General features: G+C 52.5%; 58 protein-coding genes and 2 tRNA genes (2 of these 60 running past the window's edge). 22 read left to right on the top strand and 38 right to left on the bottom strand.

Translation table 11 applies throughout. From position 1 onward, the window contains the following. Both RCI_RS00845 and RCI_RS00840 read left to right on the top strand, forming a co-directional pair. Positions 1–571, top strand: the 3' portion of a protein-coding gene (locus RCI_RS00845) for a DMT family transporter (RefSeq protein ID WP_148266462.1). It extends 428 nt beyond the left edge of the window; the window shows 571 of its 999 coding nt (coding positions 429–999); its start codon lies beyond the left edge, outside the window; the stop codon is at positions 569–571. Between the two features lie 35 nt (positions 572–606). Next, on the top strand, positions 607–1,503 hold the full coding sequence (locus tag RCI_RS00840) for a DMT family transporter (RefSeq protein ID WP_012034486.1): 897 nt from the start codon (positions 607–609) through the stop codon (positions 1,501–1,503). Positions 1,504–1,534: 31 nt separating this feature from the next. Here RCI_RS00840 and RCI_RS00835 read toward each other — a convergent pair whose 3' ends face one another. Together RCI_RS00835 and iorA are read right to left on the bottom strand one after the other, a co-directional pair. After that, positions 1,535–2,119: an indolepyruvate oxidoreductase subunit beta gene (locus RCI_RS00835; protein WP_148266461.1), complete on the bottom strand. Its 585-nt coding sequence runs from the start codon at positions 2,117–2,119 to the stop codon at positions 1,535–1,537. Between the two features lies 1 nt (position 2,120). Then, a complete protein-coding gene (iorA, locus tag RCI_RS00830; RefSeq protein WP_012034484.1) occupies positions 2,121–3,905 on the bottom strand; it encodes an indolepyruvate ferredoxin oxidoreductase subunit alpha in 1,785 nt (594 codons plus the stop codon). A 157-nt stretch (positions 3,906–4,062) separates the two neighbouring features. On the opposite strand from iorA, the gene RCI_RS00825 reads away from it, so the two are divergent. The 3 genes from RCI_RS00825 (at position 4,063) to RCI_RS00815 (ending at position 5,686) form a co-directional block, all read left to right on the top strand. Beyond that, a complete protein-coding gene (locus RCI_RS00825; RefSeq protein WP_012034483.1) occupies positions 4,063–4,812 on the top strand; it encodes a DUF116 domain-containing protein in 750 nt (249 codons plus the stop codon). Between the two features lie 215 nt (positions 4,813–5,027). Beyond that, complete coding sequence (locus RCI_RS00820; protein WP_012034482.1) at positions 5,028–5,402, top strand: hypothetical protein; 375 nt, start codon at positions 5,028–5,030, stop codon at positions 5,400–5,402. A gap of 53 nt (positions 5,403–5,455) precedes the next feature. Continuing rightward, positions 5,456–5,686 carry a hypothetical protein gene (locus RCI_RS00815; protein WP_048197766.1) on the top strand — a complete coding sequence of 77 codons (231 nt, stop codon included), beginning with the start codon at positions 5,456–5,458 and terminating at the stop codon, positions 5,684–5,686. Here RCI_RS00815 and RCI_RS00810 read toward each other — a convergent pair. From RCI_RS00810 to RCI_RS15590, 4 genes are all read right to left on the bottom strand, one after another. After that, positions 5,683–6,249, bottom strand: coding sequence for a DUF447 domain-containing protein (locus RCI_RS00810; protein WP_012034481.1), 567 nt, complete (start codon positions 6,247–6,249; stop codon positions 5,683–5,685). The two genes, RCI_RS00815 and RCI_RS00810, sit on opposite strands and share 4 nt — an antisense overlap. Before the next feature lie 4 nt (positions 6,250–6,253). After that, complete coding sequence (locus tag RCI_RS00805; protein ID WP_012034480.1) at positions 6,254–7,102, bottom strand: triphosphoribosyl-dephospho-CoA synthase; 849 nt, start codon at positions 7,100–7,102, stop codon at positions 6,254–6,256. A 1-nt stretch (position 7,103) separates the two neighbouring features. Continuing rightward, positions 7,104–8,234, bottom strand: a complete 1,131-nt coding sequence (locus RCI_RS00800) for a methanogenesis marker 9 domain-containing protein (protein ID WP_012034479.1) — start codon at positions 8,232–8,234, stop codon at positions 7,104–7,106. A 115-nt stretch (positions 8,235–8,349) separates the two neighbouring features. Next, positions 8,350–9,873 (bottom strand): response regulator, encoded by a 1,524-nt coding sequence (locus RCI_RS15590; RefSeq protein ID WP_052309870.1) that lies wholly within the window; start codon positions 9,871–9,873, stop codon positions 8,350–8,352. Positions 9,874–10,067: 194 nt separating this feature from the next. Here RCI_RS15590 and RCI_RS00790 point away from each other — a divergent pair, with 194 nt between their 5' ends. Next, the gene (locus RCI_RS00790) at positions 10,068–11,006 is read left to right on the top strand and encodes a ribose 1,5-bisphosphate isomerase (protein ID WP_012034477.1); all 939 of its coding nucleotides are present in this window, start codon (positions 10,068–10,070) and stop codon (positions 11,004–11,006) included. Positions 11,007–11,020: 14 nt separating this feature from the next. Beyond that, positions 11,021–11,317, top strand: a complete 297-nt coding sequence (locus tag RCI_RS00785; protein ID WP_012034476.1) for a hypothetical protein — start codon at positions 11,021–11,023, stop codon at positions 11,315–11,317. 11 nt (positions 11,318–11,328) lie between these two features. Here the strand turns inward: RCI_RS00785 and RCI_RS00780 are convergent, their stop codons facing one another. From RCI_RS00780 to RCI_RS00720, 14 genes are all read right to left on the bottom strand, one after another. Further along, entirely contained in the window at positions 11,329–11,880 is a 552-nt protein-coding gene (locus tag RCI_RS00780; RefSeq protein ID WP_012034475.1) for a hypothetical protein, read from the bottom strand. A 29-nt stretch (positions 11,881–11,909) separates the two neighbouring features. Continuing rightward, complete coding sequence (locus RCI_RS00775) at positions 11,910–12,638, bottom strand: hypothetical protein (RefSeq protein ID WP_012034474.1); 729 nt, start codon at positions 12,636–12,638, stop codon at positions 11,910–11,912. Between the two features lie 144 nt (positions 12,639–12,782). Then, complete coding sequence (gene hxlB, locus RCI_RS00770) at positions 12,783–13,418, bottom strand: 6-phospho-3-hexuloisomerase (protein ID WP_012034473.1); 636 nt, start codon at positions 13,416–13,418, stop codon at positions 12,783–12,785. Between the two features lie 863 nt (positions 13,419–14,281). Then, positions 14,282–14,656, bottom strand: coding sequence for a hypothetical protein (locus RCI_RS00765; RefSeq protein WP_231844889.1), 375 nt, complete (start codon positions 14,654–14,656; stop codon positions 14,282–14,284). Positions 14,657–14,793: 137 nt separating this feature from the next. Next, entirely contained in the window at positions 14,794–15,486 is a 693-nt protein-coding gene (locus tag RCI_RS00760; protein ID WP_012034471.1) for a phosphoribosyltransferase, read from the bottom strand. A gap of 142 nt (positions 15,487–15,628) precedes the next feature. Continuing rightward, positions 15,629–17,662 (bottom strand): methionine--tRNA ligase, encoded by a 2,034-nt coding sequence (gene metG / locus RCI_RS00755; RefSeq protein ID WP_048197762.1) that lies wholly within the window; start codon positions 17,660–17,662, stop codon positions 15,629–15,631. A 90-nt stretch (positions 17,663–17,752) separates the two neighbouring features. Then, positions 17,753–18,991: an MDR family MFS transporter gene (locus RCI_RS00750; protein WP_012034469.1), complete on the bottom strand. Its 1,239-nt coding sequence runs from the start codon at positions 18,989–18,991 to the stop codon at positions 17,753–17,755. Between the two features lie 93 nt (positions 18,992–19,084). Beyond that, entirely contained in the window at positions 19,085–19,717 is a 633-nt protein-coding gene (locus RCI_RS00745; protein WP_012034468.1) for a haloacid dehalogenase, read from the bottom strand. 110 nt (positions 19,718–19,827) lie between these two features. Continuing rightward, positions 19,828–20,601, bottom strand: a complete 774-nt coding sequence (locus tag RCI_RS00740) for a hypothetical protein (protein WP_012034467.1) — start codon at positions 20,599–20,601, stop codon at positions 19,828–19,830. 153 nt (positions 20,602–20,754) lie between these two features. Then, positions 20,755–21,672, bottom strand: coding sequence for a 4-demethylwyosine synthase TYW1 (twy1, locus tag RCI_RS00735; protein WP_231844888.1), 918 nt, complete (start codon positions 21,670–21,672; stop codon positions 20,755–20,757). A gap of 15 nt (positions 21,673–21,687) precedes the next feature. Next, on the bottom strand, positions 21,688–21,999 hold the full coding sequence (locus tag RCI_RS17295; RefSeq protein ID WP_012034465.1) for a hypothetical protein: 312 nt from the start codon (positions 21,997–21,999) through the stop codon (positions 21,688–21,690). Positions 22,000–22,008: 9 nt separating this feature from the next. Beyond that, on the bottom strand, positions 22,009–23,904 hold the full coding sequence (locus tag RCI_RS00730) for a DUF2298 domain-containing protein (RefSeq protein WP_012034464.1): 1,896 nt from the start codon (positions 23,902–23,904) through the stop codon (positions 22,009–22,011). Then, positions 23,901–25,070, bottom strand: coding sequence for a hypothetical protein (locus RCI_RS00725; RefSeq protein WP_012034463.1), 1,170 nt, complete (start codon positions 25,068–25,070; stop codon positions 23,901–23,903). Before RCI_RS00725 ends, RCI_RS00730 begins: the two co-directional genes overlap by 4 nt. Beyond that, positions 25,067–25,687, bottom strand: a complete 621-nt coding sequence (locus RCI_RS00720; protein WP_012034462.1) for a hypothetical protein — start codon at positions 25,685–25,687, stop codon at positions 25,067–25,069. The genes RCI_RS00725 and RCI_RS00720 overlap by 4 nt, the downstream gene beginning before the upstream one ends. Positions 25,688–25,776: 89 nt before the next feature. Between RCI_RS00720 and RCI_RS00715 the strand changes: the two genes are divergently transcribed. The 5 genes from RCI_RS00715 (at position 25,777) to RCI_RS00700 (ending at position 31,916) form a co-directional block, all read left to right on the top strand. Then, entirely contained in the window at positions 25,777–27,642 is a 1,866-nt protein-coding gene (locus RCI_RS00715; protein ID WP_048197755.1) for a hypothetical protein, read from the top strand. Between the two features lie 173 nt (positions 27,643–27,815). Next, positions 27,816–29,033: an FprA family A-type flavoprotein gene (locus RCI_RS00710; protein WP_012034460.1), complete on the top strand. Its 1,218-nt coding sequence runs from the start codon at positions 27,816–27,818 to the stop codon at positions 29,031–29,033. Positions 29,034–29,312: 279 nt separating this feature from the next. Beyond that, complete coding sequence (locus RCI_RS17425; protein WP_269446486.1) at positions 29,313–29,447, top strand: hypothetical protein; 135 nt, start codon at positions 29,313–29,315, stop codon at positions 29,445–29,447. Positions 29,448–29,559: 112 nt separating this feature from the next. Continuing rightward, positions 29,560–29,634 (top strand) — tRNA-Glu (locus RCI_RS00705). A 926-nt stretch (positions 29,635–30,560) separates the two neighbouring features. Then, complete coding sequence (locus tag RCI_RS00700; RefSeq protein ID WP_012034458.1) at positions 30,561–31,916, top strand: DEAD/DEAH box helicase; 1,356 nt, start codon at positions 30,561–30,563, stop codon at positions 31,914–31,916. Between the two features lie 10 nt (positions 31,917–31,926). On the opposite strand, the gene RCI_RS00695 is transcribed toward RCI_RS00700, so the two are convergent. Further along, entirely contained in the window at positions 31,927–32,520 is a 594-nt protein-coding gene (locus RCI_RS00695) for a ribbon-helix-helix protein, CopG family (protein WP_012034457.1), read from the bottom strand. Between the two features lie 344 nt (positions 32,521–32,864). Between RCI_RS00695 and RCI_RS00690 the strand changes: the two genes are divergently transcribed. The 4 genes from RCI_RS00690 to RCI_RS00675 all read left to right on the top strand — a co-directional run bounded on the left by RCI_RS00690 (position 32,865) and on the right by RCI_RS00675 (position 36,464). Continuing rightward, a complete protein-coding gene (locus RCI_RS00690; RefSeq protein ID WP_012034456.1) occupies positions 32,865–34,082 on the top strand; it encodes an ammonium transporter in 1,218 nt (405 codons plus the stop codon). Positions 34,083–34,107: 25 nt separating this feature from the next. Next, the gene (locus RCI_RS00685; RefSeq protein WP_012034455.1) at positions 34,108–34,437 is read left to right on the top strand and encodes a P-II family nitrogen regulator; all 330 of its coding nucleotides are present in this window, start codon (positions 34,108–34,110) and stop codon (positions 34,435–34,437) included. Positions 34,438–34,810: 373 nt separating this feature from the next. Next, a complete protein-coding gene (locus tag RCI_RS00680) occupies positions 34,811–34,975 on the top strand; it encodes an Em GEA1 (EM1) (protein WP_048198841.1) in 165 nt (54 codons plus the stop codon). A gap of 196 nt (positions 34,976–35,171) precedes the next feature. Continuing rightward, positions 35,172–36,464 carry an MDR family MFS transporter gene (locus RCI_RS00675; protein ID WP_231844887.1) on the top strand — a complete coding sequence of 431 codons (1,293 nt, stop codon included), beginning with the start codon at positions 35,172–35,174 and terminating at the stop codon, positions 36,462–36,464. Between the two features lie 50 nt (positions 36,465–36,514). Here the strand turns inward: RCI_RS00675 and RCI_RS00670 are convergent, their stop codons facing one another. Continuing rightward, complete coding sequence (locus RCI_RS00670) at positions 36,515–36,952, bottom strand: rhodanese-like domain-containing protein (RefSeq protein WP_231844886.1); 438 nt, start codon at positions 36,950–36,952, stop codon at positions 36,515–36,517. 163 nt (positions 36,953–37,115) lie between these two features. Continuing rightward, positions 37,116–37,454, bottom strand: coding sequence for a rhodanese-like domain-containing protein (locus RCI_RS00665; RefSeq protein WP_012034452.1), 339 nt, complete (start codon positions 37,452–37,454; stop codon positions 37,116–37,118). Positions 37,455–37,616: 162 nt separating this feature from the next. Here RCI_RS00665 and RCI_RS00660 point away from each other — a divergent pair, with 162 nt between their 5' ends. Then, positions 37,617–37,850 (top strand): DUF2769 domain-containing protein, encoded by a 234-nt coding sequence (locus RCI_RS00660; protein ID WP_231844885.1) that lies wholly within the window; start codon positions 37,617–37,619, stop codon positions 37,848–37,850. 2 nt (positions 37,851–37,852) lie between these two features. Here the strand turns inward: RCI_RS00660 and RCI_RS00655 are convergent, their stop codons facing one another. The 6 genes from RCI_RS00655 to RCI_RS00630 form a co-directional block, all read right to left on the bottom strand. Continuing rightward, a complete protein-coding gene (locus RCI_RS00655) occupies positions 37,853–38,656 on the bottom strand; it encodes an SPL family radical SAM protein (RefSeq protein WP_012034450.1) in 804 nt (267 codons plus the stop codon). Positions 38,657–38,666: 10 nt separating this feature from the next. Next, positions 38,667–39,866 (bottom strand): Nre family DNA repair protein, encoded by a 1,200-nt coding sequence (locus RCI_RS00650; RefSeq protein WP_012034449.1) that lies wholly within the window; start codon positions 39,864–39,866, stop codon positions 38,667–38,669. A gap of 174 nt (positions 39,867–40,040) precedes the next feature. Then, positions 40,041–41,024 carry a polyprenyl diphosphate synthase gene (gene uppS / locus RCI_RS00645; RefSeq protein ID WP_052309869.1) on the bottom strand — a complete coding sequence of 328 codons (984 nt, stop codon included), beginning with the start codon at positions 41,022–41,024 and terminating at the stop codon, positions 40,041–40,043. 2 nt (positions 41,025–41,026) lie between these two features. After that, complete coding sequence (locus RCI_RS00640; protein ID WP_231844884.1) at positions 41,027–41,350, bottom strand: DUF2551 domain-containing protein; 324 nt, start codon at positions 41,348–41,350, stop codon at positions 41,027–41,029. A 48-nt stretch (positions 41,351–41,398) separates the two neighbouring features. Next, on the bottom strand, positions 41,399–42,460 hold the full coding sequence (locus RCI_RS00635; RefSeq protein WP_012034446.1) for a radical SAM protein: 1,062 nt from the start codon (positions 42,458–42,460) through the stop codon (positions 41,399–41,401). Between the two features lie 69 nt (positions 42,461–42,529). Further along, positions 42,530–43,789 carry a UbiD family decarboxylase gene (locus RCI_RS00630; protein WP_012034445.1) on the bottom strand — a complete coding sequence of 420 codons (1,260 nt, stop codon included), beginning with the start codon at positions 43,787–43,789 and terminating at the stop codon, positions 42,530–42,532. A gap of 173 nt (positions 43,790–43,962) precedes the next feature. Here RCI_RS00630 and RCI_RS00625 point away from each other — a divergent pair, with 173 nt between their 5' ends. Then, entirely contained in the window at positions 43,963–44,610 is a 648-nt protein-coding gene (locus tag RCI_RS00625; protein ID WP_012034444.1) for a hypothetical protein, read from the top strand. Positions 44,611–44,663: 53 nt separating this feature from the next. Here RCI_RS00625 and RCI_RS00620 read toward each other — a convergent pair. After that, a tRNA-Cys gene (locus RCI_RS00620) sits at positions 44,664–44,735 on the bottom strand. 112 nt (positions 44,736–44,847) lie between these two features. Here RCI_RS00620 and RCI_RS00615 point away from each other — a divergent pair. After that, complete coding sequence (locus tag RCI_RS00615; RefSeq protein WP_012034443.1) at positions 44,848–45,591, top strand: HesA/MoeB/ThiF family protein; 744 nt, start codon at positions 44,848–44,850, stop codon at positions 45,589–45,591. A 37-nt stretch (positions 45,592–45,628) separates the two neighbouring features. Here RCI_RS00615 and RCI_RS00610 read toward each other — a convergent pair whose 3' ends face one another. The 3 genes from RCI_RS00610 to RCI_RS00600 are packed head-to-tail and all read right to left on the bottom strand — an operon-like array spanning position 45,629 to position 47,780. Further along, positions 45,629–46,183 carry a UbiX family flavin prenyltransferase gene (locus RCI_RS00610; RefSeq protein ID WP_231844998.1) on the bottom strand — a complete coding sequence of 185 codons (555 nt, stop codon included), beginning with the start codon at positions 46,181–46,183 and terminating at the stop codon, positions 45,629–45,631. A gap of 47 nt (positions 46,184–46,230) precedes the next feature. After that, complete coding sequence (gene lpdD, locus RCI_RS00605; RefSeq protein WP_012034441.1) at positions 46,231–46,593, bottom strand: prenylated flavin chaperone LpdD; 363 nt, start codon at positions 46,591–46,593, stop codon at positions 46,231–46,233. Next, positions 46,590–47,780, bottom strand: coding sequence for an HD domain-containing protein (locus tag RCI_RS00600; RefSeq protein ID WP_012034440.1), 1,191 nt, complete (start codon positions 47,778–47,780; stop codon positions 46,590–46,592). Before RCI_RS00600 ends, lpdD begins: the two co-directional genes overlap by 4 nt. A 130-nt stretch (positions 47,781–47,910) precedes the next feature. Between RCI_RS00600 and cofD the strand changes: the two genes are divergently transcribed. Both cofD and RCI_RS00590 read left to right on the top strand, forming a co-directional pair. Further along, the gene (cofD, locus tag RCI_RS00595; protein WP_012034439.1) at positions 47,911–48,804 is read left to right on the top strand and encodes a 2-phospho-L-lactate transferase; all 894 of its coding nucleotides are present in this window, start codon (positions 47,911–47,913) and stop codon (positions 48,802–48,804) included. Positions 48,805–48,913: 109 nt separating this feature from the next. Then, positions 48,914–49,435 (top strand): zinc finger domain-containing protein, encoded by a 522-nt coding sequence (locus RCI_RS00590; RefSeq protein ID WP_012034438.1) that lies wholly within the window; start codon positions 48,914–48,916, stop codon positions 49,433–49,435. Between the two features lie 68 nt (positions 49,436–49,503). Here the strand turns inward: RCI_RS00590 and RCI_RS00585 are convergent, their stop codons facing one another. Next, the gene (locus RCI_RS00585) at positions 49,504–50,802 is read right to left on the bottom strand and encodes a cation:proton antiporter (protein ID WP_148266458.1); all 1,299 of its coding nucleotides are present in this window, start codon (positions 50,800–50,802) and stop codon (positions 49,504–49,506) included. 273 nt (positions 50,803–51,075) lie between these two features. On the opposite strand from RCI_RS00585, the gene RCI_RS00580 reads away from it, so the two are divergent. Beyond that, entirely contained in the window at positions 51,076–52,350 is a 1,275-nt protein-coding gene (locus RCI_RS00580; protein ID WP_012034436.1) for a cation:proton antiporter, read from the top strand. A 24-nt stretch (positions 52,351–52,374) separates the two neighbouring features. Here the strand turns inward: RCI_RS00580 and RCI_RS00575 are convergent, their stop codons facing one another. The 4 genes from RCI_RS00575 to RCI_RS00560 form a co-directional block, all read right to left on the bottom strand. Then, positions 52,375–53,883 (bottom strand): TrkH family potassium uptake protein, encoded by a 1,509-nt coding sequence (locus RCI_RS00575; RefSeq protein ID WP_231844883.1) that lies wholly within the window; start codon positions 53,881–53,883, stop codon positions 52,375–52,377. After that, positions 53,834–54,511, bottom strand: coding sequence for an NAD-binding protein (locus RCI_RS00570; protein WP_231844882.1), 678 nt, complete (start codon positions 54,509–54,511; stop codon positions 53,834–53,836). Before RCI_RS00570 ends, RCI_RS00575 begins: the two co-directional genes overlap by 50 nt. Before the next feature lie 105 nt (positions 54,512–54,616). Continuing rightward, positions 54,617–56,086 carry a potassium/proton antiporter gene (locus RCI_RS00565; protein WP_012034433.1) on the bottom strand — a complete coding sequence of 490 codons (1,470 nt, stop codon included), beginning with the start codon at positions 56,084–56,086 and terminating at the stop codon, positions 54,617–54,619. Between the two features lie 133 nt (positions 56,087–56,219). Then, positions 56,220–57,671 carry the 3' portion of a cation:proton antiporter domain-containing protein gene (locus RCI_RS00560; RefSeq protein WP_231844997.1) on the bottom strand. Its footprint extends 537 nt past the window's final position, so only the last 1,452 of its 1,989 coding nucleotides appear in the window; its start codon lies beyond the right edge, outside the window; the stop codon is at positions 56,220–56,222.

Below are 57,671 nucleotides of genomic sequence, written 5' to 3'. Positions count from 1 at the left end.
TAACCTGCTGGGCATCGTCATCGCCTTCGCCGGGCTGGCGCTGGTAGTGACCAACGGCAAGATCGAGTTCTCGCCTCAATTGATCGGAGATGGCATCATTCTCATATCCGCCGCCCTGTGGGCGGTATACATCCTCATCGGCAACAAGCTCGCCGGCAAATACTCTGTGCTCACCCAGCTCAACTACATATTCGTCATCGGCTTCATAGGGCTGCTGCCCTTCTACTTCCTGACGCCTCACCATGACCTTTCGCAACTATCGACAGTATCGTGGGCATCGCTCCTCTACCTGGCGATCTTCTGCTCCATCATCGCGTACTTCTTCTTCAACGACGCGATCATCAAGATCGGGCCCTCAAAGTCTGCCATCTACCAGTATCTCGAGCCGGTGTTCGCAGTCATTTTCGCCATCCTGCTGCTGAACGAGCCCCTGACCGGCTTTATACTGGTCGGTGGCATAATGACCGTCCTCGGGATCGGAATGGCTGACAACAATATCCGGATATTCACCCGGCGCAGGAAAAAGCCCGTCGAAGTTCCTGCCGAGCCTCCTGATGCCGGCCACCATTAAACTTAAGCTATAGCGTGGCGTTTAGCGATGATCGTATGGCCGGCGAAAATCCGCAGCAAAATCACGCCTTAATTCTGATAGGGCTGTTCATCATCAACGTATTCTGGGGCGGATCCTTCATCGCCAACGCCATAGCTTTGAAAAGTATGGGCCCGATCGAAATCGCAGCCCTGCGGTTCTTTATCGCTGCGCCGCTACTCGTGATCGTTACACTGGCATGGAAAGGCTGGAGTATATTCAGGATTGACCTGAAGGACCTGGGAGTCCTCATCATAATGGCCCTGACCGGAGTCACCCTCCAGTACGTCATCCAGGTCACAGCACAGAATTACACCACAGCTATAAACGCGTCACTGCTGATCAACACCTCCGTTTTCTTCATCATGTTCCTCAGCGCCATGTTCCTCGCGGAAAAGCTGAGCGTCCATAAAGTACTGGGTGCAGTGATCGGTTTCGGAGGGGTAGCACTACTGGTCTCAGGAGGCAACCTCTCGCTGGATGTAGGACTACACGTGATCGGCGACGCCATGATCTTATTCTGCGCGCTGCTCTGGTCAGTATATTCCATCTACGGCAAGAAGATCGCTGCCAAATACGATCCGCTGACCGTGCTGAATTATCTCTTCATCCTCGGCACGATCGGCATCATCCCCTTCTACCTGCTGACGCCTCACCAGAACCCGGCCAGCCTGCCGCTCGACGCATTAGGGGCGATCGTCTTCCTGTCCATATTCTGCTCTATCATTGCGTACCTCATCTATAACGTCGCCCTGGAAAAGATGGACGCCTCAAGAGTGGCACTTTTCATCTATGTAGTGCCTCTGTCCACGATTATTCTGGCATGGCTCATCCTCGGAGAAAGCATGACGCTGCTATCGATCATCGGCGGGATAGCCGTCTGCGCTGGTATGTACATAGCTGAGAGAAAGTGAGTAGAAAAGAGTAAAAAATAGTTAAAAATAGTCAGGCGTCTCGCCCGAGGTCAAACGCCTTCAGGTTGACGTTGACTGTTTTGGGCGGGACGGACCTGGCGATGACTTCTTTCAGATTGTCCGGATTTAACGGCATGTACTTCGACACCGCTCCGATCATGGCAACGTTGAGGGCCTGGGCTGCGCCGGCCTTTTTTGCCAGTTCAGTAAAGTTGGCGGCCTTGACATTGGGGGTGACGTTTTCCATGATCTCGATGATCTGGTCGAGCTCAGGGTAGGGTATTTTCTGGGAGTACACGGTCACCGGGACGATCTGCTGGGTGTTGATGACAGCCACGCTGTCCTTTTTGAGGTACCTGGCGAAGCGCAGGGCTTCTAATGGTTCCATGCTCATCAGGCAGTCGGCTCCTCCAGCGGGGATGAGGCTGCCATATTTGCAGCCGATGCGGACGTGGTTCTCTACCGCTCCGCCCCGCTGGGCCATGCCGTGGGTCTCCGATGCGGTTACGGGCAGGCCTTCAGCTACTGCAGCTTTGCCTATGATATCAGAGGCTAGGATGGCGCCCTGGCCGCCTACGCCTACGATTACTAAGTCGAACGTTTTGGTCGTGGCCATTTTAATCACTCCTTACCTTTATAGCGCCAAACTGGCAAAGGTCAGAGCAGACGCCGCAGCCGGCGCACATCTCGTTGGAGACCGCTTTGCCGTCCTTGAACTCCATGGCGGGGCAGCCGAACTTGACGCAGCGGCGGCAGCCTTCGCAGAGTTCAGGGATGACCTCATAGCGTTTCCGTCTGATACCTTCCTTTTTCGCCGTGATAATGCAGGGCTGGCGGGCGATGATGACTTTGACTCCGTCGGTTGCATAGGCTTTCTTGAACGCAGCCTTTGTCGTTTCCATATCGAAGGGATCGACAGTCTGCAGGTATTTGACGCCACAGGCCTTGACGATCGACTCCAGCGAGACTTCGTCGGATGGTGCCCCGGTAATCGTCTGGCCAATGCCCGGGTGGGGCTGGTGGCCGGTCATCGCGGTGGTCCGGTTGTCAAGGATGACGGCGGTGATGTTTGCCTTGTTGTACACCGCATTAATCAAGCCCGGGATACCCGTGTGGAGGAATGTGGAGTCGCCGATGGTGCAGGCGACGTGATTGTTGATGCCTGAGATGCTGAGCCCGGAAGCGATCGTGATGCTTGCGCCCATGCAGAGACACGTATCTACAGCGCCCAGCTGGGTTCCAAGGGTGTAGCAGCCGATGTCGCTGGCAAAGATGGAGTCTTCCTTGAATACGCTCTTGAGTGCGTAGAAAGTCGCTCGATGCGGGCAGCCGGGGCATAGAGCAGGAGGCCGCTGGGGCAGCTCTACGCAGATCTGGGGAACCTGCGGGTCGCAAACCGGAAGCCCGAGAGCCTTGTTAATGATGTTCCTGACGCAGAGCAGGTCGAACTCGCCTTCGTGCGGGACTTCACCCGTCATCTTGCCCATGACACTCTTAGCGTAGATGCGGGTCTGCTCTTCGACCACCGGCATCAGCTCTTCGAGGACGAGGACTTTTTCGACTCCGGCAGCCAGCCTGATGATCAGCTCGGAATCGATGGGGTAGGCGCCGATCTTCAGGTATGATACCGGTAAGTCGATGCCTGCCAGTACTTCTTCAACATAGGCGGTGGCCACGCCTGAAGCGATGATGCCAAGCTTTGCGCCCGGCTTCAGTGTCAGCCGGTTCCAGGGGGACGATGCCAGCTCCTTTGCCATCACTTCCTGCTTTGCGTTGAGCTTTTTGAGCAGGGAGCGGGTGTGCTTTGGCAGGACGACAAAACGCTCCATGTTCTTGACGAACTTCTTCTCCCGGCGCTCTGATGGCAGCTCCCCGAGTGTCACGTCGGACTTGCCGTGAGATACACGGGTCGTGGGGCGAAGGATGACGGGTATCTGGTGTTTCTCAGAGAACTCGTAAGCATACCCGATCATCGACATGGCTTCCTGAGGGGATGCCGGATCGAAGCAGGGTACCTTGGCGAACCGGGCATACATCCGGGTGTCCTGCTCGTTCTGGGATGAGTGGCAGGACGGGTCGTCAGCCGACAGCAGGATGAGGCCGCCTACAACGCCCGTGTGAGATAAGGTCATAAATGGGTCGGCAGCCACGTTCAGCCCTACGTGCTTCATCGTACATACGGACCTTGCCCCCGCCCACGATGCGCCGATGGCTACTTCCAGGGCTACTTTTTCGTTGACCGACCATTCGATGTGGAATTTTCTTTCATTAGCTGACGGGGCAAGCGCTGCAAGGACCTCTGAAGAGGGTGTTCCAGGGTAGCCGGTGGCTACGTCGATCCCCGCTTCGAGAAGGCCCCGGGCAATCGCCTCGTTACCCAGTAAAAATTCTTTGCTTGACATCGTACCTCAATTTTCTACAAGACTCTAAACTATAAAAAGCTAGCAGAAATCTGCTTCTTCAATAGCTCCGCGACGGCAGAATATGCAGATGTTGAATCTTCCCGGGGCTGGTCAGTCAGGAAGCTTTATATAACCTGTGACTACTTAATCGTAAAATATGGGTGTTATGGAAACATTATTGGGGTTATTATACTACCTTGCCCTGATCTTAGGCTCGGCGGTGATACTGGTAATACTGGTATCTATGGTCATTACAGGTATTGTCGCACTTCTTCTCGCATATTCGTTTAAAACCGGAAACGTGCTCTTCCCCAACCTTATGATCTCCGGGCTGATGTTCTTCGACAGCCCCGTCAAGACGATCTTTCGCGCTTTCGGAGTTGGAGAAAGCAGGATCGACAGGATCGGCATCCGCATGAAAAACAGGGCGATTTGCCCTTCGTTCAGGAAAACACCCTTCAGTAAAAGAGCAATCTTTGTCCCCCAGTGCCTGCGGTCTGTCCGCTGTCCTGCGGCACTTTCCCCCGAAGGCATCATGTGCAAGGATTGCGGTGCCTGCGGCATTGCCAGCGCCAGAAAAGAGGCTACGAAGCTGGGCTATAAATTTTTCATCGTCCCCGGCTCGAGCTTTATCATCCGCATGATCAGGCAGTACCAGCCCGAAGCCATCATTGGCGTAGGCTGCCTTTGCGAAGTCCGGGAAGGGCTGGACATGATGCACCGGAGCAAGATACCGGCGATGGGCGTCATTATGGACAGGGCTGGCTGCGTCTCGACGACGCTGGACTGGCAAAAGCTGTACGAGATCATGAACCTCAGCGACTCACCGGTTGATCAGAGGGAACAGCAGCCTGAAACAACAGGCTTTAAGGATGCCCTGGCAGAGGTATCTATTCCATCCCGGTGAAAATAAAACTGGCAAACTGTACTACAATTTTTAATAGCATGCTTTAGATATGAAAGCAAAAGCAAAAAAATATATGCGAGTAGTGATTTAAAGAACGTAACATTTGTAGTCCTTTGTAAAACGTATTATACGGTCCCTCAGGTTACACTACCTGACTGACCTCATAATAGTTACAAAAATGACTATCCTTCAAGTTCGGCTCAAGGTTGAAAAAAATGAGAGAAGCAGAAATTATTGTACTTGATGAGAAAGATGATGAGTACGTCCGGGTGCTGGAAAATTTCGGCCTCGGCCGATCTATGGCAAAAATCATCATCTGTCTTGCACTTCACCAGGAGTGTACTAGCAGGCAGATTGAGATTATCACTGGAATCAAGTCTTCGACAGTGAGCATCATTCTTAAAAAACTGAGGGAAGATAAGATAGTGACTGGCTCTAAAAAGGCCGAGAAGGATGCCGAAAGAGAGATCATGCACTACCGGCTGTCCGGCTCGATGGATCACGTACTTGCGATCCTGGAAGAGAGAAAACGCAAGGAGACTTCCCAGTATATCGAAAAGATCAAGAAGATCAAGAGCAAGCTGAAATAAGCAGAAAAACTACATATTTTCTTAACTAATACTCAAGATATGAGGGAATTGACATGGTGATGGGAGCGATACTGAGCGCAATATTCGGTGCTATTGTTGGATACATAGCCGGATGGGTCATAGAGTTGTTCCCCCACTTCAACAGTGCTCTGATAGGCGGCATCGAGATGCTGACCGGCTTAGACATAAAAGGAGAGACCAGGCTGCTATTCACAGGCCTGGGCTTCATTCTGGGAGTGCTGGCTGGTGTGGTGCAAATCCTCGCCAGATATAAAAAACGTTAGGCAGATAGCCCAAGTAGCTTTTTCAGCCGGTCCATGGCCTCGATATCTCTCGGGGTGCCGCATTTCCTGACAAGGATATCGTCGTCCAGTATCCGGCTTTTTCCGGGCTGGCCTAGAATACTTAATCTGGTGCCGGTAATCGTCGCATCGATCACTGATGCAAATCCCCGGCTGAACCTGGGTACCCTGGTTTTCAATATTTTCGAGCACACAGTAGACAGCTTAACAGTCCCCTGCACATCAGCTTTGAAATAGGCCCAGGCATAGGCATCTTTAATGACCGGCGGCATATCCTGCTGCGGAAGATAATAGCTGTTCTCCAGATCCTCGAACGCGGTAGTGACGAAGAGCACTGGATCGGTTACAATGTTGGCTACGAGGTGCCCGGTTTCTTTTACGTTTGCATAAGTGCGGGAGCCAGGGTACATTCTGATGAAAAGGCTCTCCCCCCGCTTTATTACACCCATAGGCGCGGCATTCGGTACTCCGGCAGCCGACAGAGTAGTCACAATGGTCTCCGTAATGCCTTCCTCGAAGATCTCGTCAGTCATCCCGTCAGTCATTCTTTTACACCTTCATGCCCCTGAGCAGCGCGATAAAGATGCCTGCGATAATGATGTCGGCAGTGGAGCCAGGGTTGATCTTCTCGCGGTACAGCCGGTTCGAAAGCTCCGTCAGCGTCATCCTGCGCTCTTGCACGTCTATTGCCAGGCCCTGCACATAGACCGCTTTCTCTAAGTCGTACTTCTTCGCGATGAATGTGTCAGGTTCGTCAGCCAGCAAATCGAGATAAGTGAGGACGATTGCATCGTTGAGCGTGCCAGTCAGGCGGCGCTCGTAGATAAGCTCTGCAGCCTTGAAGGACCGGGAAAACCCATTAGTCCACTCTCTTGCCACCATGTCTTTCTTTGAAGACATGTCCATGATACCGAACAAGGTTAGCTCCCGCTGCCTGATCTCGTCCAGTGATTTCTCGTCTGCGACATCAAGCTCCTCAGAGCCTTTCATCTTAACCTGCACTTTGCCGAACGCCCGGTAGAACTGGACGGCATCTTCGACCGTGGTCTCTCTGACAATGTTAATCGCTGTATTCTGCAGGTCGTGGAAGTTGGACGTCGCAGCCTTGATCAGGGGAAACAGTAGTATGTATGCCCCGAAATGTGTGTTGCCGCCCTGCTGCCAGGAGGTGCTTTCTTCGCAGGCGTCGAGGATGAGCTGTCCGATACCGTCGCTCCGGACGGCTCGTTCCATCACGGGATATACGCCGATTGCCGCAGCTATGAAGTCTTCGTACTTCGTATCAGCATAATCGTGGTCACGGTCGATGTTGCCGGGCTTGGGGGTTCCCGAGACCTCGAGAGCCATGGCAAGGACCGCACAACGGGCTATGTAGGAAGGTGTCAGCAGGCGCTCCATGTTACGTGACGACCCGGTCTTTGTCGATGTTTTTCATGATCTCGTCGGCCAGCTTTTTCTTTAGCTCGACGTACTCTTTCATACCCAGCGCTTTCTCCTCCATGGAGCCGTCCCTGAGGTAGCAGTGCTTGTTGAACTTACAGCACCACACCATGCTTCCGAAGCACGTCATGCTGCCGTCCCCCAGTTTAGTGGCCTTGCCGAAACCCATCTTGATCCTCGCGAATGTATCCGGGGACATGTTAGCCCTCCGTAGAGCCATGTGGATCGCGCAGTCCTTGACAGGAGGACAACACCAGGCCAGACCCCTGAGATCCCCTCCGCGACAGATGTGGGAGGGCGCGTTATACCAGCCCGACATGCGCTGCTGGTCTTCAGTATATGTAACCAGGCTCTTGATGATCTTAGGGTTTTCCAGCACCGGCCTGGCCAGCGAGATCATGTCACAGCCGGCAGAGTAGGCAGCCTGTGCTGACTCGTAGCCATTTATCGAGTTATTGCCGATGATGAAGAGCCCGGTGCCGTCCCGTAGCTTCTTAAGGACGTTTACGTTCGGCCCCCGGGTGCCCATCGTGTCGATGTGGACGATGTCCAGTCCGGCTTTCTCGAGCAGGCGGAGAAGAGGCACTTCGTCGACAATACCTGCCCTCATCTTCAGCGACAGCACTACGCCAGTCTTTTTTAGTTCCACAATCGTCTTTGAAAGTCCGATGCGGTCTTTGAGCATGACTTCGCCTACGCCTATCGCAGCCATCTCTTCCTGCCTGCAATGAGCGTTCAGCTCCAGTATCGCCCCATATTTTTTTGCCAGTTTCGCTGCGGCGATTAGAGGCTCTAGGCTGGCAGCCCTTACGTTGATCCCTATGGCAACGCCTTTTCCGGAGACCTTTTTAAGGTCGCCCTCGATCAGTTCGAGCGGCCTGTCCGTGATAAACTCTTTTCTGCCCCTTTCTGCAATCTCGCGAGATGCGGCCATAGTGGCAGCATCAAGGCTGTAGCCCCCCATAACATATAAGCCTGCATCCTTGCAGCTCTCGAAAAAGTCGCCGCCGGTGATGCCTGCCATAGATGCAACGGCTACAGGGTTTTTAAACCTGACGTAGCCGACGTTAAGATCAAAGAGATCGGTCATGTGAAAACACCAGATAATGCAAAAAAATGGCCATATTTTAAAATGTACTTTTTGGTCGGTGCTGGTACCCCTGCGTTTGTGCAGTTTAGATAAACTGTACAGATCAGCAATCTAATTAATGTACTTTTACAGGTTGACTCTCTGTAAAGACCCCCAGCAGGTGCTTTCGCCCGTTGATCGTGATGACGTCATACGAAGTCGTGCCAGACCTTGTGGAGCCATCTTTAGCGCGGAAATGGATCGCTGAAGTGATAATCCTGCCAGTCTTAATAACCTGCTCGATTAACCGGCTCCGGTCCTCAGGCGTAATAATGCCGAGCTCTAAAGAAGTCTTTCCGATCGTCTCTTCCCTCGAGAAACCGAATAAGTCTGTGAAGCGTCGGTTGACATCGATAATCATACCATCTTCGAGAGTGGAGATGCTCATCGGCAGTGGATTGTATTGGAACGCCAGGGAAAACTTTTCCTCGCTTTCCCTCAACGCCTGTTCAACAAGCACCCGGGAAGTCACGTCCTGGGTTGTGCCGAGCATCCTTATAATTGCACCACTGGCATCCCTGATGAACTCAGCCTCGTCCCGGAGATAGCGTAATTCACCGTCCGGACGGCGTATTCTGAAGTCGAAAGTGGTCGATAGAAGCTCTGGTGGAGCCAGGTTTATTTTTTCCATCAGGAGAGCCTGATCTTCGGGTAATATCATCGACTTGATCAAATCAAAACTAAATACAGAATTATCTGACTCTATGCCAAAGATGTTTTTCGACTCATCAGAGAGCCATATAGTGCCTTTTACGATGTCCCAGTCCCAGTTACCCATATGAGCAAGGCTGAGAGCTCTGGCAAGCCGCATTTCGCTGACCTTGTATGCTTCAATTGCTTCGAGCTTCTCGCTGACGTCCCGGAAGACAAATACTACACCATCGATCTTCCCGTGTTCTCCGAAAATAGGGGATAAGGTACAGTCTACGGGACACCGGTTACCGTTCCTCCCGACCAGAGTCATCATCCCTTTAGACGTGCAGGTAGTTCCAGTTTCCAGGACTTCAGCTGCCGGGCATTCCACCTCTCTGCCTGTTTCTGAGTCAAGAACATGGATGACCTCATGGATGTTCTTTCCCGCGGCTTCTGCTGCTGTCCAGCCAGTCATAGTTTCTACCGCAGGGTTGATGTAGGTGATGAGGAGGTCTGAGTTTGTAGAGACGACTGCATCGCTGATGCTGTTTAAGGTGGTTTCAAGCAGATGCCTGGCCTCATTAAGCTCTGCGTCCATCTTATGTTTATACAGGGCCATTTCGATGGTGGTGCGCATTTCACGCTCGTCGAAAGGCTTGAGGATATAGCCGAACGGGCCTGTAATCTTGGACTTCTGCAACGTAGTATAGTCCGAGTTTGCCGTCATGTAGATAATCGGTATGTTATGGATCGCCTTGATCTGTTTTGCCGCCTCGATGCCATCGATCTTACCCTTGAGACCGATATCCATGAGTACGATATCAGGGCTGTCCGTACTGACCTTTTTGACAGCCTCTTCTCCGTATGCTATAGTTCCGACAATGTCGTAGCCAAGATTTATCAGCCGGTTCTTAATATCGAGCTGAACGATTGCTTCATCTTCCACGACAAGGACTTTCTCTTTCAACAGTATCCCCATTGCAACTATTTTTAAAACAATCAATTACAGGAGTAATAATCAATCTTTTCTTATAAATTTGAAAGTAAAATATAGCTATAGAAATAACGTGATGACAGCCCAGTTTATGCAAAAGGCTATAACAATCCATATCCATAATAATATTGCATACTGACATCGTCATTCAGCGAGGGCGTTCAAAGATGACAATACTACACGAAACCGCAGAGAAGATTAAAAATATGGAGATTAGAGGGGCAGGAAGGATCGCCAGAGCTGCAGCCCTTGCCTTGAAAGACGAAGCTAAGTCTATAGATACCGACAGCCTTGACGAGTTCAACGCTAAGATGAAGGCGGCTTATAAACTGTTGTATCAGACTCGCCCGACTGCAGTATCGCTTCCCAACGCACTGCGCATCGTCATGCGCTACAAAGCATCCACGGTCGCAGAAGCCCGCAGCCAGATCATAGCCAACGCGGACGCCTTCGTCACTGGATCAGAAAATGCGGTAAAGAGGATTGGGGAGATCGGAGCAAGGCGGATCAAGGACGATTTCACGATCATGACCCACTGCAACTCGTCTGCCGCAGCCCAGATCATCCAGACCGCTTTCAAGTCGAAGAAAAATATCAGCGTGATAGCCACAGAAACCAGGCCCAGGATGCAGGGCTACGTGACCGTAGACGTCATGCAAAAAGCAGGGATACCGACTACCCTCATCCTCGACTCTGCTGTCAGGTACTTCATGAAAAAAGTCGACGCCGTCGTAGTCGGCGCAGATGCGATCACAGTCAACGGTAACCTTATCAACAAGGTAGGAACCTCTCAGCTGGCGCTGGCAGCCCACGAAGCCCGGGTGCCTTTCATCGTGGCTGCGGAAACCTACAAATTCAGCCCGAGAACTCTGCTTGGCGAGCTGGTGGAAATCGAGGAAAGAGACCCGTCAGAGGTCCTGAGCCCCGAAATGCAGAAAAAGTGGCCCAACCTCAAAATCGCCAATCCGGCGTTCGACATCACTCCGCACAGCTACATCGACCTGATCTGCACCGAGATCGGAGCGATTCCCCCGGAGATGGCCTACTGGGTGATCACCGAAAAGCTCGGCTGGGAGATAGAGGAAGCAGACGAAAACATCATGTAACCGGAGAGAGCGAGATGAGAATTGATTATGAGCACCTGCTTGACAACGAAATCAAAGGAATAGAAAACCTTGATGAAACGGTAGAAGTATGCTACCCCACTGGCTGCGTGGACCTGACTAAAAAGGAGATCCTCGCCAAGATGTGCGAGATCGAGTTCAAGATGACGGGCACGTGGACCCACGAGTTCCTCGACGACCTCGAACAAAAATACCGGTACATGAATGCATACGAGCTTGCCCAGGAAATGTGCAAGAGGCTCCAGGAAATCTATGACTGGGACGAGACAGTCTATGCCAGAGTGCTTGGCTGATATTACTCTTTTCACACAATGGCCGGCTCAAGCCGGATTTTCCCATTATTTTTAATGATCTCGGTGTTCGTCAGCTTAACCCTGTAATCATCGGTCTCTACGTTCTCCGTATATACTTTTACCCACCGCTGGCCTGGAGAAAGCCGTATAGAAGAGCCATTATACCTGATAAGCACAGTCCCGTCTTCCAGTACGCCGTCGATGTTGATCCCGTCGACGTTTGCAGGATAGGATGGAACGCCGAGCAACCTTGTGGATATCCCGTACCCGGCGTCCTGCATCAGGCTCTGGGTAGTGCCTACGAGGACTTTAAGCGAGCCGTTTATTCCTGGATTCTGCCTGCAGGTGAGGACAGACCGTTCCGCGTCGAAAGTGTACTCTTCTCCTGAGAGAGTTTTACCAGGAAAGTGCCCGGACACTAGCTGTCCCCTGACATTATTTTTATGCTCCAGGAATACGATGGCTTCTTTCCCCTGATTGCTCAGCATATCAACGCCTATGCATGTGACTGGTAAGGCAATAGTAATGACCAGTAGTATGATTGCCAGCTTCCATAGCTTCATCTTAACCCTTCCGACAGTCGATTTACCGGCTATTTTTTAATCAGCCGGACTGCTGCGATAAGAGTAATAAGAGAAATGACCGCTGTCATACCTGGGACAGCTACAGGTGAGCCACTTTTCGGCGTCTTAAGCTCATCCTTGATACCTACAGCCCGGAATTTGATTTCCCAGGCATACTCTGCAGGTGCGCTACTGATATTCCTGAACTGAACGATCGTTCTGCCGTCGACGTTTTGCACTGATACCGGCTTGTCGAGCGCATGATTATAGTCCAGATAAGTAAAATTTTTCGGCGGCAAAATGACTGTGGATATACGTTCCACCCTGTTGATGTCTACTCCAGGCCGGTAGCCGATGCTGTAAACCCCTCTGCCTTCTTCTACGATGCGGTTGTGATTATCGTATTCCACGACAAAGGTATACCCTGTGAAGTAGGGCCGATCAAAGTGCACATCGTAGATCAGCACATTTTCCTGCTCTTTTAGGTTATACTTCAATGGCTTGCCAGTGGCATAATCGTATATAGAGACATTTTCAGGCCGGTACTGCTTCTGGAGCTCCAGTCTGGCATTCGTTACCCCATCCCTGCTTGCCGGCATGGTCTGCACTATCTTATAGTGCAAAGCGCCAGTTTCTTCAATCGTCAGTGTCATGTTGAAGACCGGTATGCTTTCCTGGCTATACCCTGCAGAGGAAAACAAGACAGCTGCTGCGCTAAAGATAATCACGGCGACTAATCCTGTTCTGGCAAGGTGCATATACCCCTAATTGGATATTCTGGTTTAAAAAGCCTGCTGCTCGATATCTTGGCCATAAAACGAGAAACAGGGGCAATTTTATTATGTGCTTGAATATTTATGTCTTGAAAAATAAGATATTGTACTCCAGGCGCATAAAAAGGTTTATTCGAGTACAGTATGGCGCTGCTTCAGGAACGACTCGTCTACGCCCTTGATCACCATCATCTTGGCAATGAAGGCATCCAGGAAGACTGCTGCCGTAAGCTCGAACAGAGTGCCCAGCGGGGTCAGTGATTTGTGGTTGCCCCTGAGCTGCCGTTCCATATATTCCTTGCTCTGGACCGGCTTCTGCTTGTTGTCAAGAATCACCACGAGGTCCGACATCCGGCCCAGGGCAGAATCCTTGTTAGTGGTCACCGTGACCAGCTTCACATTGAGCTTTTTGCAGATTTCCCCGAATTCAGAGATCGTGCGGGTGTTGCCGCTGCCCGAGATAGCGACGACTACATCGCCTGCCGTTACCGCGGGGGTGATAATTTCGCCTACGACGTAGACCTGGAATCCGATGTGCATCAGGCGCATGGCAAACGATTTCGCCACAAGGCCTGAGCGGCCTGCTCCCATGACAAAGATGCGGTTGGCCGAGGTCAGCATGCTGGCAAACTCGTCGAGGTTTGAAGCATCAATAGAGTCGGCAATGTTGATCAGACTGTCTGCAATAGAGATCATCGTGTCTGTGACTACCTGGTTGGTATTGACATTAATCGGCGCGTCAGTGCGAGGGGATTTTACTTCCATATTGTGCGGCTCCTCAAAGGGCTTAAATGGTTGTGTCCCATATTCGGTGAACTACTTAATAAAGGTTATCCGGCGCAGGCGGTTGGAGTGCATCGAAGCACTCCGTTTTTATACAAATAGTATTTTAATTGATACCTGACAGTCCTAAAAAATTTAAGAATTGCTCTCTGATGAAAAATGGGTTTTCAAGTAAGGGATACGTAAAAGTGAACTGGCTCGGCCCCGGGAGGCCTCGGTTTTAAATCGCAAAGGCGCAGGGGCGCAAGGTCGCAAAAATTGAAAGTTAGCACAGTATAGGTCGAAAATACCGCCAGGCACGCCAAGAAGCCAAGCTCGCCAAGAGATAAATTTTTCATGGAACGCCAGGATAGACATTTTTTATCGAACGCCAGACAATAATTTCAGTGATCGGCGTGATTCCGATCGAAAAAGTCTCTGGCGTGCCTGGCCCCTTGACGTTTCATGAAAAATCTGGGTCAGGGAGGTGTTGAGAGGTCCGGGAGGAGGTCGGAGAGGCTCAGGGAGTTTAGAGAGAATATTCGTACGTAAATCCTCTCAGACCTTTCCACACTCTCCAACCTCCTCTCCAACCTCTCTTACCTCTCAGACCTCCCAGCTTGAAAATCCTCCCCGACCTCCCGGGAACTCCCCGACCTCCAGGTATTTTTCATCTGCTTAAGTAGAAAAAACAGTTATAATAAGCTGGTTGCCGGGAAGCCTTGCAACCCTCGCCGAATCAACAAGTTTCATAGAACGAGAAGGTTTTCTGATTAGACTTTGCGTCGCTGCGACGTTGCGCCTTTGCGAACTAAAAACAAGGCGGCCGGGCGCCGACGATAACCTCATTTTCACAGGACTATAATCTAACCTTCCTTATTAGCTTCGATGACCTGCAGTCTCCAGCTCGAGCTGTCGCCAAGGACTTCGTATAGCTGGTTGATCTTGGACGGGTTGCCATCCCATAGAATCGGCATGTCGAAATCAGCTTCTCGAAGTTGCTCAATCAGGCCCAGTGCGAGGCGCCTCAGAGCTTTCCGCCTGGAGAACGGGACGTTGAATATCGTCTTGTAGGCGTCATCGGCTTTAGAATAAGAAATGACGATGTAGTCGTCCTGCCGATAGCTGTTGATATCGTCGTAGGGGCACATGGTTTCGAACTCGTAGACGACGGTAGAATCGACTTCGGAGAGCGAGATAAGAATCAGGGCGAGGACATCTTTGTCGATCCCCTGTTTCATGCTGATGGTAATCTTACCTGTGGTGCAGGTGATACGTGCGCTCTTATCATGCCGCTCGATGATGTAAAGAGTCGTGTCGGTCTTTTCTATGATATCAGTCGAAATGGCACATACCCCCGGCTTATTCAGTCACCCCGTTACTTTACAAACTGCCAGCGCTCGTTGCCCGCGGAGCGGATCTTGCCTCTGTACTCCATTTCGCACATGATCTCCTGCATGCGCCCGGGCTGGCTGATCTCGAAATATGTCGGCTCAATCTGATGGTACTTTTTCAGGCAGGCCTTGATATCGTTGACAGTGAATACTTTCAGCTTTTCCTTGTCCGCGACCTGACAGGTCAGATCACACATGTCTTCCATGAAGTTCCATGGAAACACCACCCAGGCCCACTCGTCCAGGACTTCTCCCACGTAGTCCGCCTTGAACTGGGAACAGGTCAGGTGCTGCAGCGTGGCAGTCTTGACCGAGGCCGGCTCATATCTTGATATGTACTCCTTCGCCGTAAGCAGGCTTTTGCCGGTGTCGGTAATATCGTCTACGATGAGGACGTTTTTGCCTTTTACGGAGGCGCCGTCGAACAGGTACCTGACTTTAGGCCCTTCTGAGACGTTCGCCGTACCCGTGTAGTGCTCGATCTTCAGGCTCGTGAGGTCGTTCAGGTTTAGAAAGTCGCAGAGAACCCTGCCGGCAAACCAGCCGCCCCGGGCCAGCGCCACAATTACGTCGGGAGTGTACCCTGATTTTCGCACGTCTTTAGAAATGTTCCTGCAAAGTCCGTAGATATAATCCCAGTTAGTGATGACGCACTTAAAGTACTCGGGTAACACCATACAAACACCTGATACCCCTGATGAAACTGGAATATGTACGTAATATGCCTTATACTTTTAGAATCTCCCTGGTAGCAACGACGAAGGATTACAGTAAAACAGGTCGGCGGGATACCGGCGATGCCGGTCCCCGGAGGCCCGACTATCGGACTTTTGTGCCCGGCTCGGACGGCTTCTCCACGGTCAGCAGTGTTGCCCCGTTAGAGTCCGCAGCCAGGATCATGCCGTTGGATTCTACCCCCATAATCTTAGTCGGCTTCAGGTTGGCGATGACGATAACGGTCTTGCCCACCATCTCTTCAGGTGTATAGACTTCTGCGATACCTGAGACGATCTGCCTGGGCTTGTCCTCGCCGAGGTCGATCAGGTTCTTGAGCAGTTTTTTACTGCCCTTAATCTTCTCACTGGCTATTACTTTTCCGACCCGGAGCTCCATCTTCGCGAAGTCGTCGATCGTGATTGGGGGTAACTGGGGTTCCAGCTCTTCTTCGGCCTTCTTGCCGTTGAGCTTTGCCTCGGCAGCCTTTACACGTTCGTCCATGATCTTCGTCATCTCCGCAATTTTCTTGTCTTCGAGCTTTGTGAACAGGATGGAGGGCTTCGGCCTCGGGCGGTTCTCATAGGGCACCAGCGCATCGTCAATGCGGGCGCTCGCGAGAGTCGCCGGATCGTAGCCCAGCATGCCCCAGATTTCCTTTGCCTTTTCGGGCACCGTGGGCTCGGACAGGATTGCGAGGGCTTTCACGATCTGTATGCAATTGAAAAGCACATTCTCGCAAGCGGCAGGGTTCTCCTTGATCAGCTTCCAGGGCTCGTGGCTCTGGAAATAGGTGTTGCCGACGTCCGAGAGGGTGATGATCGAATCGCAGATCTTCTTGAACTCATAGTTGCCGATCTCGGTCTTGACCATGTCTATAGCAGTCTTAATCGCAGAGGAGATCTTTGGGTCGATCGTGCCTTTCACATCGATGCCCTTCGAGTCGATGAAAGTCAGGACACGGTTCACGAAGTTACCGTAGCTGCCGACCAGTTCCTTGTTGATCTTTGTCTGGAACTCGGTCCAGGAGAAGTTGATGTCCTTGGTGTGGGACGTGTAGCTGAGGATGTAGTACCTTAAAAGGTCCGGGTGGAACCCGTGAGCGAGGTAGTCGTCCTCCACCCACACAATGTAGCCTCTGCTCTTGCTGAACTTCTTGTCGTTCACCTTAATCATGCCCGAGGCGACGACTCCCCATGGCAGGGTGTAGCCCGCGCCCTTGAGCATTGCAGGCCAGAAAATGCAATGGTGGTAGATGATGTCCCCGCCGATGAAGTGGATGATCCGGCTGTCGCCCTTCCATAAGTCTTCCCAGTTTTTGCCGGCTGCCTTAGCGTACTCTTCAGTGAACGCTATGTAGCCGATAGGCGCGTCTACCCAGACGTAGACGACGAGATCTTCGTGGCCGGGGTACTTGACTCCCCATTCGAGGTTTCTGGTGATACACCAGTCTTTCAGCTCTTTCGCCCATTCCATTGCATAGTTGACTGCATTAGGGGTAGCGTGGAGAGTGTTCAGGTACTCCTGCAGGAAATCTCCGAACTCCGAGAGCTTGAAGAAGAAGTGCTCCTGCGTCCTGACCTCGGCCTTCGAGCCGCAAACCTTGCACTTAGGGTCAAGGATCTCTCCCGGCTCGAGGTGCCGCTGGCAGCCGATGTCGCACTCGTCGCCCCGGGCGATCGAGCTGCAGTACGGACACACGCCTTCTACATACCGGTCCGGCAGGCCGCGCTGGCACTGCGGGCAATAAGCTACCTTGATCTCTTTCGGGTACACGTAGCCGTTCTTCTGCAACTCTGAGACAATCGACTTCGTGCGGGCGTGATTCGTGGGGTCATCCGTGTTTCCATACCTGTCGAAAATGACACCACATTTCTTAAAGATGGAGTCAAACTGAACATGATACTTGTCAACAAGCTGACGCGGAGAGATCTTCTGCTCCTCCGCATTGACGATGATAGGAGTGCCGTGGGCATCCGAACCGCATACAAAGACGGTTTCCTGGCCCATCATTCTCAGGGTCCTCACGAACATATCCGCGGGTATATACGTCCTCAGGTGGCCGATGTGGGCGGAGCCGTTAGCGTAGGGCAGGCCACAGGTCACCAGTACCGGTTTGTCGCATGGGAACTCTGACATAAGTTTCTCCTCTATCATATAGCATCTGATTTAGTATTTTATAAAGCGGACACTCATATATAGCCTACACCGCTTAAATTTTACTATCCCCTACCTTTGTATCGGATAAACCTCTGGTACGCCCTCTGCTTTATCGATCTCGCTGCTGACCATGGACCGCAGCACTATGAACCCGAGCACGCATACCACCCCGAGTAAGCCTAAAATAAGCCACATGAGAGATATCGTCCCCGAGAACTGGTCCATCAGGAAACCTCCGATAAACGGCCCCGCTGCGAAGCCTGCGCTGCCGAGCACGCCTGAAATGCTCATGTACCTGCCTCTGTTCTCCGGGCTGGCCATCCGGGACACGATATTCATGGAAGGCGGAGAGAAGACCAGCTCGCCTGTAGATATTATCAGCATGCAGAGGAATAGCGGCCAGAAGCCCGTACAGAAGCCGACCATGCCGAAGCCTGCCGCGTACAGGAGAGAGCCGACGATCAGGGCGGTAGTCAGCCTGAAACGCTCGAGGAATACTGCAATCGGGTATTGCAGAAAGACGATCATGAAGCCGTTCAGCGAGAACAGCAGCCCTATCATCGACTCGTTGATCTGCCCGTAGCTGCCTGAATATGTGCTGAAGGTGCTAAGCATCTGGGAATAGACCACGGATATCACTGCCGATACGATGCAGAACCAGAGGAACGGATGATCAGACCAGACCTTCGCACCGTTTATAGCAAAATTAGCACCACACTGGTCAGGCCGGGTATCCCTGAGCAGGAAGATGGTGATCAGCAGGAAGATGGCACTGGTAAACATCGTGACGGCAAACATGTAAGCATACGAATATGTAGCCAGGATGCCGCCGATGATCGGGCCGATGGCAAAGCCGAGATTGCCGCCGATGCGCAGCAGGCTGAAAGCCCCGTTCCGGTCGCCTTCAGGCACCACGTCGGATACCATCACCGACGGCACGTTCTTGTACAGGCCTCCCGCTATCTCTCGAAGGCAGAGCAAAACCACAAATACAGGATATCCTGCCTGAAAGAGAATCGCAGTGGTCAGCAGGCCGAAAGCAACGACGTTCAGAGCAATGCCAAAGCTCATGACTGCCTTACGCCCGATCCTGTCACACAGTTCCCCACCGGCAACCTGGCCCAGAAGGCCGATGGCAGCGGCGATCAGCAAAGCCATGCCCACATCGGTCATCGGAATGCCGCGGTACATGTAGAGGTAAAGTGAAATAAACGGATATGCAATGGAAAAGCCGAAGCTGTTGATGAGGGAGCCTCCGGTCAGAATCCATATCTGCCTATCGTACCGTCTGAAAATTCCGTCTATCAAAGCTTCACCGATGGCTCATGATGAATACTGCCAGAGTATATCAGCATTTCGGATTGATGAGCGCCCAAAAAATTAGAGAATAACTAAAGGGTATCATTTGATCTTCTGCTTAAAGCTGCCCATCGCATCCTTGAGGTCTTTGATCTGCAGGGCGTTGGTGATCTCGCCGCGGGTGCGCTCGATCAGGGAGCGGGCCACGTCTGTCTTTTTGCGCAGGCCATGGGTGATGGCGTCGGGGTAGTCGAAAGACATCAGTTCCGTATATAGCTCATCCATCAGATCGAGATATTTTTCTCCCTCTTCAGGCCTGCCAGTGCGGATCTGATCCAGGATGTGCCGGCGGAGCTCGCCGATAGTATCCCCCACCCCATTCAAGTAAGCGGCATAGTCTACCTGAAGCTCATCCGGCGAAGGGATATTTTCGCCGTGCAGCACAGCATTTAGAATAGATACTTCTGCATATTCCGTCTGCGCGTTGCCGACGTAGCCGGAATAGTAGATGTCGGGAAAATCCCTCAGGATATCGTTCACCTGCAACACCAGCGACCTTGTCTCGTCTATCAGTTTTGCAGACTGGTCCCACTCCCCACGGTGTATGGCTTTGATGGCGTCGCCGGAGTTTCTGGTGATCTTCCTCGAGAGTGCCAGAGATTGTTCCCTAGCCTTATCCATGGCGTCAAACCTTGCCCGTATTCTGTCGCAGATTTCCTCAATCCCGTGGTTCATAAGGTATCATTGTCCTGATAGGTATTGAAACTGCAGGTAAAAAATGTAAGGCCAGTCGCTGCTGGCCATGTCATGCTTATCGGTTCCAGACTCTGCCATTAGCGCATTATTTAAGCGCCCATTTTTAGTGTCTGGTTACCAGGCTTCTTCATCATCCCGGGTTGCTGGGCACCCTGCATCTGCTGGGCACCCTGCATCTGCTGGGCACCCTGCATCGGCTGGGCTCCCTGTTTTGCCGTGAAGTCGAACTGCTTCAGGAACTGTTTGCCCTGTTCAGTCTGGAAGAACTGCGTGGTCTGCATCTGGTGCTGCTGGATCGTGTTCATCTCCTTAGACTGTAGTTGCTTAATCAGCGCCAGGTCCTGGGCGTTGACCATTCCGGCAGCCTGGGAGGGATCGGCTATACCATTGATCTGCATGCCAGCGTTCTTTACATTCATCGAGACCATCTGTTGAGGCGTGGTACCTGCGGGCAGTACAGTAACCATCACGTTGGCAGAACTGTAGCCGTGAAGGGTGCAGTGTGCGATAGCCCTCAGGTTCATGTCCTTAGTGGCGGGAAGCACTACTGCTTCAGTGAATATCTCGTTCGGATTCGCGCTGGCTTCTGTGTACTTCCATTCCTTGATCAGGTTTGTCCCGTCGAAGAGGTAGACGTGATCGACATAGTGGGTCGCCGGCACCATGCTGTCCCGGTGAGTTACCACTATTTTTACCAGCCCTTCGCCTCCCTGCACTGGCACGTTCGGAGCCGGCGGCGGAGGCGGAGCGTTTAGGGCTACGCCGGGCACGTTTGCGAGTGCGATTCCTGTCACCGTCGCTACAAACAGGACAGAGATCAGGACAGACAAGATTAGTCCTGTTATCAATCTTCGGGTTCTCATTCTAAACCATCCCCTTTAACTTCTGAAATCCGGCACATTTATAAAAAAATTTTAGAGGCCTGTGACGATGGAGAGGGGAAATGCGGAAAGAATAAAACTGGCCGAGACAAGCAATAAACAGGTAACAGTGAGGGGACTCGATCAGCAGGCGCACTACTCAAGCCGTCTGGCCGTCCCGTCTCTGCTCAGTAATACGACTCTGCTGAGTTCCACGTCCATTGCCAGCTTGTAGCCGCATGCGGCCGCTACGTCTTTAGCGAACTCTAACACTTCAGCATGGCGGGGCATCGCTTCACGGGGAAGCCGGTACCGGCTGTATCCTAAATGCATGTATGCTTTGACTTCCACGTAGTCTGGCTTTGCAGTACTGATCTGCCGGGCATAGCCTGCCGGGTCTTTCATGTTCAGGCCTTTGACGAGGGTGATGCGCAGGGCTCTGCGCTGCTGAGGCCGGGATCCGAGGACTTCGAGAGATTCCTGTACTTTATTCCACAGGTCTCCGGCAGGGTTGCAGGTTGCCAGATAGGTCTCGTGATCCGGAGCGTCGAGCGACATGTAAAGCTGGCTGGGGCTGATCTGCGCCAGCACATCCGGACGAGTCCCGTTGGTGACGATAAAAGTAGACATTTCCTTACTCTTGAACAGCTCTATAAGCTCGTCCAGGTAAGGGTATAAGGTAGGCTCGCCTACGAGCGAGATGGCCGCGTGTTTTGGCTTGAACGCCTCTTTCCATATGGCCTTGTCCGCAGAGTCGGTACCGCCATATCCTGATACGAAGCGGAGTTGCTCGGCTATTGCCTGCTCTGCGATCAGTTCTGGCTTATCCCAGGATTCTATGGTGAATGGTTCTTCTACCGGCCTCCAGCAGTGAAGGCAACGCTGATTGCAGGCGACACAGGGCGTCATCTGGACGCAGCGGTGGGAACTAATGCCGTAGAACTGGGCTTTATAGCAGGAACCCTTAGCCTTGATCGACCGGTTCAGCCACAGGCAGGGCTTGATAGCGCTGTGCCTGCCGAGTATATGGTACCCCTGCTTCCGTAAAAGATCGATGAGATTAGCCGCTGTCACTGTGCTCTCCATGATTTATGCCGCAGGCTTCCTGATCATCCGGCGGAAAAAGCCCACGACTTCTCTTGTAGTGAGGATGATCACCAGTGTTTCAGCGATCATTAACGTATAAAAATTTAGCCCTATGCTGAACCACAGTGCAAGCCCAAGAGAGACTATGACGAGGATTGCGACGCTGATGCCGAATGCTACGACGATGGTTTCGGGCAGGTTGTAGCCCTTCGTCTTCACCCAGCCGGTAGTCCGGAGGATGTTGGCGCCCGGCAGTATGAGCAGGTACAGGAATGCAAGGATAAAGGCAATCCAGTCTAGTATCGAGATTTCCATCTTATCACCCTATGGTCGGTTTACCTGATATATTTTTACGCCTTCCTCGTCATACACCACTGTAAAGCCCGGATTGCTTTTCAGTGTCTCTGCAAACGAGTAGCCGCTTTCTTTCGACCCGACGAACACGTAGTCTACGCCCTCGGAGAGCATAGTATTGTACAGCGCGTCCTTATCGGTCATATGGAGGATGGCTTCCATCTCCCTCTGCTTGTTCACGTTATGATACTGTAGCGTGTATATCTCTCCGGCGTACGCATCGTTTCTGCCGGTCATGACCGGAACCCTGACGAAGTGTGTCGGCTCCTCGTATATGACCGCATCTCTTGGAGTGTTGGCCTTAATCCACTGTGCCGCTTTAACGTCTCCCGGAGGGGCGTGTACATAGGACGAGTCGTTGTAGAACATGATTATGCATACCGTCGAAGGGACCAGAGCGAGAATGATGAGGGCTGCGGTAATGATCTTAAGCTTCGAGGCAGAGAACAGCCACTTCGACAGAGCCAGGCCGGCGAAGAGCGATACCGGCAGCGCCAGGTAGACGAGGAACCGGTAGGTATTGTGAGTCATCGTCATCTCGAAGATGTTGAGGAAGACGAAGTTCAGCACCGCGAAGATCATCAGGAGCACGGCATACTGGTTATTTTTAGCCCTGTACATACCCCAGATGGCGAACGGTAACAGCGGCCCGAGAGTCACGAGCAGGGTCACATATACGTCGGGGTGGTGGCCGAGGCTGATCTGCGAGCCCGCGTTCGAGGACATCAGCATGATCTCATAAATTGTGGCTATGGCAGCCATGATTAAGGGGATCGCAGCTACAGGGATAATGCTGAGGTCTCTGTTCCCGAGGATCTGTTTACGCTCTTTGAATAGTAAGTACAGGAAGTACAGGCCGAGCGCCATGAATACCGGGAATGCGGTGATCACGTGGAACATGACCAGCGACGCAAGGGCAACTCCCGCTACGATCGAGATGGCGAGCGATTTTTTACTCACTGCCTGAAGGTAAATGTAAAGTCCAAAAATCATGGCCAGCAGGCCGAACGTCTGGGTCTGGGGCAGCAGCATGTAAAGCGATGGCGAATCGTACTTCAGCCCCATGATACCGGTCCACTCGAAGATGAGGATCCGGAACATATCTATAGATCGGTCACTCAGTGCAAGATAGGCAAGATACAGCCATGAAAGTCCTGAACTTACTACATATATGATCCCCGCCAGCAATGAGGCTTTCAAGTCTTCGTCAAATATGGTGCGGGCCAGCAGGTAAGCGTCGATAAAGATGAGGGCAGATACAAAGGTAATCAGTACTTTGAAGACCTCGAACAGGCTTAGTCCGGTCAACAGGGTCAGCTCTCCGAATACGACCTGCATAAACCAGTTGTAGACGATCTCATAACCTGGCAGATAAGGGTCCTGCGGAGGCAGCTGAGGGGCCTCGATAAAGCGCTGGGCGATCGACAGGTGCCAGTTCAGGTCTGAGGCATGTGTGGTAGCGATCTCCAGCCCCTTGTCAGTAATCACGAAGGTCTTCAGCATGATGAACAGCACGATAAGGAAGATGAGGGCTGCGATGACCTGCACCTGCCAGTCGGAAGTGTCCACGGTGATCGTTTTCCGTTTCCAGAAGCCGTAGAATCCTGCAGCGATGACAATCAATCCGAGCAGTATGCCTGCAAGCCGGACTGATACTGGCGATATGAACAGTATTACAAGGGGAAAAACCAGTATGGACAGGGTGCCCGAAACACCTATCAATTCGGACAGAGTCATCCGATCTTTCAGCAGGAGCAGGATCGCCAGCCCAGGAATGACTAGCAGCAGTACGAAAGTAAGCCAGCCCAGCGGAAGCATCATCCCGAGGCCTGCGAGGGTAAGCCCGAGCCAGTACTCTCTTCTCATTCCTGCTTCTCCAGCATGACGTCGAAGTTGATCAGCGACAGCAGCCAGTACATGCCGAAGGCGGCGATGATGATGGCTACCTCGGTGAAGTAGGTGTAGAACCGGCTTTGCATTGTGGAGAGGTTGAACGCGCTGATGTGCGTGAGCGCAGATAGCCAGATGCCCCACATTTCGTTTTTGAACAGGATTACGGTGGCAGCGATCCAGGAGAGTATGAGGAGCTTCGCGTCGACGGAGATGTTCAGGTTATAGTTATTCCGGGCTTTCCGGCCTGCCTGAGCAGACGCTGGCGGTTGGCCGGCAGCAGCCTTTTTCGAGTCGTTTTCCAGGAAGATGTAGACGAGCCCGGGGATGAAGAACAGGAGCACGAACAGCCCGGTCTGGATAATGGTGGACATCGTTACAGGCCACGCCTCATGGTAGGTGATCTGAGCGATATTCAGGATGTTCAGGGTGCCCATGGTCAGCATCTGCCATATCGCATAGGTCATGACCAGCGCCAGGATACAGATCGTCACCATCGCCGGCTTTTTGAAGTCTTTAGTCTTGATGGCGGCATATGCAAACTGGAAGACCATGTACAGGCCCATGATGCCGACCATCGTGAACATGGACTGCTGGTGGGTCAGCGCCATCGTGACCGACATGAGAATAGCCATAGGCCAGTCTTCCCGCAACAGGAAGTACAAGGCCAGCGGCAGGATAAACAAGCCCATTAGCTGAGGGAAAGGCCTGACGGTGTTGAGCGTGATGTCGGGCGAGAGCAGGAAAAAGAATGCCGCAAAGAGCCCTACGAATTTATTGCCGCCGCTGAGCCGGTAGGCGATTGCATAGACTGCCAGCAAGCCGAACACCCCGAGCACCGGAACGATCAGGGCTGACATGACCATCACGTCGATGCCTGTGGCGATGGATAGCGAGGCTACGAGAAGCCGGAAACCAGGCACGTAGAAGTTGGGGAAACCCCCGCCGTAGGATAGCTCGGTCGTCGGGTAATGCTGGGTCTCGATCATTTCCCGCTCGATACCCACGTGATACATAGTGTTGCCCCACGTGGGAATCAGGAAGTTGCCCAGAATTTGAGCCCGGTACAGTAAGGCTATGAGGACAATAATAAGGAGTGCCCCGTAATACCAGTAGCGCTTGATAAACTCTTCTATGTTCACGGTAACACCTTGTAGATAGTGACATCGTTATTACGATAGACCGGCTCGAAATACCTCGTATCCTCGAACTTTTCCCGGTTCCCGTAGTTATCGTAAGCGCCGGCCCAGACATTGCGATTGGGCGAGACCACGTAGGTGGCATTCATGCCTACCGCCAGATCGTGTGCCCTTTTTGCATCGGCCGTGCTGTATATTTCAGAATTATCGTACATATCCTGTACCGCGTTCGGGGCGTTCGCCCAGTCGCCGCCCACCGTGGATACCCTGGTAGTCATACCCATGACCAGTTCTGCTCCGGGAATGTCGTTGACGAATTTATCTGTCTCAGCAGTGTTCTCCTTGATCCATTCAGTGGCTTCGAGCTCGCCCTTCAGTACCTGGACGCCCATCCAGCACTGGGAAAACCAGGGGACTTCGGGGAAGAAGATGTAAGTATTCGGCTCGACAGGGATAATGTATCTGGGAAGCGCGTCCTGCGGGATCAGTATGTAATCCTTATCGAAACCGTGCCAGCTATAAGAAGCGTAAGCCATCGCCGCAAACAGGATAAGGACCAGGACAGATTTGACAATATGCTCCCCTTTGCTCATAGTACGATCTAAATTCAAGTCTTTCATTCATATAGTTTACTGCAAGTCAGTGTAAAAACCGCCCTGGTGTAAAAACCTCAAAAAGGTTTAATAGCGATGCCCTTTTACTATCAGCCGTGTTCCTGTACGGACTGGTTGCGCTGATCTTCTTCGCACTGACAATCTTCGCCGGCTATGCTCTGGCCATCCGCTTGCGAAGTCACCTGACCTGGATGGAGGCTGCTGCCGCTTCGCCAGTGATCGGCATCATCCCTGCTACCTGGGTAGCACTGGTAGTTTACCTGTTCACCGGCAGCCTGGATATCAGCATTCTTCTAACGACTCTGCTGATGATTGCGGCCATAATATATCTGAAGCCATGGACCGACAGGCCGGCCCCGGAGAAAAAACATCTCCCCGCATTCCTCCTGATCCTGGCTGCGTCTGCCATCCTCATGTACCAGGGCTTACTCACGTACTACGGGGGAGAGTACCACATCGCCTTTCCCTTCTACGGAGACGCTGCTTTCCACACCTCGATCATCACTTCCTTTTCCCAGGGCAGCAACTACCTTCCACAGTACCCGATCATGTCCGGGCACCTGTTGAGGTACACATTCCTGATAGACTTCTACTCAGCGCTGCTGGACCGGCTGGGCAGCGGCATCCAGTGGAGCGTAGTACTCCCCGGCATCAGCCTGATGACGTCGCTGTTCTACCTGATTTATTCTCTGGGGTGCAGGTTTACGGGAAGAGTGGCCGGCGGCCTGATCACTGCATCAGTTGTTGCCTTCAGCGGCGGGCTACAGTTCATACAGGCCTTCAAAGACTGGAGCACATCAGGACAGCCCATCATGACTTTCCTGACTACGAATAACCTTAATTATACCTGCGTCTTCGACCTCAACTACGTCTTTACCAACTTCCTCATCATTATCATGGCCCAGCGGGCAGCTTTGATCGGGTTTGCCGTCGGAGCTCTGATCATACTCATATCCTATACACAATATCTTGAGAAAAACAAAGATGGCAAATCGGGCAGAATGACTCTCCTCGTAATAGGCGTGCTGGCCGGCCTGCTGCCTTTACTCCACACGTATTCTTACGCCTGCGTCATGATCTCGATGGTATTCCTCTTCATACTGTACCGGGAGAGACAGTGGTACTACTTCATGCTACCGGCCATTATCCTCGCTCTTCCCCAGGCCGTCTACATCACTGGACAGGGCGCCCAGTCATTGATTCGAGTACAGCTCGGCTGGATGGCCGGATCCCTGACGGACATACCTGGCTTCTGGATTATGAATATGGGCCTGGAACTCTTCCTGCTGATCGCTGGATTGCTGATAGCAGGCAAGAAGAAAGCCATGTTCTACCTTCCCTACCTGGCCATCTTTATCGTCGCCAACGTCATCGTCTTCCAGGCCTGGGACTATGATAACCACAAGATGTTCAGCTTCTGGCTCATGCCCTCCGCCCTGTTTATCGCAGTGGCACTCCTCCGTATTTATGACTTCAGAGTTGCCGGGAAGCCCCTTTTCGCCCTGGTCTTCGCCCTGACAATCCTGACTGGCGCACTCGTAGCCTTTTTCATAGTCTCCCAGCCATACGTGGAGTTCTCCAAGAACGACATCTATGTAGCCGACTGGGTTATGCAAAATACTCCCCCGGACGCCGTGTTTTTGACGGGCGACGCGCCCACGCACCCGGTGATCGCCCTCGCCGGGCGGCTGTCATACCTGGGATACTACCCATGGATGTACACCCACGGAGTAGATACAAACGATCGAGTCCAGACAGTGAGGAGCATATATAATGCTGAGAGCATGCACGCGATGATAGAACGGTTAAAAGAACAAAACATCAGCTACGTACATTTAGGGCCCCAGGAGCTCCGATCTCAGATGTACCACGTAAACCAGTCGCTGTTTGAATACTGGGAGCCGGTGTTTGACTGGACTGCGCCCAATGGCGAACAATACAGGATCTATCGCGTCGAGTGACGCAATGATAGCCACCCAATCATAATTTTTTATTATATTTTTCCTCTCTGGCCAGCCGAAACCTTAAAATACAATCGTTCGCATACAATAGAACGTTCGTTATATCACGAACTTTTAAGTAGTCAGATATTCAAACGACATATCACTTAACCAATTTACCGGAGACTAACAGCATGAAAGCAGTAGAAATTTCCAACGGCGTATACTGGGTCGGAGCGATCGACTGGAACTTAAGGGACTACCACGGCTACACGCTGCCGGGCACCACTTACAACGCCTACCTGATCGTAGGAGAGAAAGTGGCACTGATCGACAACACCTACCCGGGCCACGAGAAGCAGATGATCGAGAGGATCAAGTCCGTCGTCGACCCGAAGAAGATCGACTACATTATCATGAACCATGTGGAGAAGGACCACTCGGGAGCACTTCCGATGCTGCAGAAGATGCTCCCGAACGTACCCATCTACTGCACCGAGAACGCAGTCAAAGGCTTCGGCAAGCACTATGACACCGTCGGCTGGAACTTCAAGACTGTCAAGAGCCTTGAATCGCTCAGCCTGGGCAATGGTAAAACTCTGGTCTTCCTGGAAGCCCCCATGCTCCACTGGCCGGACAGCATGTTCACTTATCTCGCTGAAGAAAAGGTCCTTTTCCCGAACGACGCCTTCGGCCAGCACATCGCCGGCTGCGAGAGGTTCGACGACGAGCTTGGCAAGGAAGAATCACTCAAGCATGCGAAAAAGTTCTTCGCCAACCTGATCGTGCCCCTGGCACCGAGAGTGATCAAGAAGCTCGATGAGGTCACTAACCTCAAGGTTGAGATCAAGATGATCGCCCCCAGCCATGGCGTCATCTGGAGATCCTACGTCGGAGACCTGCTCGGCTCTTACGTCAGCTGGTGCAAGGGAGAATCCAGGAACAAGGTAACCATCGTCTATGACACCATGCACGGATCGACAGATGCCATGGCGAAGATGCTCGCCGAGGGCATTATGGCAGAGGGCGTGGAAGTCAAGGTCCACATCCTCAAGGATGGCAAGCACGAAGGCACCCACAGGAGCAACGTAGTCACTGACGTCCTCGACTCCAAGGCCATCCTGGTCGGATCGCCCACCCTGCAGAACCAGATGTATCCGACTGTAGCTGATTTCCTCTGCTACTTAAAGGGCGTGGAGCCCGGTAAGCTGGGCAAGAAGAAAATCGGCTGCGCCTTCGGCTCCCACGGCGGCCACGGCGGCACCATAAAGCTGATTAATGCCGAGCTCAAAGCCGCGGGCATCGAAGTGATCAACGACGGATACGAGGTCTACTACAAGCCCGACGACGCAGAGCAGAAGCAATGCTACGAGATGGGCAAGGAGATCGCACGCCGCGTCAAAGCGATGTGAGTTGCTGGCTAAGGATTATTAAACATCAAACACCAGTAAGTACCCATAGATTAAACCAGAGGCGCTTCTGCCGGTCTGGCAAAACAGACGAATGACAGGTCGGTATGCAATAATCACCCCCGGACCGGCAGAAGTGCTTCAGCCTATACTTTTTTACACCTTACACTTACACCTGGGCATGGCCAGCCTGTAGAGCAGTCGACTCACGTCATGGATATGCACGCTTAAGCATCACCATATAGTTTTAACAATACACTCACATCAGAGCGCGGGGATCTAATGGCAGAAAGGACCAAAGTAGAGCAGAAGGGCAAAATGACGGTCGAAGATGCAGGCCGCAAAGGCGGGCAAAGAGTCCGGGAGCTTATCCGGAGAGGGAAGGAAGCACGGCAGCAGATGGCAACCAGGAAGTAGGGGTACTTTATGTTCTATCCTGATTTTAATACAGTAAGATTGAATAAACCCATGATACCGAACGCAAATTTTAAATATCATAAATGACTTCTATGTGTCGCACAACAGTAATGCTCCGATAGTGTAGACCGGCCAATCATGACGGACTCTCACTCCGTCGACTGGGGTTCAAATCCCCATCGGAGCACTGATAAAAAAGCCCAGATCTCCCGGGTGGGGATTTGGGCTTTTTGTTTTTATAGATGATGAACTAAGGCTAACTATTGTAGTTAATCGGCGGCAGGCAGTACGATCACAAATCTGGCGCCCTGCCGATAGTCACCAGGTACCCGATCTTCCATCCGCGCCTGAAAAACAAATGATAAACAATCTAACCGCCTGGGCCCCTACACATGACAAATACACCATGCCCCTCTTTTGACGCCAGTCGGCCACCTATGCTGACGAGATGGTTGCACCTCAGACTTTCGTACCGAACCATTTCATAGGTAAAGCCAGATAAGCACTGCCCTTTTCTGGTATAATCAGTCAGTGGACAGGACATGCAGGATATACCCCATTTAACCGTCGACACCATGTCGTCTTTTTCTACATACCCTGATGCTGCCCGTGTTTCTACAAGCTCTTTTGGAGCAGGGCGACTTAACAGCTGCCCGATAAACGCTTTCACTTCTACCATTGTTCAGGCCCTCGCCAAAGGTTGATTTACCCGAACATCCACAGCCTGATCAATACCCGGCCCCAGGCCCGGCTACCCGGCCGATAATCTGAGACACTTACCCCAAACAGTTATTATATATATAATATATATTGTAAATGATTATGAACCTTTCGATTGGCCCGTAAGCAATCATACCCTAAACAGGTCGTTATCTTTAGCCGGCATCAGCCGACAGAAAGAATGATATACTTCGAGGCCATTGTAGAGTCAGATAAGTACAGATCATATCGCTCTTCTAAAATTTAAGCGGCTTTTAGAGGTTTACCCTCGAGGCTCTGAAAGATTTTCGCAGACGAGTTTGGGCTTATGAAATCGGGATTTCCGCACTCTGGCTGCCAGAGTTTAATCACGCGGCCGTCCCGATTGCTAATGTAAAAGGATTGATAAACAGTATGAGTTCATTTGAAAACTTAAAGCTGAGCGAGCCGGTCATGAAGGCTCTGGCCAGCATGGGCTTCGAGGAGTCCACCCACATTCAGGATAGCACCATTCCCCTTGCGCTGAAAGGCAAGGACGTCATAGGGCAGGCACCCACAGGCACCGGAAAGACCGCCGCGTTCGGCATCCCGATGATCGAGATATGCGACAACAGTCCCAGCATTCAGGCGATCGTCATCACGCCCACCAGAGAACTCGCCATACAGGTATCGGAAGAGCTGAACAAGATCGGCCAGTTCAAAGGTATCCGGGCGCTGCCCATCTACGGCGGCCAGGAATACAAGTGGCAGATGAAAGGCCTGAAAGAAAAGCCTCAGATTATCGTGGCCACCCCGGGACGGCTAATGGATCACCTGACCAAGCAGAAGAGCATTAAGGGTAACGACGTCAAGATGCTGGTCCTGGACGAGGCAGACGAGATGCTGGACATGGGCTTTATCGATGACATCTACGCGGTCATGGAGAAACTGCCGGCCGAACGCCAGACGCTGCTCTTCTCTGCAACCATGTCGCCCGAGATCAAGAAGATCGCTGTCGAGCTGATGAAGAAACCGCACATCGTAGGACAGGAATCGAAGAAGGTGAAATCCCCGGCCATCTCCCAGCATTATGTAGAAGTGCATGAGAGCGGTAAATTCGAAGCCCTGTGCAGGATCCTCGATACTCAATGCCCCGACCTTGCCATCGTGTTCGTCAGGACCAAGGTCAGAGTAGACGAGCTCCAGGAAGGCCTGACCAGGCGAGGATATGCGGCTGTCGGGCTGCATGGCGACATGGACCAGCAGAGACGCAACAGCATCATGAAGCAGTTCAAGAATGGCAAGACACAGGTGCTCGTGGCTACTGACGTGGCAGCCAGGGGTCTGGACATCAGCGACGTCAGCCACGTGTTCAACTTCGACATTCCACGGGACCCGGAAAGCTATGTCCACCGCATCGGCAGGACCGGCAGGGCAGGAAAGAGCGGTATATCGATCACCTTCGTGACGTTCAGGGAGATCAAGCTGCTTAAGCTTATCGAGCAGGTTTCCGCCAGAAGGATGGAGCGGATGGAAGTGCCCACACTGGAAGAGGCAATCGAAGAACAACAGCGGAAGGTTATCGACAGCCTGAGAGAGGCCGCATACGGGGAGGATGCACTAAGGTACCGTCACCTCGCCGAAAAACTGCTGAATGATAACGACTCCGTCACACTAGTCTCTGCTGCGCTTACGATGCTCATCAAAGAGCCGGACAAGACGCCCGTCGTCCTGACCGAACCAAAGCAGGGCGGCAAGAAGAAAGGCGGGTTCAGAAGGCCGAGGAAGTAAAAGAAAAAAGTCAACGGCCTGAAACTGAGGCTTGAGCTTCCTGCTTATCAACGACATCTTCTTTAAGAATTACTCTAAGCTTAGAGTAATCCTCCTTGATGATGGCATTGAAGCCCATGCCTGCAAAGGTCTCTTCCAGGAATTCCCGAATGAAGCGCCGCTGTGTGCCGGGGCCGGTTAACAGTGTATATTCTTTTGGAGAGTTGCCGGAAGTCGTGATCTTGAAGAAGTTGCAAGTTTCAAGCCTGCGGAGCAGCGCGTCGGGTGTCGTCACTTTCCTGCTCAGCTGTTCCGCGTGAGACCGGGCGATCTCTCTGTGAGTCTCCCAGAATTCTGTCTGACCAGCCGAGCTTTCTACCATCTTCAGGAACAGCAGCCAGTGGTCGACGTCGAGGATCACGTGCTCTCCTTCGGAAAGCAGCTCTACATATTCATGGGTTCTCTCCCGGTTACCATTACCAAGCGCTATCCGGTTCTCATAATAAAATCTAATACATCGTCGGATAAGCTCACTCTGGGAGACTTTGAGATCGGTTTTCAGGTTCTCAAAGTTCTCGAACGATTCCTCGTCGAAGGATATGGTAACCCGGATAGGAGACTTCATTGGAAGAACATTGCCTATTACACATATATATATAGGTTACTACACATACGCTATTTTTTATAACTACCAGAGAACCGAATCAATATTACCACGCTATTTTAAGAAATCATAAAAAATTCATAACTGTTAAGCGATTTTATGAACACAATGTTGTAGAAAAATATAAGTATTAGATATAGGAATAGCATATCCTACGGTGATACTTGTGATCGCTATGAAAGCCCATGAAGTTGCCAGGAGAAGTCTCAATGAACAGCTTCTGGAGGTATTCCTATCAACCTACGTATTGGAGCATACGACAGGTATCGCCATAACTGTCAGACAAGACTCTATGAGGTTCTAAAATGGTACTTGATACAGGAGATACAGCATGGCTGCTCATCTCGATCGCGCTGGTCATGCTGATGACACCGGGAGTAGGCTTCTTCTACGGCGGCCTGGTAAGGAGGAAGAACATAGTTAACATGATTACCCTGTCGCTGGTCGCTTTTGCGCTGGTAAGCCTCCAGTGGGTGCTCTTCGGCTACAGCCTGGCTTTTGCACCCGACCTCAACGGCATGGGGATCATCGGCGGCCTGGACCACATCGGGCTTAAAGGTATCGGCATGGAGCCCGGATCGGAGACTGCGACATACCCTGCACTGGCATTCATGATCTTCCAGCTGGTGTTCGCTGCAGTCACCCTTGCGATCATAACGTCGGTATTTGCGGAGAGAGTTAAACTCAGCTCGTTCATCATCTTCGGGCTGCTATGGACCACGCTGGTCTATGACCCGCTCGCTCACTGGGTATGGGGCGGCGGCTGGCTGGCTCAGCTTGGAGCGCTCGACTTCGCGGGCGGCACTGTCGTCCACATCAGCGCAGGTTTCTCGGCCCTGGCTATTGCCCTGGTGATACGCAAGCGCATCGGGTTCGGCAAAGATCTGATGGAGCCCAGTAACATACCATTGGCTTTGCTCGGAGCATCGCTGCTCTGGTTCGGCTGGTTCGGGTTCAACGGGGGCAGCGCCCTGACGGCGAACGGACTCGCCGCAAGTGCTTTCGTGGTGACAAACACGGCCGCAGCGGCAGCAGCCCTGACCTGGATGGTACTTAGCTGGATTAAGGGCAGGCCCGCCTCGCTCGGATTCGCAAGCGGTGCTGTCGCTGGTCTCGTAGCGATCACTCCCGCTGCAGGCTTCGTCGACATCTTCGGCGCCATAGCCATCGGTATCGTTGCCTCGATCATCTGCTACGCAGCCATGCTCTTCAGGATCAAGAAAGGCCTCGACGAGAGTTGCGACTGCTGGTCGGTACACGGCATGGGAGGCCTGTGGGGTGCACTTGCAACAGGTATCTTTGCCACGGCTGCGATCCAGCCGGACTACACCGGCCTGCTCTACGGCAACATCCAGCAGTTCGTCAGCCAGATCATCGCCAGTGGCGCATCGATCGCCTACGCGTTCGTCGTGACCTTCGTCCTGGTATACATCCTGGATAAGACGATCGGCATGACGGTAAAGGAAGAGGAAGAATACGTCGGCCTGGACCTTTCGCAGCACGGGGAGCGGGCTTTCAACTAAAATATGGATTCGGTAAGGTGATACTATGAAGATGATTCAAGCCATAATCCGGCCCGAGAAGCTGGACAACGTGAAAAAAGCCCTGGATGACCGGGGCTTTATCGCGATGACCATCATCGACGTAAAAGGCAGGGGAGAGCAAAAGGGGATCTCCCTGGAGTACAGAGGAAAGAAAATAGATGTGGATTCCATCCCTAAAGTCAAGATCGAGATGGTTGTAGAAGACAAGGATGTCGATACTATTATATCGATCATCAGGGAAGCGGGCCGCACCGGCAAATACGGAGACGGCAAAATCTTCGTCCTGCCCATCGATATGGTGGCCAGGGTAAGGACCGACGAAGTCTGGAGATAGATTGTAAGAAAGCCTCATGTAATTGCACGCTGGCAGGCAGGTGGTGATCATCGCAGATCACAACAGGCCTGCCAGCATAACAGGCACAGCCTGAAAACGGTATAGTAATGCAGCAATGATCCAAGGCCCTGTCCTCAGTATGGGACCCGCAAAATGAGTGATACCAGGAACAGGTGATGAATTAAATCATATATTCTACATATATCACAAAATAAGGTTAATTATCAAAGTAACGAGCGTTTTAGGAATTTATTCTAATTATCATAGCATCGGCAGGGTTTTTATATTCTTCTTTATTTTTCGGACAGCTATGACACATTTACACAGGATATATTCATTAACATACATATTAAAACGTGTGTTGGTGATACCTATGGCTAGAAGAGAAGAACGTGGAGAAATGACTGTCAGAGAGGCCGGACGGAAGGGTGGAGAGACCACGAAGAAGACCCACGGCCATGACTTCTATGTCCAGATTGGCCACAAGGGAGGACAGAAGGTCAGGGACCTCATCAACAGAGGCAAACAGCAAGACTAAGCCAGCGGGAGGTCCATACGGGCCCCCGGACATCTTTTTATAAGCGTCTGTATTTCGGTAACTATATATAAGCGAAGTATCCTTTTTGGTGCTACTCTGCAGCCATTCAAATATACAGGCATTACTTTCAGACAGTAGTCCTCTATGTATATATGGCCATATAATTGATCTACAGGTTGACTCAGGCGACAAGAACATGGTCTTTCCTATGAAAACGATAACCAGGCTAACCAGGACTCTAAAGTATTTTGACAGGCAAGTATGGACGCTGTTCGTTGCAGACATAATCAATGTGCTTGGCACTTCCCTGGTCAACACCTTCCTGGCCATATACATGTACACAAACATGGGCATATCGATGACCGATGTGGGCATCGGCTTTTTCGTATCAGCCATCATAGGTGCCGTCGCATCGTACATAGGCGGTTCGCTCGCAGACTCTGTCGGCCGGAAAAAGATCCTGATCGCAGGCCTGGCTATGCAGGTAGGCGTATATCTGTTATTCAGCTATGCGCTCGATGCTAACTTCTCATTCTCATATATGGTCATAGTTATGGCCATCAATGCGCTGGTTGGAAGCCTTTATAGGCCTATACCAGAAGTCATGGTAGCCGATGTAGTAGAGCCCTCAAAGCGGGTCGAAGCTTACGGTTTGCTTCGTATAGGGGCTAATCTAGGCTGGGTAATAGGACCTGTACTCGGCGGCTCTCTGCTGCTGTTCATGCCTTACTCCAGCGTCTTCTACATCACAGCTCTAACCACGTTTATCTACCTCCTGATCGCCGTGTTCCTGCTCAGAGATACTAAGCCTGCTACAGTGAAACAGAAACTGAACCTGAAGGATATAAAATACATTCTGAGCGACAGGGTGTTTTTATTCTTCTGTATCCTCTGGGCGCTCATGCTGGTCCCGTACCAGCAGATGTATACGCTGCTCTCGGTGTACTCGTCGTCCTACGTAGGCTTAAACGAGTTCTGGGTTGGCGTGATTTTCGCGGAGAGCGGCATTATTGTGGTCCTCACCCAGTTTGCAGTCTCGGCGCAGGTGAAAAAATTCAGGATGACGACTGCACTTGTGGTCTGTTGCCTGATCTTTGCCGCCGGCTTCGGAATGCTGGCCACTTCTACGATTGTCGTCCTGCCCTTCATAGCAGTCGCCGTCCTGACAATCGCGGAGATGATATGGTCTCCCGCTGCAGCTACGCTACAGGCCAACCTGGCACCGGAAGACCGGAGAGGCGGATACTTTGGCTTCAGCAGCCTGTTCACCCAGGTCGGTTACGCTATAGGCCCGCTCTTCGGCGGCGTCCTGAAAGATTCGATGAACAACAATGTGCCCTCCATGTGGCTTGTCGTTGGTGCCCTCTTTGTCGTCTGCAGTTTCGGCTTCCTGCTACTCGCCCGCATAGTGCCGGCTAAAGCGAACGGTACCCCCGTAAAGTTCTGGAAGAAGAAAACTGAGGCAGTTATAAAGGTATCGGACAAATAATAAAGGGGAAGCACCCCTTCCCCGGATACTCCATTCTTTGATCAACCGAATCAGATATCTTCTACACTGCGGACAGTTTCCGACATGATCGACGTTTTAGCCGGCTTGATGCTCTCAGGTTCCGACCGGTCCAGCCGGTTACCCCTGTTTGCCCATTCCTGCAAGCCACCCTTGAGGACTGTCACGTTTTTAAAGCCGAGGCTCGAGAGCTTCATTGCCGCGTCTCCTGCCAGTCTGTCTTCCATCCGGGGGGAAGGCGTAGTCTGGCCGGGACCATAAACAATGATATTAGCGTTCTTGTCCAGGTTTTTGGCTATAGCGTTCATCTCCCCGTCGAAAAGCGAGCATGCGCCGGGAATGTGGCCCTTATAATACTCGGTTAACTCTCTGGCATCTACAATGACGTATCCACGCTCTCTGCGCCTCATCTGGTTTTGCAGGTCGTCGACGCTGATCTCTTTGATCTGCTGTGCGTACAAATTTATCACCAGAGCAGAGTACAAAGGTAATTAATATAAAAATGACTAAGATAAAGAGAGAACATCTCTCAGCCCGATAATAGATATTATCGGAATATGCCCGCGCGGGTAGATGACAGAGCCATTGCTACCGGAGGGTCATCAGGGGGCTGAAAGCGAAGTCCGGATCCCGCTATTTATTACTCTCCAGTGGATTACCCTGCTCCTGCCACTCCTGTAAACCACCTTTATAGTCCCACACATTCCTGAACCCTTTTTTAAGAAACGCTTTAGCTGCGGCAGTACTCGCAGTGCACTCATAGCTGCTGCAGTACGTGATAATATCCATATCCCGGTCATAGCCTTCTGCCAGTTGATCAACCTCATCTACGGGGATAGGGATAGCTCCCGGAATATGCGATGAATCATACGAGTCGATGTCTCTGGCATCTGCGAGGATGAAAGGCTTTTCGAGTTTCATTCGCTTTTTAAGCTCTTCGATGGACATCCGCCTGACCTGAAGTTCCTGCATTTTAGATCACAGATAGGACGACTACCCGGACTTTTAATAAAGTTACGTGTACATTCCGCAAGGTTCGTTGATAATTGCCAGCGCAATTAAGCTGCGGTTTTTTATTACGCCGTGTATTTATATATTAAAAGATTGATTCTATGTCAGTATTGGTCGGGTGAAATGATGTTCGTCGAAAACAGCCAGGAGAATAAAAACATCTGTATGCAGTACTGTGGCTCGTGCCCGAGTTTCCAGAAAGAGGGAGGTAAACTACTTTTTTGCTCCAGAGGGAATAGCTCTGGCAATATCGTCAGAAAAGGCTGCAAATGTGGCATGTGCCCTGTGGCCATCCAGCATCAGCTTGATGGCGGCTACTACTGTATCCACGGCAACCTGGATACGTTGATTGACTAAACTTAGAGGCCCTGTTCGCAGTCGATTTTCTCGCCTGCGCAGAGCCCGAATATTTTTCCCTTCAGTTTTTCATACCAGAGGGCTTCTGACGGCCTTATTACACAGGCGCGGCCTGTCAGTTCGGATAATTGCTTCAGGGGCTTATCCATAGCAACATCTAAGCCTGGCTTCAGGCGGAGCGGGTCGATGAGTATCCGCGAGCTACCCGCGGCCTTGATCTCTCTGATAAGCTCAAGGACGTTATCTTCGGTGAGTATGCCGGGAATAATCGGCCCGATGAATGCCCACGTGGCTATGCCGCTTTCAGAGAGTTTTTTCATTGCCTCGAGCCGTTCGCTCGCTACACTGGCCCCGGGCTCTATTATACGGGATATTCTGTCGTCAAGCGTAGTGATAGTAAAGCCTACTTCTTTCTTACGGAACTCGGATATCAGATCGAGATCTCTGAGCACCAGCGCAGATTTCGTCTGTATGCAGACAGGAAAACTCTTGGCCAGCAGCACTTCCAGGCAACTCCGGGTCAGCCGCAGCTTTTTTTCCAGCGGCTGGTAAGGATCTGTGACGGTGCTCAGGCCGACGGTGCCCGGCTTGAACTTCCTTGCCTCTTTCTCGAGGATGGCTGGCATGTTGACCTTTGCCTGCACGAAAGAGCCCCAGGAATCTTTACCACTATAGTGTAGCGTGGATGGCGCATAGCAATAGCTACAGGCGTGCTCACAGCCCCTGTACGGGTTAAGGGAATAGTCCAGCTCGGGCAGCGAGGACTTACTTAAAGCGGTCTTACAGTTGATCTCTTCATACTTCATGATGGCACTCTCAGAAATCCGTCAGCCTCCGCTGGAATCTCGAATCCTTAAGTACATAGCTGTTCAGCGTCCAGCGGCTCATAGGTATGTCGAACCGGGTCTGAATGTATGTGAGCGCCTCATTCAGGGTGTTAAATTTAGAGCACGGTCCCTTTAAGGCGTTTCTGACATTCTCCCGGACATTCCAGACGCCCACAGGCATCACATAGCCAGAATGGGCCTCTCTCAGAATCACCACTTTAGCCTGCCTGCCCTCCCTGACGAGGTACTCGCAAGTGGCCAGCCTGGCAGCATAATAGCAGCCGCCTATGCTCGCGTAGGTAGTCCTTCCTTCATAGCGTTCGGCATCGGAGATGATCATGATCTCCCTGCCCGCAGGGTTCCAGATCGTGTCGGGGTACCAGGCCTCCACCAGCTCATAGCTCCAGGGCTCCGGGATCATCAGCACGATGAAACGGTTATCCAGCTGCCAGCTCTCGAAAACCCGGTACTCGTTGATCAGGGGCAGGTCCTTGACCTGCTCCATCAAAGTCTCCCCTATAATGCTGTCGACTGCGGTGATGCTCTGCCGGGTGGGAACTATACGCCGGGACTTCTTTACTCCGAACGCCCCCATGCTAAAGGCCCGCTGGATGCGGGTGACCATTGTTTCGTCTTTATAAAGCTCCAGCACCGCATCCCTGGCTAAAAGATCGCCATCGTAGTGGGCTTTCTCTATCCGATGGTCGAGCCTGAAGTTTCCGATTTCCGCCTTCTTCAGCGGCGCCGACGGGCCGAACGGCTGAACTTCGTCGTCCAGCTCAATCCTGCCGGCCGGCTTGCGGAGAAATTCAGCGGCGGTATCCACAGGGTTACTTGCCATCGAAAGCAGCGTCATGTCCTCCACGATTTTCCCGCACTGCTCCGGCTTCCGTACGTTGACCTTATATAGTCCCCTGACAAGCGAGCTCCGGAACCCGACGATGTCGTCGATCGTCTTGCCAATCCACCGCTCGGGCGTGTCCATCTCCGAGGTATCCCCGATCACGGGAGGTATCAGAGGCCCGATCGATACAAGCGGGTACCCGTGCCGCCCGACAAACACCCCCGGCGCAGAACCGTAAAGTGAAGTGCTGTCGATCTGCGGTGCCGTCTTCAGCTTCGCATAGTGCTTGATCATGATCGGGCAGCGCGACTTAGAGCAGAGCATCTTCGTCCCCTTGCAGGCCACACAGAGCGAAGGCTCAGGCTGAGCAAAAAAGCCTTTGCGGCCGGTATCTTTAAAAGGGTCCCCGGATGAGAAAACGGCATCCATATAGTAACTGGATAATGGCGATCTGAGAAGATAAATACGCGTTATGTGGGGTGAAAGTAATGTGGATCTGGATTCGACAATGTTGATGCCTTATGCGGCAGCGCCTTTCATCGCCCGGACTACGTGCGGGTCTTTCAAAATCGAGTCCGCCTCTTCGGCGGTTAAGGAGAGCCCGGATTTCAGGCAGTCGACGACCTCAGTTTTCCTGAACTGGCCGGCCCGTTTTTTGATCTTGATAACTCTCAGCGCGTACTTGACCTTGTGGTCCCGGTCCCGGTTCTGGTAAGCCCGGATTGCCCGGTAGAAGTCGATCTTGCGGAATTCAGGCCAGTAGGGTGCTGAAATGTATATTGCACACTCGTTGCCGCTCGCCTGCCAGGGGAGGAAATTGGACGTACGCTCGTCCCCGCCTGTGCGGATGATCAGGTCGACGCTGGATTTTTGCTTTTTGTCGAAGTACAGGTACTGGTCTATGGTGTCCTCGGTGATCTCTTCCGGATTCATTTCTCTGGCCTTGACCTTTTCCGCGATTCTGGCAGCGCCGTCTACGATCTCTTTGCGGCCGCCGTAGGCCAGTGCCACGTTGAGGAAGAAGTTATCGTATTTACCTGTGGCATTGTGGGTTTCCCGGATCTCTTCCCGCATGTCGTCCGGCAGCATGTCCATGTCGCCTATGCAGTTGATCCGGATCTTATACTTATGAGTCTCGGGGCTCTCCCGGGATTTTCTCAGCTTGTCCTTGATCAGGTTAAAAATCGCCTTCTTTTCGCGTTCGTTTCGCTGAAAATTTTCAGTCGAAAAGGAGTAAAGCGTCAGCTGGCGAACTCTGAGCTGCTCACACCACTGGATGACCCGCTCAGTCGTATCGGCACCCAGCATATGCCCTTTTTCGACCACCTCGCCCATGCGCTTTGCATATCGGCGGTTGCCGTCCATGATGATGGCGATGTGCTGGGGAATCGGGCCTTTCAGTATCTCGCGCTTCATGGAAAGCTCATACCACTTGTAAATGACAGGTATGTGCTCGTACCACCTGGAAAACAGCATGTTGCGTAGGATACCTTTAAGCTGCATACTCACGCGTTCTCAGTCTCTCTCAGCGCCTCTCTGACGAGGTGCTTGTATTTTTCCTTAATGGAATACACGTTGTGGTCACCGGTGACGTCCACACTGAGGATACCGGTCTTGGAGCCCATCAGGCCTACCATTGCAGGGGTACCCTTGTTCTTGACGTCGAAGTTCTTTTCCCGGAGCCTGTCGTCTATGTCTTTTGTCTCATAGGGCCCGTTCTCAAGGAACATCTCCAGAACTGCACGGCGACGGCCGTCCTTATCCCGGCTGAGGTAATCCTTGATCCTTACGAGCACCATTTCGTCTTCCGTACTATTCAGAGTGACCACTCCCGGATGATGAGATAATGAAATCAATAGTCTGTAAATTGTCATTAATCATAAAGGTATTCTCTCCACGACCAGCCCGTCTTTCAGGGGATACCTTTCGACAATGGACTTCTCAAAACCGGCCAGTTCCTCGGCGATGTCATCGAGGATCCACCAGGCGAGTTCAATCCGTTCTTTGTCGATGCAGGCATACATCTCCTGCGGAACGCCCAGAGTCTGGATAACCGTCCGGGCTTTTGCGAGGTCGCCCCGGATCTCCCCGTAAACGATTGTACCATCGTCGGTGATCTCGTCGAACTCTCTCGCTATCCTCGACGCTGTCCGCTTCAGCCTTTGCCGCAGCTGAATGGCATCCTTAAAACGCGAGGAACAATACCTAATATTTGCACTGCTATTTAAAACTATCTCGTGCGCCAGAGTTTCAGAGCCCTGGACTGCATTGGATACCGCATCCCTCAGGCGATAGTTTCTCTGCTTCATCGCCTGGCTGTTGGTGTCGGAGAATTCCAGCTCGTTCAGGTTCAGGAAAGCCCCGGCTTTGACAATCGCCCGCTCTATCTCGGGCACTTTAGCGATGGCAGGTATCTCGATGCCCGCGCTCATGCCGAGTTCTATAGCCTGCTTAAGTGAATCGTGATATTTAGAGCCGTAGAAGTGATCCCATAGCTCCCGGGGCGGATGCATTCTCAGCTCGTCCAGGCCGGCATCCTTCAGCTGCATAAGGACATCCCGGGACGGCGCAGTACACGTGTAGAGGTGGATGTGATGCTCCTGCCCGAACTCAGCCTTTAGCAGCCGGATATAGTAGAGGGTACGCTCCAGCCTCGCCAGCGGCTCGCCCCCGGTGATACCAGTACCCAGGGCATCCATACCCCGGGCTTCCTCAAGCACATCCTGGTCGGACTCGACCATTCGCTCGTTGGCGTAAGTAGAATCAACGTTCTTTCTCTCGGAAGATATGGGACAGTAGTAGCAGTCTCTTCCGCAGACGCCAGTAATGAAGAGTACCATCTTGGCGCCCTGATGGCAGAGCCTGCATCCATCGCAGAGGCTATAGTACATAGAGCCTGTATCGTCTTTGACGGGTTGTCTGCCGATGTCTGCGACCATATCGGGACCTGTCCTGTATTTGATACTGTGGGTTTACAGTTTAAAATAAATAGTTTCAGATCTCCGGTTTCAGATCTTCGCCCTCTCGAATTTATCGCTGGCTTTCAGCGGCCTGGTCGCGTCAATGCCCATTTTGGAGGTCACATTGTCCTCGCAGACCGGGTCCAGCGAGCTGCCCCGGACGTTGGAGATGATCATGACGTCCTTATCGGCCTTGACTCTGGTAGCGATCGCATATTCGACGTCCATCGGGTCGAAAATGTTGATGTCAGTGTCCACGATGACCACGTGCTTGAGGCTGGTGTGGGCGGCGAACGCTGCCATGATGGCGTTCATGCCGTCGCCTTCGGTCTGTTTCTCGATCTGCACGATCGCGTGCAGGTAGCAGCACCCGCCCTCGGTGAGGACGACGTTCTTCACCTTGGTTACGCCGCCGACGGCTTTGTAGATGAGCGGCTCGTAGGGCACGCCCATGAGTAGCTTGTGCTCTGCGCCGCCGGGCAGGATGCCGTGGTAGATCGGGTCTTTCCGGGAGTACATCTTTTTCAGGTGGATGACGGGTTCGGGGCGGATGTGATCGTAAGAGCCGGTTATGTCTACGAAGGGGCCCTCCTTGACCTTCTCCGTCGGGTCGATCTCGCCTTCGAGGACGATCTCGCCGTGAGGCACCTCCACGCCGTTGTCCAGCGTGACCAGTTCCAGCGGCTCGCCCTTGAGGGCTGCGGCATAGTTCCACTCGAGGCCTTCGGGCACCCGGGTGGATGCTGCGAAAACGGTCACAGGGTCTACGCCGATGACGATGCCGACCTGCAGGGGCTCGTTGTGTTTAGCGGCTTCCTTGTGGAGCACGTAGGTGTGGCGGGGCGGAACCAGCCGGGCTGCCAGAGTGTTGTCGTTGACAACCATCAGACGGTGGATGGAGGCATTCACCTGATCCTTATACTTAGAAACGACTATGCCTGCTGTAATGTATGCGCCGCCATCTTTCTTGAAGTGCTTCATGATGGGCAGAGTGCTCAGGTTCGCCTTAGACTTGACCTCGAACATCGGGGAGTCATCGACCCTCCGGATTTGGCCGTCATAGCCAGTGCTGCTGAGCTTGCTGATGATCTGGTCCTGGCTGACTCCCAGGGCCCTCGCTAACTGCTCTCGTGAGTTCATCACATTCATGGCAGCCTTGCGGCCGAAACAGTCGTGGAAGACAATGCAGCGCTTGTCGTTGTACGCCATGCGCGGCGCCTCGAAGATCGGTGATACAGTCTTCGTCACGTCCAGCACATTGCCTTCTTTTCGCTGCATTTCGATGAATTCTCTGAATCCTGTGGTCATACCAGAGCCTCTGCTTTTCGTGCCTCAGCCGGGGTTCCAGGCAGAACTCCTGCAGGCACTGTATTTTTTATTATACCGAGGCCTGGAGATAATAAATTTATTGGTGGCATGCGCCTGCCAGAGTGTACAGTTTAGAGGAAATTATGTATACCGGGACAGGGAGTGAATAGATCATGGCAAGCATAGACTCGCTCTACAAAGTAGAGAACGAGCGTGTCCTAATCGAGATGAACTTATCCTCCGTACTGCAGCTTTTTAACTCGCTTGACCCTGCCCCCTTCCACGAGAAAGAGCTGGATAAGTACGCCGAGGAGTACATCATCGACGCAGTCAAGGATTTCCCCCCGAAGACCCGGTTCAAGATCGTCATTTATCTCCCGGACAGAGACATTAACACAAAAGTATCGGTGGAAATTGCAAAGGCGATCAGGTCGCACTTCGAATACCGGTCGCATATGGAGAGACGCAAGTTCCGGGAACGTTTGATCTATGGAGAGTTTGCGCTCGTCGTCGGGCTTACTTTTCTGGCAATAGCGACCATTGCCAGCATGGCAATAGATACCTATGCAGGCCAGCACCCGGCAGCACACCTTGTTTCAACCGCCCTGGAAGTGACGGGCTGGGTAGCCATGTGGGAACCGGTCACTGTTTTTCTCTTCCAGCTCTGGCCGATCAGAAAGCAGAGAAAGCTGTATGACAAGATTAGCCAGATGGAAATCGACATTCTCCCGTACAGAAAGTTTTCACCGAAGGCTCCCGAGTTGCACATACAGCCAGAGATTCGATCTTCCGGGATCTTGAAGTCTTTCAGGAAATATTAGACGGCCTATAACCCTTTTCCAGTCATTGAAAAGATAACAAAAAGTATTTTTAAAGCCAACGCCCGGAGTCGAACCGGGTTGAAAACGCTCTGCAGGCGTTTGCATGACCGCTCTGCCACGTTGGCGCATCGAGCACATCTCATAGGCACTTTTTGATATATAAAATTTACCAGTGAGATTGCGCATAAATGCATTTCTGGGCAACCAATATTAACCAGAAAGTGAGACTTAATACTGATGCAGCCACTTGCGTTGACAGACTACGACCGCCGCCGCTACAACCGCCAGATGCTTATCAGGGGCTTCGGGGAAGCCGGCCAGGAAAAGCTCAGGAAGGCCAGAGTATTCATCGCCGGGTGCGGAGGGCTGGGCAGCCCGATTGCTACATACATGGCAGTCGCCGGGTTCGGTACGCTGGTCATCGCAGACATGGACATCGTCGACCTATCCAACCTGAATCGGCAGATCCTGCACTGGGATAAAAACGTGGGAGAGGACAAGGTAAAGAGCGGCTATGAAAAACTGGCCCAGATCAATCCGTCGATCAATATAGAGCCCTTCAACGGCCGTATAGACGAAAATAATGTGATCGAGCTCACGAAAGGCTGTGACCTGATCATGGACGCCATGGACAACTTCGAAACCCGGTACCTGCTCAACAGGGCCTCGCTTCATCACAACATTCCGCTTATCCACGGCTCGGTCTGGGGCATGGAAGGCAGGATCACCACTTTGATACCGGGAAAGACGCCCTGCCTCGAATGTATCTTCCCGAAGGCGCCGCCGAAGGAAGTATTCCCGGTGCTTGGAGCCACCCCTGGTGTCATCGGCACACTCCAGGTTACCGAAGCGGTAAAAGTGATACTGGGAATAGGTGAACCCCTCGCGGGACGGCTGCTTGTCTACGATGGGGAGTATATGGAGTTCCATGAGCTGAAAATCGAGCGTAATCCTGCCTGCGCTGCCTGTGGCAAGCCCTAATCGAAAAGACATGCTGCCGGGAGAGATACCCGGCTGCTTATTGCTTCTCTCTCCGTATCTTCGTCGACGAAGCCGGCAGGGTGCTCTTTTTCTTCTCCGGCTCCCCCCACCGCCGGAAAATATCGTTGTCGATGCCCGCCTGATCAAGTATTCTCCCGACGACGTTATCGACGAGGTCGTCGATCGTCTGAGGCTTGTTATAGAAGCCAGGGCATGCGGGCATGACGACTGCGCCAGCCTGCTTTACCTTGACCATGTTCTCGAGGTGGACGAGATTTAGAGGCATCTCCCTGGGCACAATGATAAGCCTGCGGCTCTCCTTTAAGGTCACGTCTGCAGCCCGGCTGATGAGCGTATCGGCGAAGCCGGTGGCGATGGAGGACAGGGTTTTCATGGTGCATGGCACGATGACCATTGTATCCCACCGGTAAGAGCCGCTGGCCACCGGTGCCATGAAGTCTCCATCATCGTGGTAGAAGGTAGCCTTTTTAATGACCCTGTCGACCGGGATATCCGTCTCGTACTCGATAATTTCTCTGCCCTGCTCTGAGATGATCAGGTGAGTCTCTACATGCCCGTTGAGTACATCCAGCAGCCGGATGGCGTACTGGACGCCGCTCGCGCCGGTAATTCCGATGACTATTCTGCGGTTCGTAGCGCTTCCTCCATCTCCGAGATAAGGGAATTACTCATGATCATCACGTCTTTGATCTCCTGGGGGGTTATATCGTCATAGTGCACTCCGACCACAACCACGCAGTTACAGTCGAACTTTTTGGCCAGAAGTTCAGCTGCATCTTTCGCTATCCGGTCGTCCCTGTGCCCTGGCATAGTGATGACCGAAGAACTGGCCAGGCCAGAGCAGGTATTGCCCGCACCTACGGCACCGATGTGAGCCGCTCCCCCGGAGATTACGACCAGCAGGTCGGGCCCGATACGGGTAGCGCTCAGGCGGACCGTAAGCCGCCCTGCTGACTTCTCGAGAACGATCTGGCTATTCATGCAATCTCCAGCTTACTTTGCTTCGGCACCTTCTCTACGTTAAAGTAGTCCCTGGCGATCTGGCCCACTTTCTCCCGGTATTCCGGCAGGGTGTAGACGCCCATCCGCCAGTCATCGGTGTATGAGCTTTCCATGATCCGGGCCAGGTTGGAGACACTGTCGAGGTATTTCAACTGGTCGTTCTCGGTGAGCACTTTCATGTTGCGCTCCTTGAAGTCGGGCACTTTAGGAATATCGACTAACACATAGCCCCGATCGATACCAGCCAGCCGGGCGATTTCCACTTCTGCGTCCCGGTGCACGCTCGAGTACCGCACGATGTTCCGGTCCACGGACTCGAAGCCCACGAATAAAGCCCTCTTGAAAAGCTCACGCTGGTTAAGCCGACGGATGATCTCGCCCGGATAGCCCTGCATACTCCTCATCTTCACGTTGAGCTCGTAGTCGTCCATCAACTGCAGGTCGAAGGGATTTATCATCCCCGCATCGATAGCGGTTTCGAGCGCGTTGACAAACATGGCGCCTGCGATGCGCCCCACATGGTGGTTGTATACCGATGGGTACATTAAAAACCGGGACATCAGCAAGGCTTCGGCAGACTTCAGCCCACGCTGGTACAGCACCAGCGAATTGTCCCTGAAGCCCAGGTGCCTGAGCAGGTGCTCGACGTCGACGATACCGTAAGATACGCCGGTGTAGTAAGCGTCCCGGAGGATGTAGTCCATCCGATCCACGTCCAGCGTCCCATTCACGATCTGGCTGATCCGGGTTTCTCCTTTGATGTGAGAGGCGATGGTGGCCGGCTTCATGCCCTGCTCCTCGAGGATGGAGGCGATCTCCGGCCGCTCCAGCAGGAACTTGACATCCGCGTGATCCCTGCGAGTATACCTTTCGAGCACGTCTTCGCAGTCATGAGAATACGGGCCGTGCCCGATATCGTGCAGCAAGGCAGCGACTTCGATCTCGGCTTTTTCCTGCTCGTCCAGATTAGCGGCGAGCCTGCCCGCCAGGTAGTATGTACCAAGAGAGTGCTCGAACCTGGTATGGTTGGCACCCGGATATGCCAGGTTAGTCCATCCGAGCTGTTTGACGTTTCGCAGGCGCTGGACGATCTTCGTGTCCAGCAGCTTCTCGATGGAAGGCAGTATTTCTATATAGCCATGGATCGGGTCACGTATTGGGCTCACATGCTAAAATTGACGCTGATAGTATATATTGATTTCAAGCAGGAGAGCCAATGCATTCGAAACTGTCAGATCTTGCAGGACAAGTATGACGGGATATAGTATTATTACCCTTGCCGCCAATTAAGAAGCAATGTTCACGGTTTTATCAGGTGGTACTGGCACCCCCAAGCTGCTCCGGGGCTTCAAGGACAGCGAAGATCTTGCGGTCGTCGTCAACACGGCAGAGGATATCTATGCGTCCGGCAACAAGATCACTCCGGACATCGACTCAGTCATCTATACAATCGCCGGCGTGATCGACGACGAGAAATGGTGGGGCATCAGGGGAGACACGTTCAACACATATAACGCTCTCAAGGCAATGGGGCACTACGAAGAACTGATGATCGGGGACAAGGACAGAGCCACCCACATCATCAGGACCGAGCTGCTGCGGTACGGGAGCACCCTGACAGAGGCGACTCTCGAGCTGTGCGACGAGTTCGAGATCAAGACCAGGGTACTGCCTATGAGCGAGGAAGACGTAACCACAGTAGTGTCCACACCCGAAGGAGACATGCACTTCCAGGACTTCTGGATCACGTTCAGGGGTGAGCCCGAAGTCAAGGATGTCCGGCTGCTGGGAGCCCTGAAGCCTACTGATGAAGTCATGGACGTGCTGGGCATGTCGGAAAACATCATCATCGGCCCGAGCAACCCGATCACCAGCATAGGGCCAATCCTCGCCCTTGAGGGCGTCAGAGATGCGCTGCAGGTTAAATTCGTAGTAGCTGTCAGCCCATTCATAGGGGACAGGCCCATCAGCGGCCCGGCTGCAAAGCTGATGAAGGCTAAAGGCTTCGAGCCGTCTACCCGGGGTGTAGCAGAGTGCTACAAGGACATCGTAGATGTGTTCATCATGGACAAGCGCGATAACACCGACCTCTCCCGCTACGACTTCGAGGTGGACAAGTTCGACACCCTGATGACTAACGCTGAAAAGAGCAAGGCACTTGCAGACTTCGTGTTGAGCAAGTGCGTTTAAAAACAGTCAGGCAATTTATCGCCGCGAGATTTTGATGAACCTGGATTGTCCCGGCCGCAGGCCGGGCAACCCGTCAAACTTTTTATACTATCCTGCCCATCTCAAAATCATGCCTAAGTATGCCGTAGTGATATGTCCAGCCTGCAGGAATCCGTTTATCATAGAGCCGGGGACGAAGACGGTGTCATGTCGCTACTGTAACAAGAAGCATGAAACGAAGAGCCTGAGAGTGTTTCTGGCCACGGACGACTTCAAGGAAGCGCAGACCATGCGGGGCTCGATCAACGCCCACATCTGCGGTGATCCGACCTTTGACGAGGGAGTCGCCTGCGGAGCGTTTGACAGAGAAGTCGTCGCGGACATCGAGGATGAAAGGTTTACTGAGGATAAGCGTCTCGTCGAAGAGAAGATGAGGGAAGAGGCGAAGCAGACCAGAACAAAAGGGCAGCAGGCTATCCTGACCGATACATTTGACGAACTCGGGGCGAATGGAGACGTGTCCGTGGATGAGTACTGGGCGAGTGTGTCCGCCCAGGGCATCTCCCGCAAAAAATTCGACGACTGGATCGAGAAGATGCTGGAGATCGGAGTAGCATATTCTCCCCGCCACGGATACCTGAGAAAAGGCTGAAATAAGAAAAACAAGGGCACTGGTTACTGGCACCGTGCCCAGTATTACTGATTTTGCAGTATGCCGGTTTAGATCGCAGCTTTTTTAGCCTTCGGCTTGCCGTGGCTGTTCAGCAGCTTATAGGCCTGTGTCATAGCGATCGGCGTGATAACCGTTGTAACCACTACCATTAACACGACTGCAGAGAAAACGTCGTTGGAGAAAATGCCGGAAGTGGCACCGATACCCGCAATGATTAAACCGACTTCTCCCCGGGACATCATGCCGAGTCCTACGATTATTGCTTCCCTGGCGTTCCTGGTCATGATATAGACCGGGATGCCGCAGCCCAGGATTTTACCCAGCATAGCCAGCACGATCAGGATAGACGCGAAGACTAAGGAATCCAGGGTCAGGCCGCTCAAGTTTACCATAGTACCGGTGACTACGAAGAAGAGAGGCGCCATAAGGAAATTTATCTTTTCCGTGACTTCCTGGATAGTATTGAGAATTTTGGTCTCGGCCACGGACATGCCTGCAGCAAAAGCGCCCAGGATCGGGGCGAGTCCTGCCATGCCCGCCACATAGGCAAAGCCGAAGCCCATAGCAATCGCTGATACTTCCTGAGTTCCATTACAGCGAATAGTGCAGTGTTTGCCAGCCTTGTGGGGTTCCCGTGGTTTGCCTTCTGCATCGTACATCTGGCAATTTTTCCTCGGACACAGTATATTGATGATTTTCGATACTACGAACACGCCGAAGAGAGTCATCCCCAGCCAGAAGCCGATAGATACACCTGCAGTCCAGATGATCGAGGTCACGTCCAGAGAGCCGCTGCGGACCAGGCCGAGCACAATGGCGAGGACGATCAGGCCGAGCACGTCATCGATGACGGCTGCGCTGATGAGGACGTTGCTTTCCCGGGTTTTCATCTTGCCGATGTCTTTCAGGACTTTTACTGTGATCGCAATGCTGGTGGCGGTAAGCGCGGCTCCGACTAGCAGAGCTTCTTCAGCCGGATAGCCCCAGTAAATGACGAGTCCGTATCCGAGGACGAAAGGCACGACCACTCCACCGATCGCTACCAGGGTAGCCAGTAGTCCGCTTTTCCGGAAGTCCGCAAACCGGGTTTCGAGGCCCACCAGAAAGAGCAGCAGTACTGCCCCCAGTTCCGCCAGTACATGGACGGCTTCGTTGACGACGATCAGGTGTGTCCCGAAGAAGACCAGGCCGCCGAACAGCGTCGGAGCCAGCAGGACACCTGCCAGCAGTTCGCCCACAACGGCTGCGACGTTGAGCCGTTTAGCGATCTCGCCGCCGATTTTGGCACCAATTAACAGTAAGCACAGACTAAGTAAAGTCTCAAGGACGACAATTTCTCCTTCCATCCTCTTTTCCACCAGATATTTCGATAAATGCTTGCTTATTGTCCTATTTAAACATTGCCATTTTCCGGGAAAACCAGTAAAACGCTCTCGTTGGGACAATTAAGCATAGTAAACCATGCATTTAGCGATATCGTGTTGATCGGCATGTTTTTATATGATAGTTATAAAACAGCATACAACCCGCAACGGTCCTTCATCAAGCCCCATAAAGAAGATATCTCATTTATTAACGATTGCTTGTCATCAGGATCTGGCCAGGAAAAGGTGAAACCAATGGAGATTACAACTGCAATTCTCGCTGTCGGACTGCTAGTGTTTCTCGCCCACCTGTTTACGGGCATCTTCAGCAGGACCCGCATTCCGGATGTGCTGCTGCTTATGCTTATCGGGCTTGCGATCGGTCCCTTCCTCCATCTGGTCACCCCTGAGGAGTTCGGAGCACTGGGTCCCCTATTCACTTCGATCACCCTTATCGTCATCCTGTTCCAGGGAGGCCTTGACCTCAAGTTAGACGTGCTCTACAGATCACTGCGTGGGTCCGTTTTCCTGACGGTGACCAACTTTGTCATCACAATGATTGCAGTAGGACTGCTGTCGATGATCATGGCGGGAATGGACGTTCTGAGCGCGTTTACGCTGGGCGCAATTCTCGGAGGTACGTCTTCGGCTGTGGTCATACCTATGGTTCGCCAGCTCAGCATGAAAGAGGAGAGTAAAACGGTCCTGCTCTTAGAGTCTGCTCTTAGCGACGTGCTGTGTATCGTCGTGGCCATAGCGCTGATGGAATCGCTGAAGTACGGCATGTTCGACCCTGCGCAGATCAGCGGTAAAATCATTGCCTCGTTCACGATCGCAAGCCTGCTCGGCGCAGTCGGCGCTTTAGGCTGGTCGCTGCTGTTGAACAAGATCCGGGCGCTGGATAACTCGATTTTTCTGACGCCCGCCTTCGTGTTCGTCGTATACGGTATCGTCGAGGTTCTGGGCTTCAGCGGAGCAATAGCAGCCCTTGCATTCGGCATCGTGCTGGGCAACGCGGACTTTTTCAGCAGATTACTGGCTATCACCCGTATCAGGATCCTGCCGGTATCATTAAACAGCACTGAGAAAATTTTCTTTTCGGAAGTGGTCTTTCTACTGAAGACCTTCTTCTTCGTCTACATTGGCCTCTCGATCATAGTCTCTAACGTAGCGCTGATGGTTATGGGCTTAATCCTGACCTTGATCATCTTCTACGTGCGCATACCTACCGTATGGATTTCCCTGCCGAGAAAGACGCCGGTAGCAGATGCCTCAATCTCGGCCGTCATGGTGCCTAAGGGACTGGCAGCAGCAGTGCTGGCCTCGATCCCATTGCAGATGGGTCTGGCTTCCGGGGAGTTGATCCAGTGTATAACCTACGCAGTCATCTTATTCAGTATCGTGTTGAATTCCATCCTGGTGTTCCTGCTGGAAAAGACATCAGTGGCACGCTTTTACGGCTGGATGTTCTCGGACTTCGGTAGAGATAAAAAGGAGCCCGAGGGAGATCTACAGGTAAATGTGGCCTGAATATGCAAACAGCGCGCAAATAGATTATACTTTAAAGCCTTTTAGAAGCGCCCTCAGCAGCAGGAGTACTGGAATAATCTCCAGGCGGCCCAGCCACATGTTGATCATGAGCAGGACTTTTCCTATGCTGCTCATGGCCGGGTTGATAAGGTCGTTCTGAATCCCGACATTGCCCTGGGCTGAACAGATCGAGAAGATGATCTGGCAGAGGTCGTACTTCGGGTCCACGAGGTGGGACAACACCATCACGCTGATCAGGATAGTGATCAGGTAGAGGAACAGGATCAGTGCTGCTTCTGACAGTTCCTTGGTGACCACGTCGTCTTCCAGTCTCTTGTTGCCGATCTTGATAGTGACGATCGCGTTACGGGGGAGCAGGGTCCTCTTCAGCCACAGCCTGAACTCGGTGTACAGGAACATTGCCCTGGCCACCTTCAGGCCGCCAGTGGTAGATCCTGCGCAGCCGCCGATGATGGCTGCGATAGACATGATCAGAAGGGACGTATAGGACCACCCGGTCAGGTTGGACGTCTGCAGGCCGCAGGTCGTCAGGCAGGAGACAAACAGGTATACACTGTGCCTGAAAGTGCCGAGTAAATTGCCGAAGTGCAGGTAATTTTCTGCCGTGACCAGGGCTGCGCCAAGAAGTAGGATGAAGAAGAATGCCTTGACCTCGGAGTCCATGCGAAAGACAGTTTCCGGGTTCTTGATGACCTTGAAGATGAAGATGAAGGGCAGCGCCCCTATGATCATCAGTGCCATCGTGACGATCTCGATCGGGAAGCTATTGTAGTGAGCGATACTATCTGAATAGATAGAGAAACCACCAGTACCGATCGCTACCATGCTATGGTTGATCGAGTCCCAGACAGGCATCCCCGCGATTATCAGGAGTAATACGCCTCCGACCGTGAGGAGGAAGTAGAGGAACCAGATCATTTTTAATGTCGACTGTATGCTGGGCATGATCCGGTCTTTTCTCGTTTCGGACTTGTACATCAGATAGGTACTGGTGCCCGGCCGGATCAGGATTGTAACCATCAGGAGAATGACGCCGATGCCGCCAATCCACTCCATAGTGCTACGATAAAGCTGTATCGAGCGGCTGGAATGTTCGGGAAACTGAATCATCGTCATGCCCGTGCAGGTCCAGCCCGAGATAGATTCGAAAAATGCATCTATGACCGTCATCTGCTCGACCATGAGGAAGGGGAATACGCTGACGGCAGGCACAGCCAGGTAAGCGATGGCCGCCACAAGCATGGCGTGCCGTAGCTCCAGATCTTCCGCTCTGGGGAAAAGCAGCTTTAAAACGATGGCAAGGCCTCCGCTGAGAGCCATGGCTACAAGAAAGCCCGGGGCTGCGTAGGCTTCGTTCAGGAGGACGCAAAGGACAGCCATCACTGCCATGATGACGGCTGTCACAGCGAAGAGCCCTGTCAGGTTGCTCAGGATGATACGGAGGTGCTTATGCGACACCAGCTTATTTTCCGAGCGTTCCCACTGAGAATAGATGGAAGATACGATCGACAAGGTTTCTCCTCACGAACACGTACACCGAGTCACCCTCGTTGATCACGGTGCCGCCTTCAGGGATGATAACGTCATCTCCCCGTTCGATAGCGATGACCAGAACGTTGGGCGGCAAGCCCAGGTCTTTGATGGCTTTTCCTGCAGCGTGAGACTTCTCTTTGATGATGATCTCGAGGATTTCCGCCTTACCGCCTGCGAGGCTTACGAAATCGTTGATAGTAGGCCGAAGCATCGTGTTATAGATATCTTCTGCCACGACCGCATCCGGATTTTTCTGAATGGTTATGCCTATCCGCTTGAAGATGTCGATGTGCTCGGGCTCATTTACAATGGTGGTCAGATGCTTGACGCCGCGCTCTTTAGCCTGCATCATCACCATCAGGTTGACCGCGTCGCTTCCCGTCGTACAGATAACACTATCAGCCTCGCCAATGCTCGCCTCTTCAAGAATGGCGGCAGAAGTCGCATCTCCGGGAATGCTGATCAGGTCGTATTTGGCAGCGATATCCTTGCAGCGCTCGTGATCCACGTCGATGACGACGACATTGTGCTTCTCTGTCACTGCAATCCGGGCAAGGTTCTGACCGATTCCGCCAAGGCCCACAATGATGATATACAACGCTAACACCAACCGCAAAACGGCTTTTTACCTAATAGCGGCATTAACCTATAAATACTCATGGGCAGCAGAGATAATAGGTATATATAAGGATGGCGGTTCGGCGAGAACAGGTCAATCCTCAAATTTCAGTCCAAATATTGGACAGATCTGCTTCCGCTGCATTTTGTTCGCCAGTACGGTAATCGTATCGTTGGCCTCCAGAATCGTACTGCCGCGAGGTATAATGACTTCGTTGCCCCGCTTTACTGTCGTGATCAGGACTCCGTCAGGCAAGTCCAGGTCCATGACAGCCTTGTTGGCTGCCGCCGAATCTTCCAGTATATCGATCTCCAGGATCTCGCTGTTCATATCTCCGACGTGGACCTGCTCCCGGGCACAGGTGAGGATGGTAGTTTCAGGCTCGTCGAGCTTGAGCAGCCGCGCTATGTAAGGTATGCTCCAGCCCTGCAGCAGCACGGATACGACCACGATGAAGAACACCAGGTTGAAGATGGTGTGAGCGTGGTCGACTCCGGCAATGAGCGGGAACGTGGCCAGGATGATAGGCACGGAGCCTCTAAGGCCCACCCAGGATATGAGCAATTTTTCCCTGAAGCCGAATTTCGACAGAACCATCATCACGAAGACGCTCACAGGCCGGGCTATGAACATCAGGAACAGCGAGATGAGAATGCCCGCCGGCATAATCGGTATGAGCTGCGATGGAAATACTAGCAGGCCCATCGTCAGGAACATGATGATCTGCATCATCCACGCCAGCCCGTCGTGGAAGTACTTGATACTGGTCTTGTGGATAAATTTGCTGTTTCCGAAGATCAGCCCGAGAATGTAGACCGCCAGTATCCCACTTCCCCCGAGCAGGGCTGTTAACCCGTAGGTAAACAGGACGGTAGATACAGTAAAGACTGGATAGAGCCCCTCGTACTCAAGACGCAGCCGGTTGATCAAACCGAGGCTGACTTTGGCCATCCCATAGCCTGCAAAAGCGCCGATGATCAGCTGGCTGAAAAAGATGGGAATCACGTCTGTGAGCGAAGATTGCGGATTGGCGATAAGGTAGATGACGCTGATGGTCAGAAATACAGCCATTGGATCATTGCTGCCCGACTCCAGTTCCAGCAAAGGCTTCAGCCGGCCTTTCAGCGACACTCTCTTAGACCGGAGAACGGCGAACACAGCCGCCGCATCGGTCGAGGATACTATGGACCCGAGGAGCAGGCCGTAGAGGAGCGGCAGTTTTAGCACATAGGCGGAGAATACGCCAAGAATTATTGCGGTCAATAGAACGCCTAATGTTGAAAGCAAAGCTCCGTCTTCAACGACAGAGCGTACGCTCTTCCATTTAGTGCTGATCCCGCCGTCGAAGAGGATGAACGCCAGCGCTATAATGCCGATAGCCTGCGCCAGCCAGGCATCGTCAAAATAGATGACGTTGAGCCCGTCTGACCCGGCGATGATACCGATCAGCAGGAAAAACAGCAGGACTGGTACCCCTAGCTTTTCCGAGGTCTTGCTTGCCAGGATACCCATGAGCAGGAGAATAGCCGCGCCGAACAGGATGGTTTCAATCGTTATCATCATCTACCCCTCGTCTATATAATAGCTGACTGACAGAACGTACGAGCGCCGGCGCCAGGAAAGATTCGGGGAGGCGCTGCCGTATCAGATTAGCGATACGTAACGCCTTTCGATGCCATTAGCCGAACTTCGCCGGCTATGCCCCCATATTTTCACGACTTTGCGCAGGAATTGGGCCACTCGTTTGTTCCATTACTACGGTTTTTTCACTGAACAGCTCCGCTGCCACCCTGGCAAGATTTTCATGGCTGCCGAACAGGAAAACCGTATCACCCTTTAATAGCAAAGTATCTGCTCCAGGATTATAAATGGTTTCTAGTCCCCTCTGTATCAATACTATGGTGACATCATAATTTTTCCGGATTTCCAGGTCTTTGATGCTCATGTTGTGAGCCGGCATCCCTTCTGTCACTACCAGAGTACTAATCTCGACCTCGGGCACATTAGTCTGGAGGTCGTCAAGCGTGTAGGTCTTCTTTTTGGTCCGGAGCACCTCGTAGTTCTCCGACCTGACATCAGAGACCAGCCGGTCGATATCGCTCTTCGGGACGAGGTATTTTTTCAGCACCCGGGCAAAGATCTCCACGGAAGTCTCGAATTCTTCAGGTATGACCTCGTTAGCCCCGAGCTCGTACAGAGACGGCATCTCTTTCAGATACCGGGTCCTGACTATGATGTGAAGGTGAGGGTTCTTGCTCCGCAGGGCATGGACAATTCTCCGGGTAGCTATCGAATCAGAGATGGCAATCACTGCCGTCCTCGCTTCGGAGATCTTAGCGTGCTCAAGGACCATCTCATTGGTCGCATCGCCGTAGAAGATGGGTTCACCCTTAGCCTTCTCCTTGACAACCGTATCAGGGTTCATCTCAATGATGACGTAGGGAATGTTGGAAGTCCTGGCCGCTCTGGAGAGGTTCCTGCCGTTGAGGCCGTACCCGATGATGACGAGATGGTCTTTCAGCGTCACGGGCTCATCCTTGACCGGACAGTTGTTCGCCTTGAACCGCTTCGGCAGGGGCATTCTGCAAATTAAGTCCGAAGTCTTAGGCGAGAGGCTCAACAGGAATGGCGTGACACCCATAGTCAGAATCGAGGCGGCGAGGAAGAACTGGTACTGGTCAGCTGTGAGCAGGCCGCTGTCGGCGCCGATCTTGGACAGGATGAACGAAAACTCGCCTACCTGTGACAGCGCCAGCCCGACGAGGACCACCGTCCGCATAGGGTAGCCAAGGATTAAGGTAGCCGCTCCTCCCATAAGGGCTTTCAGCAGAATGACACCGATGACCGCAGCAACGATCAATACAGGATTGTTGATGAAGAAATGGATGTCCAGCATCATGCCGATAGACACGAAAAACATGCTGGTAAAGACGTACCTGAAAGGCAGTATACCACCCAGCGCCTGGTGGCTGAACTGGGATTCGGAGATGATCAGCCCCGCGAGGAACGCTCCCAGCGCGAGAGACAGGCCGATGCTCTGGGTCAGCCACGCCATGGCGAGACAAAGCACGACGACGCTGAGCAGGAAAAGCTCCTGGCTCCTCGTCTGGGCCACTTTCTGGAGCACCTTGGGCACAATCCATACAGT

Source organism: Methanocella arvoryzae MRE50 (assembly GCF_000063445.1).
GTDB lineage: Archaea > Halobacteriota > Methanocellia > Methanocellales > Methanocellaceae > Methanocella_A > Methanocella_A arvoryzae.
This window is presented reverse-complemented; position numbering and strand designations above follow the sequence as displayed.

Coding starts and splice junctions, on each gene's coding strand:
- RCI_RS00765 (WP_231844889.1), bottom strand. CDS start 14,656: ATGAAACAGGGGATCGACAAAGATGTCCTCGCCCTGATTCTTATCTCG.
- RCI_RS00660 (WP_231844885.1), top strand. CDS start 37,617: ATGATGTTCGTCGAAAACAGCCAGGAGAATAAAAACATCTGTATGCAG.
- RCI_RS00840 (WP_012034486.1), top strand. CDS start 607: ATGGCCGGCGAAAATCCGCAGCAAAATCACGCCTTAATTCTGATAGGG.
- lpdD (WP_012034441.1), bottom strand. CDS start 46,593: ATGAATAGCCAGATCGTTCTCGAGAAGTCAGCAGGGCGGCTTACGGTC.
- RCI_RS00695 (WP_012034457.1), bottom strand. CDS start 32,520: ATGAAGTCTCCTATCCGGGTTACCATATCCTTCGACGAGGAATCGTTC.
- RCI_RS00745 (WP_012034468.1), bottom strand. CDS start 19,717: ATGAACCACGGGATTGAGGAAATCTGCGACAGAATACGGGCAAGGTTT.
- RCI_RS00565 (WP_012034433.1), bottom strand. CDS start 56,086: ATGATGATAACGATTGAAACCATCCTGTTCGGCGCGGCTATTCTCCTG.
- metG (WP_048197762.1), bottom strand. CDS start 17,662: ATGTCAGAGTTCCCATGCGACAAACCGGTACTGGTGACCTGTGGCCTG.
- RCI_RS00820 (WP_012034482.1), top strand. CDS start 5,028: ATGAGAGAAGCAGAAATTATTGTACTTGATGAGAAAGATGATGAGTAC.
- RCI_RS00790 (WP_012034477.1), top strand. CDS start 10,068: ATGACAATACTACACGAAACCGCAGAGAAGATTAAAAATATGGAGATT.
- RCI_RS00720 (WP_012034462.1), bottom strand. CDS start 25,687: ATGAAAGACTTGAATTTAGATCGTACTATGAGCAAAGGGGAGCATATT.
- RCI_RS00685 (WP_012034455.1), top strand. CDS start 34,108: ATGAAGATGATTCAAGCCATAATCCGGCCCGAGAAGCTGGACAACGTG.
- RCI_RS00675 (WP_231844887.1), top strand. CDS start 35,172: ATGGTCTTTCCTATGAAAACGATAACCAGGCTAACCAGGACTCTAAAG.
- hxlB (WP_012034473.1), bottom strand. CDS start 13,418: ATGGAAGTAAAATCCCCTCGCACTGACGCGCCGATTAATGTCAATACC.
- RCI_RS00815 (WP_048197766.1), top strand. CDS start 5,456: ATGGTGATGGGAGCGATACTGAGCGCAATATTCGGTGCTATTGTTGGA.
- RCI_RS00665 (WP_012034452.1), bottom strand. CDS start 37,454: ATGCAGGAACTTCAGGTCAGGCGGATGTCCATCGAAGAGCTTAAAAAG.
- RCI_RS00800 (WP_012034479.1), bottom strand. CDS start 8,234: ATGACCGATCTCTTTGATCTTAACGTCGGCTACGTCAGGTTTAAAAAC.
- RCI_RS00655 (WP_012034450.1), bottom strand. CDS start 38,656: ATGAAGTATGAAGAGATCAACTGTAAGACCGCTTTAAGTAAGTCCTCG.
- RCI_RS00590 (WP_012034438.1), top strand. CDS start 48,914: ATGCCTAAGTATGCCGTAGTGATATGTCCAGCCTGCAGGAATCCGTTT.
- uppS (WP_052309869.1), bottom strand. CDS start 41,024: ATGCAGCTTAAAGGTATCCTACGCAACATGCTGTTTTCCAGGTGGTAC.
- RCI_RS00810 (WP_012034481.1), bottom strand. CDS start 6,249: ATGACTGACGGGATGACTGACGAGATCTTCGAGGAAGGCATTACGGAG.
- RCI_RS00580 (WP_012034436.1), top strand. CDS start 51,076: ATGGAGATTACAACTGCAATTCTCGCTGTCGGACTGCTAGTGTTTCTC.
- RCI_RS00805 (WP_012034480.1), bottom strand. CDS start 7,102: ATGGAGCGCCTGCTGACACCTTCCTACATAGCCCGTTGTGCGGTCCTT.
- RCI_RS00785 (WP_012034476.1), top strand. CDS start 11,021: ATGAGAATTGATTATGAGCACCTGCTTGACAACGAAATCAAAGGAATA.
- RCI_RS00635 (WP_012034446.1), bottom strand. CDS start 42,460: ATGGTCGCAGACATCGGCAGACAACCCGTCAAAGACGATACAGGCTCT.
- RCI_RS00680 (WP_048198841.1), top strand. CDS start 34,811: ATGGCTAGAAGAGAAGAACGTGGAGAAATGACTGTCAGAGAGGCCGGA.
- RCI_RS00760 (WP_012034471.1), bottom strand. CDS start 15,486: ATGGTGTTACCCGAGTACTTTAAGTGCGTCATCACTAACTGGGATTAT.
- RCI_RS00825 (WP_012034483.1), top strand. CDS start 4,063: ATGGGTGTTATGGAAACATTATTGGGGTTATTATACTACCTTGCCCTG.
- cofD (WP_012034439.1), top strand. CDS start 47,911: ATGTTCACGGTTTTATCAGGTGGTACTGGCACCCCCAAGCTGCTCCGG.
- RCI_RS00835 (WP_148266461.1), bottom strand. CDS start 2,119: ATGGCCACGACCAAAACGTTCGACTTAGTAATCGTAGGCGTAGGCGGC.
- RCI_RS00615 (WP_012034443.1), top strand. CDS start 44,848: ATGCAGCCACTTGCGTTGACAGACTACGACCGCCGCCGCTACAACCGC.
- RCI_RS00780 (WP_012034475.1), bottom strand. CDS start 11,880: ATGAAGCTATGGAAGCTGGCAATCATACTACTGGTCATTACTATTGCC.
- iorA (WP_012034484.1), bottom strand. CDS start 3,905: ATGTCAAGCAAAGAATTTTTACTGGGTAACGAGGCGATTGCCCGGGGC.
- RCI_RS00775 (WP_012034474.1), bottom strand. CDS start 12,638: ATGCACCTTGCCAGAACAGGATTAGTCGCCGTGATTATCTTTAGCGCA.
- RCI_RS00630 (WP_012034445.1), bottom strand. CDS start 43,789: ATGACCACAGGATTCAGAGAATTCATCGAAATGCAGCGAAAAGAAGGC.
- RCI_RS17425 (WP_269446486.1), top strand. CDS start 29,313: ATGGCAGAAAGGACCAAAGTAGAGCAGAAGGGCAAAATGACGGTCGAA.
- RCI_RS00585 (WP_148266458.1), bottom strand. CDS start 50,802: ATGGAAGGAGAAATTGTCGTCCTTGAGACTTTACTTAGTCTGTGCTTA.
- RCI_RS00700 (WP_012034458.1), top strand. CDS start 30,561: ATGAGTTCATTTGAAAACTTAAAGCTGAGCGAGCCGGTCATGAAGGCT.
- RCI_RS00740 (WP_012034467.1), bottom strand. CDS start 20,601: ATGAGAACCCGAAGATTGATAACAGGACTAATCTTGTCTGTCCTGATC.
- RCI_RS00730 (WP_012034464.1), bottom strand. CDS start 23,904: ATGAGAAGAGAGTACTGGCTCGGGCTTACCCTCGCAGGCCTCGGGATG.
- RCI_RS00625 (WP_012034444.1), top strand. CDS start 43,963: ATGGCAAGCATAGACTCGCTCTACAAAGTAGAGAACGAGCGTGTCCTA.
- RCI_RS00710 (WP_012034460.1), top strand. CDS start 27,816: ATGAAAGCAGTAGAAATTTCCAACGGCGTATACTGGGTCGGAGCGATC.
- RCI_RS17295 (WP_012034465.1), bottom strand. CDS start 21,999: ATGGAAATCTCGATACTAGACTGGATTGCCTTTATCCTTGCATTCCTG.
- RCI_RS00690 (WP_012034456.1), top strand. CDS start 32,865: ATGGTACTTGATACAGGAGATACAGCATGGCTGCTCATCTCGATCGCG.